The sequence below is a fragment of the Rummeliibacillus pycnus genome, from assembly GCF_050459865.1.
Lineage (GTDB): Bacteria > Bacillota > Bacilli > Bacillales_A > Planococcaceae > Rummeliibacillus > Rummeliibacillus pycnus_B.
The window spans coordinates 1-57671 of the sequence record NZ_JBCMNM010000017.1 but is presented as its reverse complement, the minus strand read 5'-3'; the positions used below and the strand labels follow the sequence as shown (position 1 = coordinate 57671).

Annotated in this window: 51 protein-coding genes, 1 tRNA gene, 1 pseudogene and 1 riboswitch (1 of these 54 running past the window's edge); of the genes and pseudogenes, 15 read left to right on the top strand and 38 right to left on the bottom strand. The window is 33.0% G+C overall.

Annotation, left to right across the window (positions count from 1 at the left end; translation table 11 throughout):
• The 9 genes and pseudogenes from ABE048_RS04345 to ABE048_RS04305 all read right to left on the bottom strand — a co-directional run.
• Window positions 1–72, bottom strand: partial view of a hypothetical protein gene (locus tag ABE048_RS04345; RefSeq protein ID WP_430309394.1) — the 5' portion only. It extends 678 nt beyond the left edge of the window; only the first 72 of its 750 coding nucleotides appear in the window; its start codon is at window positions 70–72; the stop codon falls past the left edge of the window.
• Between the two features lie 298 nt (window positions 73–370).
• Window positions 371–1567, bottom strand: a complete 1197-nt coding sequence (wecB, locus tag ABE048_RS04340) for a non-hydrolyzing UDP-N-acetylglucosamine 2-epimerase (RefSeq protein WP_430309392.1) — start codon at window positions 1565–1567, stop codon at window positions 371–373.
• 171 nt (window positions 1568–1738) lie between these two features.
• Window positions 1739–2503, bottom strand: a pseudogene (locus ABE048_RS04335) (ABC transporter ATP-binding protein); the annotation flags it as partial.
• Window positions 2504–2517: 14 nt separating this feature from the next.
• A complete protein-coding gene (locus ABE048_RS04330) occupies window positions 2518–3321 on the bottom strand; it encodes an ABC transporter permease (protein WP_430309390.1) in 804 nt (267 codons plus the stop codon).
• Entirely contained in the window at window positions 3318–4595 is a 1278-nt protein-coding gene (locus ABE048_RS04325; RefSeq protein WP_430309389.1) for a nucleotide sugar dehydrogenase, read from the bottom strand. The genes ABE048_RS04330 and ABE048_RS04325 overlap by 4 nt, the downstream gene beginning before the upstream one ends.
• Before the next feature lie 170 nt (window positions 4596–4765).
• On the bottom strand, window positions 4766–7474 hold the full coding sequence (locus tag ABE048_RS04320) for a glycosyltransferase (protein WP_430309387.1): 2709 nt from the start codon (window positions 7472–7474) through the stop codon (window positions 4766–4768).
• The gene (locus tag ABE048_RS04315; RefSeq protein WP_430309385.1) at window positions 7461–7718 is read right to left on the bottom strand and encodes a hypothetical protein; all 258 of its coding nucleotides are present in this window, start codon (window positions 7716–7718) and stop codon (window positions 7461–7463) included. The genes ABE048_RS04320 and ABE048_RS04315 overlap by 14 nt, the downstream gene beginning before the upstream one ends.
• A gap of 32 nt (window positions 7719–7750) precedes the next feature.
• Window positions 7751–9028, bottom strand: coding sequence for a glycosyltransferase (locus tag ABE048_RS04310; protein WP_430309574.1), 1278 nt, complete (start codon window positions 9026–9028; stop codon window positions 7751–7753).
• Window positions 9022–10278 carry a glycosyltransferase family 4 protein gene (locus tag ABE048_RS04305; protein WP_430309383.1) on the bottom strand — a complete coding sequence of 419 codons (1257 nt, stop codon included), beginning with the start codon at window positions 10276–10278 and terminating at the stop codon, window positions 9022–9024. Before ABE048_RS04305 ends, ABE048_RS04310 begins: the two co-directional genes overlap by 7 nt.
• A gap of 300 nt (window positions 10279–10578) precedes the next feature.
• On the opposite strand from ABE048_RS04305, the gene ABE048_RS04300 reads away from it, so the two are divergent.
• Window positions 10579–11526 (top strand): LCP family protein, encoded by a 948-nt coding sequence (locus tag ABE048_RS04300; RefSeq protein WP_430309382.1) that lies wholly within the window; start codon window positions 10579–10581, stop codon window positions 11524–11526.
• A 149-nt stretch (window positions 11527–11675) separates the two neighbouring features.
• Here ABE048_RS04300 and ABE048_RS04295 read toward each other — a convergent pair whose 3' ends face one another.
• Window positions 11676–12269: a M15 family metallopeptidase gene (locus ABE048_RS04295; RefSeq protein WP_430309380.1), complete on the bottom strand. Its 594-nt coding sequence runs from the start codon at window positions 12267–12269 to the stop codon at window positions 11676–11678.
• A gap of 255 nt (window positions 12270–12524) precedes the next feature.
• Between ABE048_RS04295 and ABE048_RS04290 the strand changes: the two genes are divergently transcribed.
• Complete coding sequence (locus ABE048_RS04290; RefSeq protein ID WP_430309378.1) at window positions 12525–13178, top strand: VOC family protein; 654 nt, start codon at window positions 12525–12527, stop codon at window positions 13176–13178.
• A gap of 207 nt (window positions 13179–13385) precedes the next feature.
• Here the strand turns inward: ABE048_RS04290 and ABE048_RS04285 are convergent, their stop codons facing one another.
• Window positions 13386–14366 (bottom strand): NAD(P)H-dependent flavin oxidoreductase, encoded by a 981-nt coding sequence (locus ABE048_RS04285; protein ID WP_430309376.1) that lies wholly within the window; start codon window positions 14364–14366, stop codon window positions 13386–13388.
• Window positions 14367–14854: 488 nt separating this feature from the next.
• Between ABE048_RS04285 and cbpA the strand changes: the two genes are divergently transcribed.
• Window positions 14855–15505 carry a cyclic di-AMP binding protein CbpA gene (cbpA, locus tag ABE048_RS04280; protein WP_430309374.1) on the top strand — a complete coding sequence of 217 codons (651 nt, stop codon included), beginning with the start codon at window positions 14855–14857 and terminating at the stop codon, window positions 15503–15505.
• 269 nt (window positions 15506–15774) lie between these two features.
• On the opposite strand, the gene ABE048_RS04275 is transcribed toward cbpA, so the two are convergent.
• The 4 genes from ABE048_RS04275 to ABE048_RS04260 form a co-directional block, all read right to left on the bottom strand.
• Entirely contained in the window at window positions 15775–16743 is a 969-nt protein-coding gene (locus tag ABE048_RS04275; protein WP_430309372.1) for an MBL fold metallo-hydrolase, read from the bottom strand.
• Window positions 16744–16904: 161 nt separating this feature from the next.
• Window positions 16905–18068 (bottom strand): iron-containing alcohol dehydrogenase, encoded by a 1164-nt coding sequence (locus ABE048_RS04270; protein ID WP_430309370.1) that lies wholly within the window; start codon window positions 18066–18068, stop codon window positions 16905–16907.
• Window positions 18069–18453: 385 nt separating this feature from the next.
• On the bottom strand, window positions 18454–18594 hold the full coding sequence (locus ABE048_RS04265) for a hypothetical protein (RefSeq protein ID WP_430309572.1): 141 nt from the start codon (window positions 18592–18594) through the stop codon (window positions 18454–18456).
• Between the two features lie 110 nt (window positions 18595–18704).
• Window positions 18705–19139: a MarR family winged helix-turn-helix transcriptional regulator gene (locus tag ABE048_RS04260; RefSeq protein WP_430309368.1), complete on the bottom strand. Its 435-nt coding sequence runs from the start codon at window positions 19137–19139 to the stop codon at window positions 18705–18707.
• 141 nt (window positions 19140–19280) lie between these two features.
• Here ABE048_RS04260 and ABE048_RS04255 point away from each other — a divergent pair, with 141 nt between their 5' ends.
• Complete coding sequence (locus ABE048_RS04255; protein WP_430309366.1) at window positions 19281–19781, top strand: CarD family transcriptional regulator; 501 nt, start codon at window positions 19281–19283, stop codon at window positions 19779–19781.
• Between the two features lie 305 nt (window positions 19782–20086).
• A tRNA-Lys gene (locus tag ABE048_RS04250) sits at window positions 20087–20160 on the top strand.
• A gap of 183 nt (window positions 20161–20343) precedes the next feature.
• Here ABE048_RS04250 and ABE048_RS04245 read toward each other — a convergent pair.
• From ABE048_RS04245 to ABE048_RS04205, 9 genes are all read right to left on the bottom strand, one after another.
• Window positions 20344–20568 carry a sulfurtransferase TusA family protein gene (locus ABE048_RS04245; protein WP_430309364.1) on the bottom strand — a complete coding sequence of 75 codons (225 nt, stop codon included), beginning with the start codon at window positions 20566–20568 and terminating at the stop codon, window positions 20344–20346.
• A gap of 12 nt (window positions 20569–20580) precedes the next feature.
• Window positions 20581–21657, bottom strand: a complete 1077-nt coding sequence (locus ABE048_RS04240) for a YeeE/YedE thiosulfate transporter family protein (RefSeq protein WP_430309362.1) — start codon at window positions 21655–21657, stop codon at window positions 20581–20583.
• A 254-nt stretch (window positions 21658–21911) separates the two neighbouring features.
• On the bottom strand, window positions 21912–22472 hold the full coding sequence (locus ABE048_RS04235) for a nucleotidyltransferase family protein (RefSeq protein ID WP_430309360.1): 561 nt from the start codon (window positions 22470–22472) through the stop codon (window positions 21912–21914).
• Between the two features lie 26 nt (window positions 22473–22498).
• Window positions 22499–22993, bottom strand: a complete 495-nt coding sequence (locus ABE048_RS04230) for a GNAT family N-acetyltransferase (protein WP_430309358.1) — start codon at window positions 22991–22993, stop codon at window positions 22499–22501.
• A gap of 226 nt (window positions 22994–23219) precedes the next feature.
• Complete coding sequence (locus ABE048_RS04225; protein ID WP_430309356.1) at window positions 23220–23612, bottom strand: hypothetical protein; 393 nt, start codon at window positions 23610–23612, stop codon at window positions 23220–23222.
• Between the two features lie 452 nt (window positions 23613–24064).
• The gene (locus ABE048_RS04220) at window positions 24065–26014 is read right to left on the bottom strand and encodes a GTP-binding protein (protein ID WP_430309354.1); all 1950 of its coding nucleotides are present in this window, start codon (window positions 26012–26014) and stop codon (window positions 24065–24067) included.
• A gap of 351 nt (window positions 26015–26365) precedes the next feature.
• Complete coding sequence (locus ABE048_RS04215; protein WP_430309352.1) at window positions 26366–27313, bottom strand: carbon-nitrogen hydrolase family protein; 948 nt, start codon at window positions 27311–27313, stop codon at window positions 26366–26368.
• A gap of 13 nt (window positions 27314–27326) precedes the next feature.
• Window positions 27327–28235 (bottom strand): homoserine O-acetyltransferase MetA, encoded by a 909-nt coding sequence (gene metA / locus ABE048_RS04210; RefSeq protein WP_430309350.1) that lies wholly within the window; start codon window positions 28233–28235, stop codon window positions 27327–27329.
• Window positions 28236–28316: 81 nt separating this feature from the next.
• Window positions 28317–28422: riboswitch (SAM riboswitch) on the bottom strand.
• Between the two features lie 210 nt (window positions 28423–28632).
• Window positions 28633–30612, bottom strand: a complete 1980-nt coding sequence (locus tag ABE048_RS04205) for a methyl-accepting chemotaxis protein (RefSeq protein WP_430309348.1) — start codon at window positions 30610–30612, stop codon at window positions 28633–28635.
• A 328-nt stretch (window positions 30613–30940) separates the two neighbouring features.
• On the opposite strand from ABE048_RS04205, the gene ABE048_RS04200 reads away from it, so the two are divergent.
• Complete coding sequence (locus tag ABE048_RS04200; RefSeq protein ID WP_430309347.1) at window positions 30941–32116, top strand: aminotransferase class I/II-fold pyridoxal phosphate-dependent enzyme; 1176 nt, start codon at window positions 30941–30943, stop codon at window positions 32114–32116.
• 301 nt (window positions 32117–32417) lie between these two features.
• On the opposite strand, the gene ABE048_RS04195 is transcribed toward ABE048_RS04200, so the two are convergent.
• From ABE048_RS04195 to ABE048_RS04155, 9 genes are all read right to left on the bottom strand, one after another.
• Window positions 32418–32627: a hypothetical protein gene (locus tag ABE048_RS04195; RefSeq protein ID WP_430309345.1), complete on the bottom strand. Its 210-nt coding sequence runs from the start codon at window positions 32625–32627 to the stop codon at window positions 32418–32420.
• Between the two features lie 174 nt (window positions 32628–32801).
• A complete protein-coding gene (locus ABE048_RS04190) occupies window positions 32802–33659 on the bottom strand; it encodes a nuclease-related domain-containing protein (protein ID WP_430309570.1) in 858 nt (285 codons plus the stop codon).
• Window positions 33660–34036: 377 nt separating this feature from the next.
• On the bottom strand, window positions 34037–34525 hold the full coding sequence (locus ABE048_RS04185; protein ID WP_430309343.1) for a hypothetical protein: 489 nt from the start codon (window positions 34523–34525) through the stop codon (window positions 34037–34039).
• A 215-nt stretch (window positions 34526–34740) separates the two neighbouring features.
• A complete protein-coding gene (locus ABE048_RS04180) occupies window positions 34741–35883 on the bottom strand; it encodes an acetylornithine transaminase (RefSeq protein WP_430309341.1) in 1143 nt (380 codons plus the stop codon).
• Window positions 35880–36659: an acetylglutamate kinase gene (gene argB / locus ABE048_RS04175; protein WP_430309339.1), complete on the bottom strand. Its 780-nt coding sequence runs from the start codon at window positions 36657–36659 to the stop codon at window positions 35880–35882. The genes ABE048_RS04180 and argB overlap by 4 nt, the downstream gene beginning before the upstream one ends.
• A complete protein-coding gene (gene argJ / locus ABE048_RS04170) occupies window positions 36622–37848 on the bottom strand; it encodes a bifunctional glutamate N-acetyltransferase/amino-acid acetyltransferase ArgJ (protein WP_430309337.1) in 1227 nt (408 codons plus the stop codon). The genes argB and argJ overlap by 38 nt, the downstream gene beginning before the upstream one ends.
• A 12-nt stretch (window positions 37849–37860) precedes the next feature.
• Window positions 37861–38895 carry an N-acetyl-gamma-glutamyl-phosphate reductase gene (argC, locus tag ABE048_RS04165; RefSeq protein ID WP_430309335.1) on the bottom strand — a complete coding sequence of 345 codons (1035 nt, stop codon included), beginning with the start codon at window positions 38893–38895 and terminating at the stop codon, window positions 37861–37863.
• Window positions 38896–39175: 280 nt separating this feature from the next.
• Window positions 39176–40390 carry an AI-2E family transporter gene (locus ABE048_RS04160; RefSeq protein ID WP_430309334.1) on the bottom strand — a complete coding sequence of 405 codons (1215 nt, stop codon included), beginning with the start codon at window positions 40388–40390 and terminating at the stop codon, window positions 39176–39178.
• A gap of 74 nt (window positions 40391–40464) precedes the next feature.
• Window positions 40465–41415 (bottom strand): LCP family protein, encoded by a 951-nt coding sequence (locus ABE048_RS04155; protein WP_430309333.1) that lies wholly within the window; start codon window positions 41413–41415, stop codon window positions 40465–40467.
• Window positions 41416–41537: 122 nt separating this feature from the next.
• Between ABE048_RS04155 and msrA the strand changes: the two genes are divergently transcribed.
• The 7 genes from msrA to ABE048_RS04120 all read left to right on the top strand — a co-directional run bounded on the left by msrA (window position 41538) and on the right by ABE048_RS04120 (window position 50652).
• On the top strand, window positions 41538–42065 hold the full coding sequence (msrA, locus tag ABE048_RS04150) for a peptide-methionine (S)-S-oxide reductase MsrA (RefSeq protein ID WP_430309331.1): 528 nt from the start codon (window positions 41538–41540) through the stop codon (window positions 42063–42065).
• 202 nt (window positions 42066–42267) lie between these two features.
• On the top strand, window positions 42268–43173 hold the full coding sequence (locus ABE048_RS04145; RefSeq protein ID WP_430309330.1) for an AEC family transporter: 906 nt from the start codon (window positions 42268–42270) through the stop codon (window positions 43171–43173).
• A 75-nt stretch (window positions 43174–43248) separates the two neighbouring features.
• Window positions 43249–44148 carry a DMT family transporter gene (locus tag ABE048_RS04140; protein ID WP_430309328.1) on the top strand — a complete coding sequence of 300 codons (900 nt, stop codon included), beginning with the start codon at window positions 43249–43251 and terminating at the stop codon, window positions 44146–44148.
• Window positions 44149–44407: 259 nt separating this feature from the next.
• A complete protein-coding gene (locus ABE048_RS04135) occupies window positions 44408–45241 on the top strand; it encodes an SH3 domain-containing protein (RefSeq protein ID WP_430309327.1) in 834 nt (277 codons plus the stop codon).
• A gap of 337 nt (window positions 45242–45578) precedes the next feature.
• Window positions 45579–46640 (top strand): DHH family phosphoesterase, encoded by a 1062-nt coding sequence (locus ABE048_RS04130; protein WP_430309325.1) that lies wholly within the window; start codon window positions 45579–45581, stop codon window positions 46638–46640.
• A 723-nt stretch (window positions 46641–47363) separates the two neighbouring features.
• The gene (locus ABE048_RS04125; RefSeq protein ID WP_430309324.1) at window positions 47364–48869 is read left to right on the top strand and encodes a succinate CoA transferase; all 1506 of its coding nucleotides are present in this window, start codon (window positions 47364–47366) and stop codon (window positions 48867–48869) included.
• A 178-nt stretch (window positions 48870–49047) separates the two neighbouring features.
• Window positions 49048–50652 carry an ABC-F family ATP-binding cassette domain-containing protein gene (locus tag ABE048_RS04120; RefSeq protein ID WP_430309322.1) on the top strand — a complete coding sequence of 535 codons (1605 nt, stop codon included), beginning with the start codon at window positions 49048–49050 and terminating at the stop codon, window positions 50650–50652.
• 443 nt (window positions 50653–51095) lie between these two features.
• Here the strand turns inward: ABE048_RS04120 and ABE048_RS04115 are convergent, their stop codons facing one another.
• From ABE048_RS04115 to ABE048_RS04105, 3 genes are all read right to left on the bottom strand, one after another.
• Window positions 51096–51296, bottom strand: coding sequence for a cold-shock protein (locus tag ABE048_RS04115; RefSeq protein ID WP_430309321.1), 201 nt, complete (start codon window positions 51294–51296; stop codon window positions 51096–51098).
• Window positions 51297–51479: 183 nt separating this feature from the next.
• Window positions 51480–51680: a cold-shock protein gene (locus ABE048_RS04110; protein WP_430309320.1), complete on the bottom strand. Its 201-nt coding sequence runs from the start codon at window positions 51678–51680 to the stop codon at window positions 51480–51482.
• A 225-nt stretch (window positions 51681–51905) separates the two neighbouring features.
• Complete coding sequence (locus tag ABE048_RS04105) at window positions 51906–52184, bottom strand: DUF1033 family protein (RefSeq protein ID WP_430309319.1); 279 nt, start codon at window positions 52182–52184, stop codon at window positions 51906–51908.
• Between the two features lie 688 nt (window positions 52185–52872).
• Between ABE048_RS04105 and ABE048_RS04100 the strand changes: the two genes are divergently transcribed.
• Both ABE048_RS04100 and ABE048_RS04095 read left to right on the top strand, forming a co-directional pair.
• Window positions 52873–53523 (top strand): 5-bromo-4-chloroindolyl phosphate hydrolysis family protein, encoded by a 651-nt coding sequence (locus tag ABE048_RS04100; protein ID WP_430309317.1) that lies wholly within the window; start codon window positions 52873–52875, stop codon window positions 53521–53523.
• The gene (locus ABE048_RS04095) at window positions 53520–54704 is read left to right on the top strand and encodes a toxic anion resistance protein (RefSeq protein WP_430309316.1); all 1185 of its coding nucleotides are present in this window, start codon (window positions 53520–53522) and stop codon (window positions 54702–54704) included. Before ABE048_RS04100 ends, ABE048_RS04095 begins: the two co-directional genes overlap by 4 nt.
• Window positions 54705–54760: 56 nt before the next feature.
• On the opposite strand, the gene ABE048_RS04090 is transcribed toward ABE048_RS04095, so the two are convergent.
• Both ABE048_RS04090 and ABE048_RS04085 read right to left on the bottom strand, forming a co-directional pair.
• Window positions 54761–56662, bottom strand: a complete 1902-nt coding sequence (locus ABE048_RS04090; protein ID WP_430309315.1) for a vWA domain-containing protein — start codon at window positions 56660–56662, stop codon at window positions 54761–54763.
• A 10-nt stretch (window positions 56663–56672) separates the two neighbouring features.
• A complete protein-coding gene (locus tag ABE048_RS04085; protein WP_430309313.1) occupies window positions 56673–57536 on the bottom strand; it encodes an AAA family ATPase in 864 nt (287 codons plus the stop codon).
• Window positions 57537–57671 lie beyond the last annotated feature (135 nt).

Genomic DNA, 57671 nt, shown 5'->3' with positions numbered 1-57671 from the left:
TCCAATCGTTGGAACGATAAAGGTTAATATAAAAAAGAAGACACTTAAAAGAAAAAATAATAAAAGAATCATGAGCAATCCACCTTTTTTTACAAATCACATAAAGTAATGAAAATAAAATGATTTAAAATACTACACCCTAATAGAAATACTATTCGGTTATTATCTATTTCATTCTCATTTTTACTAGATTTATCAAAGAAAATTTTATTGGTTTGTAGACACACTCATTTATTGTTACTTTTGTGATTATATGCCCTAAACAATTCTTTACCGAAATTGGAGTTCTTGATTAAATAAAAAAAAGAGACTCCCTATGGATTCTCCTTTAATTAAAGCTATAACTTTTGCCAGTTACATATATTTAGGTTCAGTTAAGAACCTTTTCAATATTTTTATGTAAACTAGCTTTTTCTAATCTTTCGAAAGACTTTGGCATTTCTTTTCTTTTTCCAAAATAATACAGTATTGATTCTACAATTCTTTCAGAAGCATGTCCATCCCCATACGGATTAGAGGCTTTCGACATTCTTTCATATTCCTTTGAATCAGTTAATAATTCATTTAGTAATTGATATATCGTTGATTGTTCTGTACCCGCAAGTTTTAATGTTCCTGCTTCGATTCCTTCTGGTCTTTCTGTTGTATCTCGAAGAACTAATACTGGGACACCTAAAGATGGTGCCTCTTCTTGAATACCACCTGAATCAGTTAAAATGATATGCGCTCTTGATAAGAAATTATGAAAATCAATCACTTCTAATGGTTCAATTAGGTGAATTCTTTCGTTCTCCCCTAATATTTCTGCAGCAATTTCCCTTACTACAGGATTTAAATGAACTGGATAGACTACTTGAAGCTCATCATGTTCATCCACAATCTGTTTAATCGCTTTGAACATATGTCTCATTGGTTCCCCAAGATTTTCCCTGCGATGTGCTGTTAAAAGAATCATTTTGTCATTACCGATTTTCTCTAAAATTGGATGACTATATTCTTCAGAAACAGTAGTCGATAATGCGTCGATTGCTGTATTTCCTGTTACGAAGATAGCATCTTCTTTTTTATTTTCATTTAACAAATTTTGTTGTGCTTTTTTTGTAGGGGCAAAATGAAAATCAGCTATTACACCTGTAAGTTGTCGGTTCATCTCTTCCGGGAACGGTGAATATTTGTTCCAAGTTCTTAAACCTGCTTCGATATGACCAACTGGAATTTGATTGTAAAATGCAGCTAGACTAGCTACAAACGTAGTCGATGTATCACCGTGAACCAGCACTAAATCCGGTTTTTCGATTTGTAATACTTCATTTAACCCTTCTAATGCACGTGTCGTTACATCTACTAATGTTTGACGCTTAGTCATAATATTCAAATCATATTTTGGTTTGATATTAAATACTTCGAGCACTTGATCAAGCATTTCACGATGCTGAGCAGTGACAGTTACAATCGATTCTATTTCATTTTGATGTTTTTCCAATTCAAGTACTAATGGAGCTAATTTAATCGCTTCTGGTCTTGTACCAAATATTGTCATGATTTTCATTTTAGATTGACTCGTCATATAAAACCTACACCTCTATTTACTAAATTAGATAAACATGTATGCTGCACTAATAATTACTACGAATAGCATTACAACCGTTTGTGTAATGAACGAAAAATTCAAACCGCTTTTTTGATTGTTTTCGCTAATTGAATTACTTGATTCCTCTTTGTACTGTTCACCCAACGATTGATTCCGATTCGTTTTCTTATCTTCTTCACTTAATGCATTAAACCATTTGATAAACTTTTTATATTCGACAATTACTTTTTTCGTATCGTCAAACATCTTAATTTGACCAAAATGAACCCACATCACACGATCACAAAATGCTTCGATTTGTGATAAGGAATGACTGACAAAAATAATCGTTTTTCCTTGGCTTTTAAATTCATTAATCTTATTAAGACATTTTTGATAAAATGTTTGGTCTCCTACGGACAATGCTTCATCAACTATTAATATATCTGGATTTGTATGAATTGAAATGGCAAACCCTAAACGAGATTTCATACCACTTGAATAATTTTTGACAGGTTGGTTAATGAAATTTCCTATGTCTGCAAATTCAATAATATCTGAAGTTAATTCATTGATTTCAGCGTTGCTTAAACCGTGCATTAAACATTTCATCTTAATATTTTCTAAACCTGTTAATGAAGCATTTAACCCAACTGAAATTGCTATTAATGATGTTTCACCATTAATTTCAATTGATCCTTGACTTGGAGGAATAACTTGGGCAAGTAAATTGGAAAGCGTAGATTTACCAGAACCGTTCAATCCAATGATTCCAATTGCTTCTCCAGCTTCAATTTCAAAACTGATATTTCTTAACGCATTAAACTGATCTCGATCTTTTTTTAAAGAAATAATATCTACTAATTTATCAGATTGTTTACTATATAATCTGAAACTTTTTGATACATCTGTGCATCGAATTTTCGGATTCATTCTTCTTCCTCCGATTATAGATAGTCAACAAATTTGTTACGGAATTTGATGTGTAAATAAGAGCCTATTATTAAAATTAGAAAACTAAGACTCCAGAAATAAATCATATAAGATAGGTCTTCAAAAAACCATTGTCCACCTAATATAGAATATCTAAAGCCTTCAATTATATAAAATAGTGGATTTAACTTCAAAATATTGACAAAGAAATCAGGGAAATTATGAACGTTCCACACAATAGGTAAGAAATACATTAGCAAGCGCACAATTGATTGCACCATTATTTGTACATCTCGTATGATTGTTGTAAGTGTCGATAACAACAATGTTATTGCAAAAAGAAAGAAAAATAAGCAAATTAAATAATAGATTAGCTGAAGTAAATATGCCCCTGAGAAGATACCATATAATGAAGCAATTCCAATTGTAAAAATGATCATTGGAAATAAAGATATTGAATTCCCTACAATCTTAATTGTTGGTAAAACACTAACTGGAAAGTTCATTTTAGATACTAAATTTACTTTCGCAAAAATACTATTAGATGCTTGTGTAATGGTTCGACTTATAAATAACCATGGTACAAGTCCAATGATTAACCATAGAAAAAACGGGGTTCCATCAACTGGAGAACCTTTTCTAATTCCAAGTCCGAAAATTAGCCAATATACACCGATTTGAATGAATGGGTTTAATATTTGCCACAATGCACCTAAATAGTGCATTGTATATTTCCCTTTTTCTTCATATAAACTTAAACGGAATATCAAGTTTAAATGAAGAAATTGTTCTTTCAAAACTTGCCCTGCGAAGTTCATACAAGAGTAGCTTCCTTTTTAGTAAATTTATAAAGATTTCCATAATTCATATAGTCTACATCATTATTAAGAGCTCGAACTACATTTTTTGTATCAAAAATTCTTTTGTTAGACATTTTCATAAAATCAAAATCTCCAAATTGTTTAAATTCATCGTGATCTGATAATATAACGACTAAATCTGAATTATTGACTGCTTGTTCTAAATCTTGCATTACCCAATCTAATTTAACATGAGGGTCATATGCACGAACTTCATAATTTCCTTGAGCTTTTAACATATCAAATATTTCTAAAGCTGGACTTTCACGAATATCATCCACATTACCTTTATATGTTAGACCAAAAACGGTTAAGACTTTACCATTTACGTTTTGCATTAATGTATTGACATTCTCTACTACAAAATGAGGCATTGAAGTATTTATAGTACGAGATAAGTTGATTAATTGTGCAGTTTCTGGAGCTTTAGCAACGATGAAATATGGATCTACTGCTAAGCAATGACCTCCTACACCAGGCCCTGGCGTGTGTAAGTTTACTCGAGGATGTTTATTGGCCATTTTAATCACATCAAGTGCATTAATTTCTAACTCATTACAAACCTTTGCAAGTTCATTGGCAAGAGCAATATTGACATCTCTAAATGTATTTTCCATAAGCTTAGACATTTCAGCAGTCTTCGCATCTGTTCTAATAATTTCACCTTGAACAAATGTACTGTATACATTTACGCCAGCTTCTGTACATGCTGATGTAACTCCTCCAACAATACGATTGTTAAATACTAATTCTTGAAGAATTTGTCCCGGTAAAACTCTTTCTGGACAGTGAACTAAGAAAACGTCTTTACCAACTACAAAACCTTCCTCTTCAACTAATGGTCTTACGTAATCATCCATGCTACGAGGAGCAATAGTTGATTCAACAATGATTGTATTTCCGCTCTCAATATATGGTAAAACTGATTTTACCGCACTTAATACATATGTTAAATCACAAGATTTATATTGATCGTTAAGGTTCGGGGTTGGTACAGAAATAATGAATGTATCAGCCTTTTCAGGTGCATATGCAGCTTTAAATGTTCCCATAGAGATCACTTCTTCTAAAGCTTCTTGTAATCCTGGCTCTTCTAAATGGATTCTCCCACCATTCAATGAATCTACTACTTCTTTCTTAACGTCCACACCGACAACATTCACATTGTGTTTTGCAAACATAATTGATGTAGGTAATCCAATATATCCTAAGCCAATCGTACATAATTTCATCATTATATCCTCCAATATACAAGTTAGTCATTTTTAAAAGGTTTTCGATCAATTTATTTGATTCAAGTTAACCTTGAAACTGTATGAGTAAAAGAATTAATATTAAAATCATTGCGTTCTTATGAAAAGTTACATCACCTCCCTTCAATCTGATATTTGAATTTCAAATATCAGATTTTGGAGAAGTATTTTGCAATCTTTTGGTACTTTCCTTTTTTGTATAAAGTTTCGAATTTATCAATCTCTACTGTATTTTCCTTGATATATTCCTTATATAAGGAATATATTTTGTAAAGTGTATCGATTGCCTCTTTCTGATCATCATCAGTAATTCGTTTAATTCGGATTAAATACCAATTTCGGAAATAGAAGTTGAATCGCTTTTCCATATACAATGTAAGCAAATCATTATTTATCAAAAATGGAAGTCTCTCTTTTTCCAAAGTGTAATACTTATCGAAGAATTTTTTCGTTACAGTATTTGTAACAGATCCTGTCACTGCCGCATAATAGATGTGTATATCCAGATCAATGACAGCACCTTTTGTAGAATGCAGCAACAACTCTTGGAAAAATAAAGTATCTTGCCCCCCTGCATTTTCAACCATTTTCAATTGATTTTCTGTAATGATTTTTCTTTTTACAACTAGAGCCTGGATACTTTGTGCTCTCAAATTGGTATTGATTAATAATTGCTTAGGGTTATTGATGATCTGACTTTGAATTGCCTCAATTACTGTTTGATAATATTTGAAATAGCTAATTTTGGTGTTATCAAATTTAATCATGTTACCTATGGCAAAATCTAATTCTCTATTGCTATTTAAGAGATTTAATAATTGAGCATAACCATCATTGACTGCTTCATTATCAGGGTCTAAATAAGTTACATATTCACAGTTAGCAAGTTCTACTCCCCTGTTTCTCGCTCTTGATGCACTACCACTTCCACCTTCTGGGAAGAAATAGGTCACTATATTGGAGTGCTCTCTTGCAATCCTATTAATCGTGATTAACGTTTCTTTATCTGTAGAACCATCATCTACCATAATAATTTGCATTTTTTCAAAAATACTGCTTCTTTTTAAGCTATTAAAACACTTGTTTAATAGATATCTTCCATTATTGTAAACAGGTACAATAACAGATAACTCATAATCCGAATTTGATATCTCAACTTCTACTTCTCTTTTTGTATTCAGTTCAAAATGATCGATACAATACCCGTATCTTCTTATATAATTTGGCTGAATTTGTAATAACTCATCAGCTAGAAATGCGTTAGCCCAAAAAATGGTTTTATATTTATCTTTGATTTCATTGATATAATTATGTTCGGTCCCTTTAATTAGTTCGTCGCCGTTGAAATATCCATTTTTTGTAATATAATCCGAATCTGTATATTTAAAACCATTAATCATATCTTCTAAATAGTATTCCTGATAGTGATAATTTGAATTGAAAAAGGCGATGATATCATATTGTGATTTTATATGTTCGTTGAAATCAGCTTCAGAAATAATATCTTTATCTCTATAAGTTTGATTTTCAAAATCTCTAATCACATCTTCATTTATCGTATCTGCCACTACTAATACTTTTTTTACTAGATGTTGTGAGCCCAATCCAATTTTTTCTAACAAATCATCAAATCTTTGAAATGTTGTATGTGATGACATAGCATTTCGAATACCTAATACTTGGTGTTTATATACTTCATCGTCCGTAAATCCATTCAGAATATCTTGGACTTCTTTGCGATCATTCACTATAAAGACATTTGGGAACTTATTATTCACACCGACACTGTAATTTGAGATAATGATGTTCCCAATTGCTTGTAGCTCATAAATTCGATTGGCAAACATAGTTTCACTGTATTTCACAGAGTTTAGATTGATCGCCCAATCATATAATTTATGGACCTTTTGAAGATACTCATGCTCTATTGCTGGCGATACATATTCTAGGTACTCCTGTGGAAAGAAGTAATTTACTTTATCCAAATGGAAATTACGATCGATGATTTTTAAATTACGATTTGTACTATTAACACCCTCGAAAATCTCAACTGTTTCTTTTTGTCTATCAGGGTATTTGTTTAGCCAAGACCCTGCAAAGAATACACCATTGCTTTTTTTGGTATTTCTCATACCGATTGGATTATGGTACAGAGGATTAATACCAAATTCTAAGACAAAAACTTTATCGTTTTTACATGCTTTTTTATAGTCTTTTATCTTTTCTTTTGCTGTTGTAAATACATAGTCACATTTCTTTGCAATGCCGATAAATTTTTCATAATTAACTGGATCTTCTTTGGAATAAAAAACTGTTTTCACTTGATTCTTTTTGTAGAAATTTAGTATTTTGTATAATACTGTTCGTTTTGCTGACGAAGGATTTGCCATTCCAACCCAGCTACCATCTAATCCTTTCCATGCAGTTACAACTAACAATAGATCTAATTGATCCTTATAATCTTGATAATTTTGAATTGTAATAGGAATGAAATTCGCAACATCCTTGTAGGATTGATATAAAAATTCATCTGCAATAATCCCTATACGTAGCGTATTTTTTTGAAAATATCTGCTACCATTACTATTAGGAATTTCATCAAGGAAAGGTTTAATACGATCGAAATATTGTAAATCTGCTACTTCTTCACGGTAACTTAGATATTCTACTTTCGACATATTTGATGGTTCTGATTTGATTTCATATAGGAGCAACGATTCTTCGGGTATGATAGTTGGTAACTCTCCATATTCCTTTAGATAATCAATTTTATATTTTTCTTTTTTGATTTCAGTTTCTAGATTTAGTCTTTTTGATTGGATCTCTTTAAGCTGCTCTTCAATGTTAGTAATTTGCATTCTTTTTGCCTCGCTTAATTCTTTTTAAGAATCTCCAATATACATAAGTTAGTTTTCCAAGCTTTGAATTACTGATTGCATGAAATTGCGATTGTAATTTTTGGTAAGAATTTAATAGATTTTCTTCCTGGTTATACATTCTCAGTAATTCTTCTTGAATGACTATTTTTGATCTTTTTTCGTTAATTAAAGATTCTTTAAGAGATTCCAATTCTTTCGATAAATCTTCCGTTTTCAGTTCCAAAATTAGCACTCCCAGTAGTAAATTAGATGGTATTAAGATACTTTCGCATAGACATTGATGAATAATTCTTTTTCTTTTTCCCAATTGAATAATTCACTAGCTTTTATGCTGTTTTCGCTTAAACGATTTCTTAATACGTTATTACCCAATAATTTGTTAACTGCCTCTGCAATTTGATCAGGCTTATGTGAATCGATACAGATTCCTGTTTCTTCCCCTTCAACAACTCTTTTAATTTCAGGGAAATCACAAGCAACGACTGGTACACCTGCCATCATGTACTCAAATAATTTATTTGATGAAGCGGAGTAATGATTATAGTTTGTGTTATTTAAAACTTGAAATCCTAAATATGCATTTTTTGTATATTTAGGTAATTCGCTAAGTGGTACCTTCGGAAGAAATTTCACTTTCTCATGAAGATTCATTTTGTTAACCATATTCACCAATTCTGGTTTAATTCGACCATCGCCAATGAATACAAGCGTTCCTTCATTAAATTTAGGCACTGCCTTTATTAATTTTTCCAATCCTCTTCCCGCTTGTATTCCTCCTTGATAAAGAAGGATTTTTTCATCTGAAGGTAGTTGAAGGATTTCATGAAGATCAACTTCATCAGTCTTCACTTCCTTCTCGATAAACGGGTAATTATGAACTACATTTGGATAAAATCCATATAGCACTTCGTTGTATTTAGCTCTTGTATGATTTTCCACTATCATCGAGTCCATTCTTTTGATGAAGAATTGCTCCATTTTTCCATAAATAGAGCTATCATAACCTGTTCGGCTTGTTTGGACTTCATGAGAATCGTAAATAAGTGGCTTTCTCATTAAACGCCATTTTGCACATATATATCCTTGTGGCAGTGTATTTAAATCATTTGAATGATAAATATCGTATTTTTTCATTCTACCTCTTAAAATCATTCGTAAAATAATTGAGCCTCTTAAGAAACCCGTTTTTAATTTTGTCTTTAATACCAGTCCCCCTAATAGTGTTAATGGGAGAATAATTAATGGAAAGAAGTATGCTAAAAATAACCAAAGTACCAATGCTGCACCGCCAGCCAGCTTATTCTTCATGCAATATTGAAGAGTAGAAACTACTAGAGGATATCTTCTAACTCTATACACATTGAAATTTTCATTTCTTTTTTCAACGTATTTCATATTCTTATCATTTGGATCATGGATGCAAATAAGGTCTACTTTATATCCCTTTTCAGACAAAGTTGTGCATTCTCGAAGTACTCTAGCATCATTTGTAAAATGGTTCCAAACAAACATACATACGTTTTTTTTCATAATCTGATATCCTTATCTATTTGATTTAGTAATGGCACAGGTTCAGCTATAAGATCTTCTGCTTTTAGTAATGAAGTTAATTTTTTTATATTCTTTTCCCAAATAAAATGATCCTTGATTAAATCAATTGCATTATTTGCTGTTTTTTCTCGTAAATCAGGGCTACTTTTTAATAACAATATAAATTTTACAATTTCGTATGCATCACGTTTTTCAGAAACAAAACCCGTTTTATATTTAAGAATGATTTCTTTAGAATACCCCGAAACAGCCGCTACAACTGGGAGCCCAGATGTCATATAATCAATTAATTTTCCAGGTAATACCGTATCAAAAACATCACTGTTATTTAAGGATAGAACACCTACATCATGCTCAGAGTTTAACTTTAAGCATTCTTCTCTTGTTGTAGGATTTACAAATGTCGCATTATTCAATTTATTTTCTTTAATAAATCTTTGAAGCTCGTTTTTCTTTTGACCATAGCCTACAATCGTAATCAAAATATGGTTTTTATCTAGTTTCCTCACTAAGCTTTTTAGAAATTCGACATCCTGAGCAAGACCGATATTCCCCGTGTATATGACTCTAAATTTTTTATGAAATCTGTAGGTTGGCTGTAATTCATATAATCTAGCAGCATTCGGAATATACGTGATTTTATTTGGGTTAATCTTTGCCTTTTTCAAGATATAATCCTTGAATCCAACGCTATTTATGATGATGTGATTCGCTTTCTTATATAAGTAAATTTCTAATAATGAGAAGAAGTTAATAATCATCTTCTTATTAAAGACCCCTACTCCTTTCAACGATTCAGGCCAAAGATCCCTGACATCTAAAATGAATTTTGCTCGATACCTAAACTTTGCTATGACACCAACAAATGCTATAAAAATAGCAGGCGTTGTTACTAGGACGACATCATATTTGTTTTTACTAAATAGAACAAAAAATAACATTTTAATGGATATTTCCAAATAGTGTATTAGCCTATTTAGCATGTTTAACGCATATTTTCTATCTTTCACCTTAATTCTATGGATTTCACTCGCATCATCTAATGTATTATCATTCCAAAATTTTTTATCATCATAAAGATGCTTATTCGGATAAGAAGGCTCAGTTGTTAAAACTGATACGTCATAACCATCTTCCTGTAATAGCTGAAAAAGATTGCTCATTCGATTCGCATGGCTACCTATCTCAGGATAAAAATTTTGCGTTATGATCAATATTTTGGAATTAGACAATTAGAGCAACCTCCTATAATACTTACAGTTATAAAGATTCGAATTATTTGGAAATTTTATATTCCAGCATCTTTGTTACGGGTTTATTGTAGCATAGTCATTTACATATATTGTTAAGCCATTGATTCACTTTTATTAACTATTTGTAAATTATTATTAAATTCGTTAATAAACTCTTTTTTTTTTAGAAAAGTAGTCTATTTTAAAAGAAGCCCCTATTTTCTATTTTTTAGATTTATATGGTGCGTTTAATGAAGAATAAAACTGTTTCATTTTACAATTAGCACACGGAGGCGCAACATGACTGAAGAAAGACGAAGAAGATATCAAATGAAGAAAAAGAGAAAAGTTTGGAAATGGATCGTAGGTATTGTAACTATATTAATTCTTGGTTTGAGCGGTGTTGCATTTAGTATGTATCATAGCTTTACTACCAATTTGAACCAATCACACGTTAACTTAGGTCGTGATCAATCAAAACAACGTGTAAAGAAAGTCAATTTTGACCAAAGGGATCCTTTTTCAATTTTATTATTAGGAGTTGATGGACGTGAAGGAGAAACTGGACGTTCAGATACTATTATTGTTTTAACAGTTAATCCAAATACAAAAAATACTAAGATGCTTAGTATTCCGCGAGATACTTACACTGAAATTGTAGGACATAATACAACTGATAAATTGAACCATGCTTATGCTTTTGGTGGAATTAAGATGTCAATGGATTCAGTTGAACATCTATTAAATATTCCGATTGATTATGTTGGAGAAATCAATATGGATGGATTTTCGGATATGATTGACGCTGTAGGTGGAATTACCGTCAATAGTCCTCGTGCTTTTGATCAAAATGGTTACCATTTTAAAGAGGGCGAAAATAAATTAGATGGTAAAGGTGCTCTAGCTTACGTTCGTAATCGACATGATGATCCTGAAGGTGATTTTGGTCGCCAGCAACGACAACAACAATTAATCTCTGGAATCATTAAAGAAGCTGTATCTGTTGATAGTCTGTTTAATTATAAAGATATATTTAATTCTCTAGGAAAGAATGTCCAAACTAACTTAACATTTTCTGAAATGGTGAAGCTACTGCAAAATTACCAAGATTCCATTACGAACATCGATCAATTACGATTTGAAAAAGGTGGCGGCGAGATTATTAATGGGATTTGGTATTACAAAATGGATGAAAACGAGTTGAAGGATATTTCCAATGAATTACGAAAACATTTAGAGTTAGACTAACTATGTACAAGCTGTCTGTAAGCATTATTTTTGCTTATCGGCAGCTTTTTGATGTGATTTATCGATTCGTTTTGAAAATGTGATGAATGTTCTAATACATAAAAACTAATTGAATTTAGGTTCTTTCTAATTTTATGAATTCAATGTTGTTATAATTCCTTCCTAATCTCTTCATCATTTAAGCGGTATCCATTTTTAAGCATATCAATACTTAACCCAAACTTCATTTCTAAATGTGGATAGTCTTTAAATCCTATCCAATCTCCACCCCAATCAAATCCAAGTTGTTTTCCAATATCAGCAACTTCAAACCAGTCAGATCTTCCATTACCATTCCCATCATAAGTAGTATCCCAAATAATCTTCCCACTAGCATTTAACAATGCATAATCAAATGCTAATCCATAATTATGATAGGACTCACCAGCTCTTGTATTTGTGACAATGTTTCCCTTTGTAGTTCTTCCTTGTTGATATAACTCGTCCTGTTTTGCAAAAGATCTTAACCCTTCTGTAATCACAACATCAATTTTTTGTTTTTCTGCCAGTTTGATTAATGTATCCTTCTTTTCGTTTACAATTGGATCTAGTGTTGTAGGGATTGGTGCATTCTTCCCTAAATATATATACTTACTCTCTTCTACATGGGGTTTAAAGAGCAAAGTTAAACTTATTATCACCACTAGAAAAAAGATGATAATAATAATCCATGTTATAAATAAATGATTATTAAAACTTTTCATTTTATGTACGTTCTCCTCAAAAGTTATCGATCATCGTATGCAGAATCTGACATATTCCATTTTTCTAAAATGCTACTCAAACCATTCATTTAAAGTAATTTCCAAAGACTTTAACTTTCATACTTAAAGTAAATACAATGCTTATATTATCTTTTTTCCATGAATGATTGAGATCAATTCATACTTGTGACTGAGGAAATATTATCCTTCTTCTTATTATAATGTAATTCAAGGATTAATTCGGGAGGGATAATGTTGAAGATTGAAAAGGTTACACTCATGATTTCTAACTTTGAGCAAACAGTAAAGTTTTATCGAGATACACTTCAATTTACATTGATATTTATCAATGAACGTTGTGCAGCATTTCAAATTAGAGACAGCATACTTGAATTTATAAACGATTACGAAAATAATAATTACTATTACCATTTTGCTTTCAATATCCATGCCAATATATTCTCAAAATCTAAAGAATGGTTATCTAAACGTTTAACATTATTAAAAGAAGACGATTTGGATGAAATTTATTTTGATGGAAAAACGCAAGCTAATGCTTGTTATTTTGAAGATCCTGCTGGGAATATTGTTGAATTTATAGCAAGGAGCACCTCACCAAAATCAGATGTACATGAGTTTACAACTAATAATGTTCTATCTATTAGCGAAATAAGTTTAACTACATCAAAAATTAAAGAAACTGCTGATCAGTTAAATAGTATAGGCATTCCTATCCGACACGGGGGTGAATTAGAAAGTACAAGTCTTAATTTTATGGGTGAATATGAAGAAGGTGCCTTTATCCTTTTAGGACCAATAGGTAGAAGATGGTTATTTTCAACTAAAAACTCGATAAAATCACCGATAATTATTCAAACAAATAAAGGGACAATTGATTATTCACAATAAATATTTTGCATTAACCCAAATATTATTTTATGGGGTAAATTATTTGGTCTTCATTTCATTTTTGTTCTTAGTTGCAATATTTTTTATTTTATATAGACTATCGAGGTCTATAATAAAAATATGATTTAAAGATTACTTTCTCATGCACATAAAAAAAGTAGCCTGAAGTCCATTTTTCGACCTAAGGCTACTTTTTTCTATTCTTACTTATAATTTAATTTTCTTGTTCTGCTTTTCTACTACATTTTGAATACTTTCTTCATACTCCTCAGTTAGCTTTTCAACAAGCTCTGCAACTGGTAATATTTCATGAATGCCTCCAACTCCGTGGCCTGCACTCCAAATATCCTTCCAAGCTTTGGCTTCATCCTCTGCTTTATGAACAATTTCAAGTTGTTCAGGCTTTTGTAAACTATTAGGATCTAACCCTGCTTTTAGAAGACTTTGTAGGATAAAGTTAGCATTCACACCACTAAGCTTATCCGTATAAATGATATCTCCTGCATTTGCATCTAAAAGCATATTTTTGTATTCATTGCTCGCCATTGACTCTTCTGTTGCTATAAATCGAGTTCCCATATATGCTAGGTCTGCCCCCATTACTTGTGAAGCCAATATATCTTGTCCATGGGAAATGGCTCCTGATAAAATAATTAATCCATCAAAAAATTGCTTTACTTCATGGATGAATGCCATTGGATGCAGTGTACCGCCATGGCCACCTGCCCCATTACATACAAGTACGAGACCATCTATATCAGCTTCCATTGCTTTCTTAGCGTGTTTAACACTGATCACATCAGCAAATACTAATCCACCATATTCATGTACGATTTTTGCAATATCTGTTGGTTTACCAAGCGATGTAATGACAATTGGAGGTTGATATTTTTTGATTAATTCAACGTCCGCATTATACCGATCATTTGTCTTATGAACTACTAGATTGACTCCCCAAGGGGCAACTTTAAGATTTGTTTTCTTTGCTTCTGCTAATTGCGAAGTAATTGCTTGCATCCATTCCTCTAAAGCTGCCGAAGATCTAGCATTTAATAACGGAAAAGTTGTAACCACCCCTGATTTACATCCTTCCACTACAAGTTCAATGCCAGATACTAAAAACATTGGTGCGGCAATAACAGGTAATTCTAATGAAGCTAATTGTTTTTTTACATTTTCCTTCACCATTTCATCCCATCCTCCCAAAAGGTAAATCTATAACAATTTTACATAAAGTAGAAAATTTTGTACAGCAAACACAATAATATCATTTAACACAATTTTACTTAACAATAATTATTGACTTTCAAAAATGGAATACCATTCCTACTACACATCCTTTTCTTTTGTTGTAATTCTGTTTTTTAGTTGCATATTTTTCTTCAATATTTCGTCCACCCTATTTATCTATTCATACAATTTTTTTAATTATTAATAATTCATCCAAATTCTCATGATTTTATGGCTCTGTTGATTTTTGAATTCATCTTATTGGAGCAAACGAAATGAAATTTTAACTAATTGTTAAACGATTCCAATGAATAAAAGATTTAATTGAAACATATATATCATAGCTATCATGCATTTTTATTTTATACACAGAGTTCCCATTGTTTTTCCATAAAATATTTAACTATTTAATTAAATGCATGGATATTTTTAGAAGGAGGTTTAATATGATTGTTAAACAAAGATATGTGAAAAAGAGCGAAGTAGTTACATGTAAAGAATCAGATCTTTCTTCTAAAGTATTAGAAAAGCTTAATGAATCTGGTTATAGATGTATCCCTATTCTTGATTCTGCTGGAGAATATTACGTTGGTAATGCATACAAAGTGGATATATTAGAACATCAACAAGAACATAATTTTCTCGACGTGCCTATAGCTGAACTAGCTATTGATAAAGATGAAACTATACATGAAGAAAGTTCATTTTATCATGTGTTTTTTACTATCAAAAGTCTTCCTTACCTTGTGGTGCTAGATGAAAATGGTAAGTTTGCTGGAATCCTTACCCATTCAAAAGTATTCGAATTACTTGAAGAAGCATGGGGTTACAAAACCGGAAGCTGTGCACTAACGATTGCACTTCCAGACGCAGAAGGGATTCTTTCTAAAACACTTAATCTTATTAAGAAAAAATGGCCAGTTCATTGTGTATTCTCACTCGATGATAACGACTGGTATTTGAGAAGAGTTATTGTAACCTTGACTAAAGGCGCAACCAGTCAAACTGTTAAGGACATTGAAAACACCCTTCATAAAGTAGGTGCACGGTTAGTCGATGTTGAAGTGTTCAATAAAGAAGAATTTGAAAACAAATAATCCCCCATTTCTTAAACAATGAATTGAAAGTGTCTAATTGGAAGACTTCTGCTTTGAAAATGAGGCATTCGAGACAAGAAAGTGAATCTGTTTTCAATTCGAGTAAGACAGAATTTGTACTCTAAAAATTAGTATTCCAATAACTTCCGGTTTACTCATTTCAAGAAATGATTATTACATTAGGCTTTCAATCTTCAGTTCATAAGAAAAAGCTTCGTTATTGGTAATAGAACTTACTAATAATGAAGCTTTTTTTGATAGATAAACTGCTATATAAAATTAGATTGCACGACAACATCCGTTTTAAAAAATACATAACCGTTATCAGTTGATTGACGTTTCAAATATCCTTTATCAACCAAGTAATGTAAATATGTAATTACTTGAATAAACGATGCATTTTTTAATTCTGGTGGTTTATGTGCATATACTTTTGCTGTGATCATTTTGGGTGTTGCTCCCGATTTTGGAATCGAATCAATTATTTGTTTACACTTATTATGATAATGATTTCTCAATAGTTCGACTCGTTCAACAAGATTTTTGATATTGTCACCATGTCCTGGTAATGCTTCTGATACAACTAATTGTAATATTTGATCAAATGAAGTTAGATAAGATGCTAGAGGATTTTGAAAATCAGTTGCTGGCAACACAATCGGATTTATGTTTTCTAGCAAATGATCACCTAAAAAAAGAACCCCAGTATTTTCTTCATATAAGCAATAATGATCGAAGGAATGACCTGGTGTCCAAATTGGTCGTAATACATAAGAATCTCCTTCTATGAAAAACTGCTCAGTAAACAAATAATCAGGTGAAAATTGAAAAGACACATTTGGACTTAAGTTTGTAGGTAATTTTGTATTATGCTTAAAGCCGTAATCACTTAAAAAAGACAGATTATCATCATAGAAAATTCCTTTTTCAAGCAAATGCTTTCTTTTCTTAAGTTGTTCATGACTCCTCTCAGACATCCATATCTCTGCCCCATAAAAATCTTTAAACCAGCTCGCTAAACCAAAATGATCAATATGCAAATGTGTAATAATTACCCGCCAAACTTTGCGATTACCAATAATCTCTTTCCATAAACTAATTGCCTCATCCGAAAAATCGCCCGTATCAATGATTGTCAATCCAGATGGTTCTTCAATTAGATAACTATTCACGCTTCGCAAATCATAAGGAATAGGCAAAATTACTTTTTCCGAATCTAATACATCCTTTTGTCTCATTCGTATCACCTCTTGTTTCCTTTGTTCTATTTAATTATTAATTGATTATTCAGTATTTTATGATGGAACGCAACGAATTTGCAATAGAGAGACGATTTTATTAAAAAAGCCGCTGAGCAACTTTTATTCTCAACGGCATCAATGAAATTTAACTTTATCCTCTATAATGAAGAACGATAAATGTCTAATACATCTTGTTTATTAAGGTTCGCAAATCGGCCAAATTCACCATTAATCATCGCTTTATCAGCCATTAGTTCTAACTTGCTGTCATCAATTTCATAATCAGCTAATCGTGAAGGCGCACCAATACTATTCCAAAACTCACGTAATTTTTGAATACCTTCTAAGCCAACTTCTTCGTCACTCTTACCTTGTGAATCAACGTTAAATACTCTCTCAGCTAACTGTTTAAAACGAAAAGGTTTCATTTTTAAATTATGTTCCATCCAATGTGGGAACAAAATCGCCAATCCACCACCATGTGGAATATCGTATACAGCAGATACGGCATGTTCCAGATTATGAGTAGCCCAATCTCCTGCATAACCCATATTTAAAATTCCATTTAAAGCCATTGTTCCGCTATACATAATGATGGAGCGATATTCATAGTTTTCAAGATCATCAAGAAGTTTAGGAGCAGTTTCCATAATCGTAATTAGTAACGATTCACACATACGATCTTGGAATGGCGTGTTTTCTTCAAGGTGGAAGTAATGCTCAAAGACATGTGACATCATATCAACTATTCCATAAATTGTTTGATTTTTTGGAAGTGAAAATGTATTTACTGGATCTAGAATTGAAAATTGTGGGAATGTTACGCTACTACCCCAACCATATTTTTCTTGTGTTTCCCAATTCGTAATTACTGATCCGGCGTTCATTTCAGAACCTGTTGCAGCAATAGTTAAGACGGTACCAAATGGTAAAGCTTCCGTAGCAACTTCTTTTTTCACCACTAAATCCCATGCATCTCCGTCATATTTTGCTCCAGCAGCAATAAGTTTTGTACAATCAATCACACTGCCTCCGCCAACTGCTAAAAGAAAATCAATATTTTCTGATTTACAGATTTCAATTCCTTTTTTTGCTGTTGAAAGACGAGGATTTGGTTCCACCCCTGATAATTCAAATACTTCTGCACCCATTTCATCCAATAGTTTTGTAACTTGTTCATATAAACCATTTCGTTTAATACTGCCGCCACCATATACTAACAATACCCTTTTCCCGTAATTTGGGATTTCTGTTTTTAAAGCTTCAAGTTGTCCTTTACCAAAAATAAGTTTTGTAGGATTCCAATAAGTAAAATTTTCCAAGTTGTAAAACCTCCTATTCGTACCCTTATTATATAGTTTACTTCGTAAAAGCAAAATAAATAAACCTAGATTATCGATTGATTTACATGAAGTTTCCGTTTGAAATTCTATTTAATATTCAATAGATTAATAGATAGCACCTATTCAATAATAGTATTGTTTATTTTAAACAATTCCAGTTAAAACACTTCTTTTATATCATTTCCCATAACCCACTCATTAAAATCATAATCTAAGATTTCTTCACCTCAAGCAATAATTGTTAAAATTCTTTAGCCCTTAAAGGAATATGAAAACGTATTGAGTATTCCAAATAAATCATCATAATCAGTGAAAAATAATGGTGATTCACTATTTACAAAATTGTTGAACATTTTGCTATGAGTTAAATAATTATCTCAAAAGCTTTGTCTAAAATTATTTCGTTTAATGGAATTATCAATGACTGTCTATTGTTCTGTTCAAGTACTTGTTCTTGGAAATGGTTTACACAAGATAATAATTCTGGCTCTCTTCTTATTACTATTTTTGTTGGAGTAGCTTCAACAATTGCTTTATCACCATTTCGATCTTTTTTTATAAAAGTTCTTTTATTCCACCAGGAAAAGGTTACCGACTAGCTGAAAATTCATTTTATCAGTCTTCTATTCCCCAATCACTACTTATTATCGATTTAAGGAGCTGTAATTGTTCTTCTCCGATATGGTGACAAATATCTGATTCTAACTCGTTTTTTATTTTTGTATATTCTTCATACATGGATTCCCCATAGATTGTTAAAGTGACACACTTATCTTTCTTATTATGCAAAGCATTATGAATTTCTAATATGCCCTTTTGCTCTAGTCCTTTAATTAATTTATGAGTTGCTTGGCGTGTAATATCTACCTGTTTCGTAACAGTAGCAATCGTTGGTTGTTGTTTGTATGTATGCGAAATAACATACCATTCAGAATTTGAAATCTTAATTTTGTTTGCAGCATTCCACATACTCTCTACTTTCTTTCTTAAGTTCATGTGCCGTTTACTCAATAAATCTAGTACATCAAGTTCTTCTAATTGACTACACAAGGTAGTTCACTCCTATCATTTCTAATGAATACACTTTATAATAGCATGCCTAAATCGTCAACTTGATTGACACTATACTACTAATAAGGCTATACTTAATATTGTCAACTAAGTTGACAATACAATTAAGGGGTAGTTAAAATGTATTCTAATGGTGATTTGATTATTTATTCGTCACATGGAATTTGTCATATTGATGAGGTAAGTGAAAGTACTTTCAATGATCATACAAAATTATATTATGTTCTTCATCCGATTGACAAAGAAGGATTAATTATTCGAATTCCGGTAGATAGTGCAGAAAGTTGCTTCATGCCTTTAGTTAACGCCCAAGAATCGAAAGCATTGATTAAACAATTTTCAAGTAAAGGTGTAGATTGGATCGATAACAACTCAAATCGAGTACGAATGTTTGAAAATACGATCAATAATGGTAATCGTTATGACATTGTCAGTTTATTGATTACACTTTTACGAAAGAAATCTGAATTTGCACTTTTAGAAAGGAAACTTTCCAATCAAGACAATAAGTTTCTTGAATTTATTCAACATACACTATTTGCAGAAATGGCAGTTGCATTACAAACAACTCCGGCAACTATTGAGGCGTTAGCTCTTAAAGAAATGAATCTTTCCTTGTAATACTCTCCTGTTAGATTTCTATATCTATTTTCAGTAAAGCTCACCTTTAATTTGGGTGAGCAATTTTGTTATTTTGAATTAATGCCGTTCTTTTAAACTAATTCAACATTTTCAAAGAGAAATGGCTAAGATTTTTTTGGGGAAATCTCATATTCGGAATACAAAAAATACTTACAAAAATAAAATAAAGACATTAAAGACTTTTTCTAAAAAAATAAACATCAAAAAGAACATAGATAATATCCTAGTTCCCCTCTTGACATTATAAGAATATAGCGTTATGATAATTTATGTCATAACGCAACGGGCGTATGGCGCAATTGGCTAGCGCACCTGACTCTTAATCAGGGGGTTGTGGGTTCGACCCCCACTACGCCCATATTATAAAAGGAACATCATCAAATGATGATGTTCCTTTTTTGATAAAATAAATTTCTTCGGAACAATTTCCACTTCCCTACGTAGATACCAAAAGTAAATGTTAAAAATCACAAATTAAAAAGACACTGCCACGCTAATATTCAAGCAAGCATTGTCTTTTATTTTTATCGATAATAAATCTCTATTTCTTTTGAACTGTAATTGTCCAAGACGCTTCGCTTAGTTGTTCATAGTTTGTCACTTTATGACCTTCTTCAGCAGCCCATCTTGGAATACTTTCTGTTGCTTGAGTACAATCAAAGTTAATAATTAAATCTTCACCGGATATAATTTCTTCCATTGCATTTTTTGCTTCAATTAATGGAAAAGGACAAACTTGCCCCATTGTTTCTAATACTTTTGCCATTCTTTATTCCTCCTAATGTGATGATGCTGGACTGACTGCACGTTTCGCTACTGCTTGTTTTTTTACTCTTGGCCTTACGAATACAAAGTATGATGCTGTCCAAACACCTAAAATCATAAATGCTAGTGAGATCCAGCCTTGCCAAGTCATCATGGCTGTACTTACAAGACCATTTCCAATCGTACATCCCCCTGCTAGACTTGCTCCGATCCCCATGAAGATACCACCAAATAGACTTGAAACGATTGTTTTTACATCTGGCACACGTAATCGGAATTCATTGCTAGCTTTAGCAGCAATAAATGAACCAATGAAAATACCTAAAACTAAGAATACGCCCCAGTTTAAATAAGATTTATCTCCAATTACTAAATATTGAACGATATTAGCTGATGGAGTAGTAACCCCTAAACCAGCATTACGCCCAGTTGCTTCACTTAATGGCCATGCGATAATCGCAATTACTCCCACTAGTGATGCTGTGAAAAATGGATTCCAGCGACGTTCAAATAATAGATGTGCAATTCCAGTTTTCTTAGGTTTTAAGGATGGAATAACAACTTTTGGCTTTCTTGCTTCTTTAATCATGATTATTGCTACAATTGCAACCAAAATAACGATAAATACCCATACATTCAACCCAAAAGTTGCTGGAATTGAATTATTGTGAACTTGAATAGATGACAATCTTTCATTTGCTGGTAATAGCACCCCAGATTTCATAATAGCGCTTGTAATCATATAGAAAATAAGTGCAATCCAACTACCAATTAATCCTTCTGCTGCTCGATACCAAGTTCCTGTTGCACAACCCCCAGCAAGTACAATCCCTATACCGAAGATGAATGATCCAAGAACAACGGCAACCCAAGAAAAAGTTCCAGCTTCATATTGTAACAATCCATATTGAATTAACGCATATACACCTACACTTTGAATTGCGATAGCTAATAAAAGTGCATAAAACATACGATTATCTTTTGCAAGATACATATCACGGAAACCACCAGTTAAACAAAATCTTCCTCTCTGTAAAACGAATCCTAATGCTGCCCCACAAAGTAAACCTGTAATAATCATTAAAGCCATTTTTTCACCTCATTTTAATTCATAGTAAACTAATTGGTATTTATTATATCCTTATCCAAATCTTCATTCAATAGTTAATTCACACTAAATTAATAAGATTAGTAATTATTAAATAAAAAAAGTCCCAATTCCAACTTTTAGTTAAGAATCGGGATCAATAAATGGAATTATTCATCAAGACTTTTGATAGTTCATACGTTTTGCTGTAAACGAGCTTACTATTTAATTAAAGGTTAACTAGGATTACACATTTCTTAAAGTATTTCTAATTCTGGCCACGTTCGTTTCCAATCTTTTGATTGAATACGTTTGTGATAAATTGTATGCAATTCCTTGTCTGCTGTAAAATAAGGAGTTGGCTCAACTCTTTTATCGAATAAAGAACTCACTCCATAGGGTGCAAGAATTTGTATTTTCCCATTAATGATTTTTGCGCCAATTGCAGTAGGAATTTCAGGAAAATGCGAAATTCCGTCAAGTGATGATGTATAAGGTTTTGATTGATTTTTCATATGCATTCTAGCCTGGTTTTTAACTGACCAAGGTTCAGCTGGCATTATTCCTCGTAATGTACTTTCCATCTTCTTTTCTACTTCTTGCGAAATATTCGATGGATCAAAATATATTACATCTATATCATTTAATTGTGTTCTAACATTATAACTATGTACGAAATCCCATACCTTATTTCGAATAAATCCCGCACAAACCCAACAATCTGGTAGATTTAGTTTTTCTACTGTTTTTAATATTTTTACCATCCAAGCGTCTTTCTGAATAATTTCAATTAACTCAGCTTCTCTTTTATCCTGCAATATGTCGATTTCCTTTCCATAATAATTCATACTCTTTTATACATGTACCATTCATCAACGAATTGATCATCAATTAATAATGAGTCAATTTTCTTTCCTTCTTTTATAAATCCCATTTTTTCATATAATTTAATGGCAACTGAATTCGTTACAAGAACTGTCAATTCTAATCTAGTAAAATACTTTCCTTCAATCCAATTAAAAACTTCTTGGAATAATTTCGTTCCAATTCCCAATCCTCTAGATTGTTCGGAAACACCACACACGATCCGCCCTATGTGTTTGGTTCTTTGTAAATCTCCTGCCATAATACCAATATATCCAATCAGTCTATCTTCTTTCTCAGCAACTAAGAAAGTAGACCGTGGATCATTTTTAATTGATTGAATAATATTTATTTGTTTTTCAATCGTCGTACTTCTTTCACCTGGGTTAAACAGCATATTATTTGAATTCTCAACTTCGCATAATAACTTCAAAAATGGCTCTGCATCTAATACTTCTATTTCACGAATTTTCATTTTTTATGCCTCCGTCTCTTATTCTATTAACTTTTTACATTTTTGTATCTATGCAACAATAAATCCTTAAACATGGTATATTACACTTTTTCTATTTATTGTAATTTCGCTACTTCAATTAATTTAAAATAATAATTTATTAATTTAAAAAAGATGATTACTGTTCTCTACAGAAATCACCTTTTGTAAAGTAACTTTCAAGTGTCTATTATCAACGGATCTCATATTACAAAAACGGTTGTTCCTCAAATGGCATTAATTCAACAGCAAATGTTTCACCGTTTTGAATTATCGTACCATCAATACGATCTTCTTTTAATTCTCCTAAAATATTAATTTTAGAACCTTTAAAATTAATGATAATATTAATTTTATTGCCATCATACGTAATACTTTCAAAAGGATAATCTTTTAACCCTTGCTCCGGAACTGATAAAGTACCTATGCTTTTATCTAGCTTCAAATTAATCGTTAATGATGATTGAGGTATTTCAATATCGCCTGCCCACTCACCCAAGAATTTTTCATTTATCTGACTGCCTTCTATACTTTTTCCACTTGTCGTCCCACAACCAGTTAAGAAAATTAGTACTACTAATAACATCCACAGCTTTTTCATTTTCTCCTCCTAAAAATAGTAATATTTTTGTTGTTAATATTAATGTTTCCTTTCTTATATAGTAAATCTACGATCTGAATTGTTAATATTATCCAAATAATATTCCTCCCTTTTAACTTTTCCGTTTGATAAGATTACTTGAAAGTTATTTGTGCAATTTATATGTAAAACCGCGCAAAAGAAATAATCTCATGTGCGGTTTTATTAATATTTATGCGATTGATTCTCTTTCAATTACTTCTTTTTAAGACATTTTACTTTTAAGTGATTTATAGTTGAATAAAAATACAGCGGGGTGTGGACTCGCCCCCCACTACGCCCATACTATCTTACATAAAAAGGTGTTAATTAGCTTTACATCACTAATCAACACCTTTATCATTTTTTCTAAATAAAGCTTTTAAATAACACTGACCCTTTTAATTAAAAGCATTTTTACAAATACCAACTTACTATTCACTACAGTGCATAGCTGCTTCTGCTTCATGCCACGGTACCACATAACCTTTTCCTTTTGCACAAAAAATACTCGAAGAAGTATATTCTGGATCCGCCTCTTTGTTATAATTCAAATTCTCGATAATTTCTTCTGTATTATGGCAAGTATCATATCCACTAAACGTTAAAGAAAGAGCACCTTTCCCATTCGTATACGCTGCAAATATAGTACTGTAATTCATAAAAGTAGAAACAGGTACACGGCCTTTCATAATTACTTTTTCTTCTATTATATGAGGAGCTTCAAATTCCCCACTTGCCTGTTGAATATCTGTCATCATGCGACCGACAAACTCACTAGAAGCTTTCATCTTAAAAGAATAATAAGGTTCTAAAAGTCTATTTTCCGCTTGTTCAAGACCTTGTCGAATGGCACGATATGTGGCTTCTCTGAAATCGCCACCTTCCGTATGTTTAATATGAGCTCGCCCTGTAACAAGTGTAAATTTGATATCTGTGATTGGAAACCCTGTTAAAAGTCCATGATGTTCTCTTTCAAATAGATGTTGTTCAATTAATCGTTGATGCCCTACAGATAAATCATCGGCATGACATGCATTTTCAAATAAGATTCCATTCCCCCTGTCAACTGGTTCCATTTTCAAATGTACTTCAGCATAATGTTTTAATGGTTCAAAATGGCCGTATCCTTTTACTGGTTGATCAATAGTTTCCATATATAAAATTTGGGGATTTTCAAAATGCACTTTATGTCCGAAGCGTGTTTTTACAACTTCAACTAGTACTTCTAATTGAATAACGCCCATAACATGGATATGTATTTCTTGAAACTTTTCACTCCACAATACATGTAACGATGGGTCTTCAGCTTCCAATAACTTGAAGTTTGCCCATACTTCTTTAATATGTTCAATTCCATCATTTACAACTTTCGATTGTAATGTAGGTACGAGTTCAAATGTATGTTTACGCTTATTTTCTATTTCTCCTATAACATCCCCTATTGTAGCTTGAGTGATACCTGTTACTGCGAAAATCTCTCCAGCTTGTATTTCTTTCACACTTTCATATTTTTCTCCATTATAAAGACGAATTTCCGTTACTTTTTCGGATGTCCCACCAATATGTAGTGCATTACGAACTTTTAACTTACCTGTCATTGCCTTCATAAATGTAATCCGCTGTTTTTTTTCATCATGACGAATTTTAAAAACTTTTGCTGTAAAAGGCTCTTCACTATTAAAATTCGTTTCTGTTAGAGTCATCAGCTGCTCAAAAAATTCCAAAACCCCTATATCTTTCAATGCAGAGCCTTCAGCACATGGAAACGCCTCGCCTTTTTTAATTAACTGACGAAAAGTTTGTAGAAAGTGTTGTTCATTTATATCTTGTTCCATATATTTTTCAAGAAGTTTATCATCTCTTTCTGCAATAAACTCAAGTAGCAATTCTGAAATCGACTGTCCAGATAGTCGATTAGTAATTGAAATTATATCCTGTGAAAGTTCTTTCTGCATTTCTTCAATTACTTTTGCGACATCTGCTCCATCACGATCTGTTTTATTGATAAAAATAAATGTTGGAACGTTATATTTTCTTAGCAGTTTCCAAACTGTTTCTGTATTTCCCTCTACACCATCTATTGCACTGACAATGACAATTGCGTAATCCAAAACTTGAATCGCTCTCTCCATTTCAGGAGAAAAATCGACGTGCCCTGGTGTATCAATAATTGTATAGGTATCTTCCCCGATAACCATACGACCTTGTTCAGCAAAAACTGTGATACCTCGTTCACGTTCAATCTCGTGATTATCTAAAAATGCATCTTTGTGATCGACTCGCCCACGTTCTTTTATACTATTTGTATGATAGAGCAATTGTTCAGAAAAAGTTGTTTTCCCTGCATCTACATGCGCTAAAACACCAATTGTTTTAAACATCATCCATTTCCTCATTTCTTACATATATTAATCTCGTTTTTAGTTTTTAAATACACGTACCTTAATGCATTTATTTTTTCCTTATTCAGATTTGGTTGTTCCGCTACAGACGGCGCTTTCCACGGGCTTGGCTTCAATCTCCTCGTCACTACGTTCCTGTGGGGCTTTCCCGTAGGAGTCGCCGTCTTTCGCTCCACAAATAATTGGATATAATAAAACGTACGTATAATTTATATAAATTTCGAATTATGAAATAGATTCACATTAAAAACTATTATATCAAATTAATCCAAATCTAATGATATCGGGAATAAAAAACCGCTGAAAGAAAGCTCTATCAGCGGGAACGATTTATTTTGAAGTAAATTGAACTGAGCTTTTGGGCTTTTCATCAACGGTTAAACTAAATATATCATTTCTTGCATAATGTCCAACTGCATCAAAGTCAAATCTACTTTCAGTTATTTGTTTAAGAGGTAACTCTGCATACAAAATCTCTTCTTTATTAAATACAGGTTCAACAATAAATTCACCTAATGGATTTACAATACAACTTCCTCCACGGGTTACCTCACCATTGAATGCTTGGATTTCCGATCTTTCTTGAAAATCTTTTGGGTACATATCCGAAGTGACATATTGATTGCATGATAAGACAAAGCATCTACCTTCTAATGCAATATGTCTCACTGTTGAAAACCATGCATCTCTCGAATCAGCTGTAGGAGCTAAATAGATATCTATACCCTTTGCATACATTGCAGTCCTTGCTAGAGGCATATAATTTTCCCAGCAAATAAGAGCACCAATTCTGCCAAATGGCGTTTCTATTACTGGCATTGTACTACCATCGCCTTCACCCCATATGAGTCTTTCTGAACCGGTTGGTTTTAGTTTACGATGCTTGCCTAAAAATTCACCATCAGGTCCAAAATAGAAAACGGAGCAATATAATGTCCCCCCACGATTTAACTCTTCCTTTTCAATAACACCCATGATAACATATGCATTTGCTTGTTTTGCTGCATTTGCTAACAGTTCTGTTTCCCTACTTGAGACTGTTATCGCTCCATCAGAATATCTCTCAAAATCTTGTCTACCATTTTGATTTCGATTTCCAACTGTTGCACCAAAGTCTAATCCACGTGGGTAACCCCCTATAAATGCTTCTGGAAAAAGTGTAAGTTTTGCACCTTTTTCACCTGCCTCTAAAATAAGAGAACACGCTTTTTCAATTGTTCTGTCTATCTCCATCAAATATGAACCAGCTTGCACGACCGCAACTTTTATTTCATTCAAACTAATCCCCCCATTATTCCCATTCGAAAGGTGTTTCTTGGTAAACGTAATAATTTAACCAGTTTGAAAATAATAAATGTGTATGAGAACGCCAGCTATTTAGCGGTGTTTTAGTTGGATCATCATTCGGGAAGTAATGTTCTGGAACGGAAATATCTAAACCTTTTGCAACGTCTCGTTCATATTCTTGTTTCAAAGTATCTGCATCATACTCTAAATGCCCAGTTACCATAATTAATTTTTCGTCTTTTGAAATAGCCATAAATAGTCCAGCTTCTTCAGAAAAAGATAATACGGTTAAATCTGGGTGTGATTCTACTTCTTCAAGCGAAACGGAAGTATTTCTTGAATGAGGTGCTGTAAATATATCATTAAACCCTCTTAACAATTTTATTGTTGAATCATTCACAGTATGTTGATAAATTCCTGAACATTTTTCTGGTAATGGGAACTTTCCGATTCCAAAGTGGTGATACAGTGCAGCTTGAGCTCCCCAACAGATATGCAATACGGAAGTAACATTTGTCTTTGACCAATCCATGATTGCTTGAATCTCATTCCAAAAGTCAACTTCTTCAAATTCCATTAATTCGATCGGTGCCCCCGTAATAATAAGCCCATCAAAACGGCGATGTTTTACTTCTTCATAAGTTGTATAGAATGTTTCTAAATGAGATTTGCTGACATTCTTTGATTCATGTGTTGCAGTATTAAGAAATGTTATATTTGTTTGTAATGGTGTATTCCCTAGTAATCTAAGAAGTTGTAATTCTGTCTTTTCTTTTTGAGGCATTAAATTTAAGATTGCAATATTTAATGGTCTAATATTTTGGCTTTTTGAGCGAACCTCATCCATCACGAAGATTTTTTCTTTCTTTAAAAGCTCTGTTGCAGGTAAGTCTTTCGAAATATTAATTGGCATTCGTAAACGCTCCTTTTCAGAAAAAATAAAAACCTCTTTTCTATGATAAGAAAAGAGGTTTCAAGTAATTTGAGTTTCTTTTTCTTATCTTCCAAGACAATTGTCTTGTAGGACTTAGCACCTTTCTGCCATGCAGAGGTTGCTGAAGCTTCATTGGGCCATTTCCCTCAGCTTCTCTTGATAAGAATTATGTAATTAATGTAATCCTAACACGACAATGTCATTAATGCAAACTTTTCTGAAAATTAAAATTCAACTTAACCGTTGATTTATTAAGGTTATTAAACATATTGATATTATAGGTATTAAATACCTCCATACAATTTAAGTAATAAAACCCGAATGTTTAACTTGTACATTTGGGTTTTATTACGTTAAACAACCTTTTTACAAGAGTCTAATCTATTTTAAATTTTTTTATTGCATCTGAAAGCTTTTCACTTAATTGAGTTAAGTTTTCTGCAGATGCCGAAACGGATTCGATTGCATTTAGTTGTTCTGCTGAAGATGCGCTTACTTCTTCAGATGCTGCTGCCGTTTCTTCGGAGGTTGCTGCCATTAGTTGAATAATGTCAACTACTTCATCTTTAAATGTCGTTACAGAAATTACATCTTTTGAAATCACCGAGATAGATTCTTGAAGACGTTGAACGAGATTAGAAATATTATAGAAAGTCTCACTTGTAATACTTACTACTTCATTTTGTGATTGGAAATTATTTTTTGTTGCCAACATTTGCTCTGTTACTAGTTTTGACTCTTGTTGTAATACTTGAACGATTTCTCGAACTTCTTCAGTTGCAGTTGCTGATTGCTCTGCTAATTTCCGAACTTCTTCCGCTACGACAGCAAATCCTTTCCCGTGTTCACCTGCTCTAGCTGCTTCTATACTAGCATTAAGAGCCAATAAATTCGTTTGATTTGAAATATCCATTATGGTTTGCATAACACTATTAATAGACTTGATTTTATTTTCTAATGTCACAATTACATTTGCCATTTCTGACATACTATTTTCCCACTCAGTAAAAGTGGATTGTAGTTTGTTGATTTGTTTTTGGCCGCCACTATTTACAATTTGTGCTTCTTCAGCAATTTCCTTCATAGCATTTGATTTTTCATGAATATCATTAATTTGAATGCTTAATGAATGTGCATGTTCACCAGCAGTCTCTGCACGACCAGCAGAATTACTTGCACCTTCAGCAATTTCTCCAATCGCTGCTGTAACTTCTTCACTTGAAGCATTGGTTTCCTCAGCTAAAGCACTTAATTTCATAGAGTTATCATTTACATTAAATGAGGAATCTTTTACAACACGAATAGTAGAACTCATGTTTTCTATCATTTTATTGAAATCTTGAGATAGTTGTCCTACTTCGTCTTTGCCACTATATTGAGAGCGCACAGTTAAGTTACCATTTGCCACTTGATCCATTAATTTTCTTAAAACACCAATTGGTTTTGTAATCTTTGCAATAACTAGAATAAGTACTACAAAAAGGATTGCTAAAAGAATAATTGATACAATAACAAAGATATTTCGGATATCTGAAGCTGTTTGGTGAATTTGTGCTTCATCATAGACAGCACCAATTTTCCATTTTAAGTTAGGTAAAGTATTGTAAATTGTTATGTACGATTTGCCTTTTTCAGCGTCGTATACAACCCCTTTTTCTTTATTGTTTTCCAACATCTTTTTAACATAAGAATATTTTGACAAATCTTGACCAGATTTTGTTGGATGTACTATTGCTTTACCATCATTTTCTACAATAATAGGGTAACCGTTAAACCCAAGTTCTGTTTTAGAAATCTCTTTAGTTAAGTTTGATAATAAAATATCTATACCAACTACACCAATAACATTGCCATCTTTCACAACTGCTTTTGCAGCAGAAATCGTGTATTCCTTAGTAGCTTGATCAATATATGGAGCAGTCCAATATACTTTTTCTGGACTATTATAAGCATTTTTATACCAATCACGCGAAGTAGGATCAAAATCAGAACCTAAATCTGCTTCTGGTAAAATATCTAAATGTCGATTCGTTTGGGCATAATATACTGAAGTTGTTGAGTTGTAGATTGATAAGAAATCATTGAATTTTCCAACAAGTAATTTCTTTGATTGTTTCCCTTTATAATTAAGAACTTCACTTGATTTAGAAAATTGAATAAGCCCTTTTTCATAATTTCCTAGATAATTTTCAATTGATGAAGACATTTCTGTTACAAGTACTTGACTTTGATCGATTAGACTAGCATTCGTCTTTTGATTGACAGTATAAGTACTCACAACGTTTAACAAAACTAAACCTACAGCCACCAAAAGAATAACTGTACTAATTATTTTCCACTTGATCGTTTTACCCATATTATTCTATTCCCTTCTAAGACCATTGGTAATATATATTATACTAATTTAACCCTAAACCAGTTAAATAGACTCATATTATATTCCACTCCATTAGTATAACAAATTTCGACAAATTTTTTAACTAATAATTTAATTTTTTATGAAAATTCACACTAATACATAAATTTTCTGAAATTTAGTAATCTAAAAGCTTTAAATTCCATCTTTTAAGCAATTAAAAAAATTATTGATATTTTTAAAATTTTTATGTATTACCCTGTTATATAATAGATAACTATGGTAGAATATTTGTTAAATTTATATTTCAACTAAGGAGTGCTTACTAGTGAAAATCGAAAGATCAAAGAAAATGGCTATGTTTCCAAAAGCAATATTCGGAGATTTAAAGGCCGCCGCCACTCGTAAAGCAGCTACTGGTACAAAGATAATTGATTTAAGTCTAGGTAGCCCCGATCTACCACCAGATGAGAAGGTTCGTATGGAGCTTTCAAAACAAGCAGCTTTGGCAAGTTCTTATGGCTATACTTTAGGCGGAACAAAAAAATTCTATCAAGCTGTAGCAAATTACTATAAACGCCGCAGTAATGTAGATTTAGATCCCGAAACAGAAATTATTCAAACAATGGGTTCACAAGAAGGTTTAGTCCATTTACCAATGGCTTTTTGTAACCCTGGGGATTATGTTTTATCAACTAATCCCGCCTATGTAGCCTATGATGCCGGTATTCACTTAGCCGAAGCGATTCCTTATTATATGCCTTTATTAGAAGAAAACTCATTTTTACCAGACTTAGATGCAATTCCTACGGAAATTGCAGAAAAAGCTAAATTGATGATTTTGAATTTACCTGGTAATCCAGTACCTGCTATGCCTTCTGAAGATTTTTTTGCAAAAGTCGTTGCATTTGCAAAAAAACACAATATTATCGTACTTCATGATTCTGCATATTCAGAGTTCTATTTTGATGGTGGTAAACCAATGAGTTTCTTATCTACTCCTGGTGCTAAAGAAGTTGGTATGGAGATTAATTCACTATCAAAAAGCTTTAGTTTAGCTGGATCACGAATCGCTTATATCGCAGGAAATGCTGAGATGATTTCAATCATTCAAGAGCTAAAATCAAATCTTGACTTTGGTACTTTCCAACCTATTCAGGATGCTGCTATTGTTGCTTTAGACAATGCCGAAGAAATTACAGATCATTTACGTGCTGTATTTACAAAGCGTCATCGTACATTAATGGAAGGTTTGAAAAACATTGGTTGGACTGTTACACCTTCAAATGGTGGTATGTTCGTTTGGGCAAAATATCCCATGCAAGAACTGAATGATATCGATTTTGTTTTCAAAGTGATAGAAGAAACTGGAGTCGTTATTGTACCTGGTTCTATCTTCGGGGAAGCTGGAAAAAATTATGTCCGTGTAGCATTAGTTCAAGATGAAGCATTATTAAGTGAAGCAGTTAAACGTCTAGGAAAGCTTTCTAAGATTGAAGCCTAATTTGGAATATTGGAATTTGTAAGTTAAGAAGCCCGAGTTTGCTTGAAGCAAACTCGGGCATTTTTGTTTGATGCGGATTTATTTTATGCTCAATTTACTGAAACTGGCTTGAAATTTTGTGAAATTGATCTGAGTATCAAAGTTTATTACTGATAATCGATGCATTTTTATATAAATATCAATCTATATATGTGTAATCTGGGTGTTTTTTTACCTTTTTGTTTCGATTTCTATAGTTTAAAGGCTATTTTAATTGATTCCAGTGTCTTTTTGCTTCACTCGAGCCTCTTTTTGCCCCACTCTAGCTTTCTTTTGCTTCATTCGAGCTTCCTTTTACTTCACTCAATCTTCTTTTTGCTTCACTCGAGCTTATTTTTGCTTCACTCGCTCTTCTTTTTGCTTCACTCGAGCTTTCTTTTTGCTTCACTCGAGCTTCCTTTTGCTTCACTCGAGCTTCTTTTTGCTTCACTCGCGCCTCTTTTTGCTTCACTCGAGCTTCCTTTTGCTTCACTCAATCTTCTTTTTGCTTCACTCGAGCTTCTTTTTGCTTCACTCGTGCTTCCTTTTGCTTCACTCGCGCTTCTTTTTGCTTCACTCGAGCTTCTTTTTGCTTCACTCGAGCTTCCTTATGCTTCAGTCAAGCTTCTACAAAATCTAAATTTTCTAAATTCCACTCACTCTTATATCATTTTCGAGAATAAACAACACTTCGGGTTGTTCCACTTCTAATTAATCCAAATCTTATAAAAAGACGCCTAATCATATTCCGATTTGATATTCCCAAAAATTCCATACCCTCTTTTATCGAAATTGTTGATTTTATCAACAAAAACCAGTCCTCCAAAGCTTGTTCAAGTGCATTTTCTATTTCTTCGTTACATTTGTTGCATCTCCATATTCTTTGATTGATTCGTACACCTAGATGACCGCATTTACAGATGACTCCTTTTTTCAAATCAGTAACATCAATTTTATATCTGTAAGAAAGTGGTTCGAACTCTACTAGTGATTGGTTTCTATCGATTGATTTTGCAAGTTTCTTTATATGAGCTTTATTTATTAACGAAGGTAATGAATTTAATTTTTCAATATATAATGGGAGCTCTCTTCCAAATAATAATTTTACCTTTTTAGGTGACTTCCGTATAATCGTTTTTCGATTTGGCATTGCTATTACACAATGAACAGGGAGATCTAAGATTTTATTCTCCATGCAAAATTCTTTAATATTATACGCTGCGGTGATGACCTGAATTTGAGGACAACTATAGGCTTTTTCCCCCTCTTCCGTTTTCTGAATTAGTTGTGCTGGGGAAGATTCAAAAAATAATTCGCCCTTCATATTTTTTACTTCAACGATTAATATATATTTCTCTGTTATTAATAGACCATCGATTTGTGATTTTTTGTTGTGAGGTAAAGTAATTGTGATGTTCGGTAAATAAACAAACTGACCGCTAATTTTGGCTTGCTTAATAAATTGATCAATGAGTTGTTCACCTTGCAAACCCGCTAGGAAACAATATGATTCTTCGAGTAGCATTTGTTGCTTGTAATGATTATGGGGTAGTCTTACTTGCATTCTTTCAATTGCAGATTGTGTAAGCGGGGACTGTCTTAGTAAAAAATAAGCACCACTCCTTTTGCATATTTTAGTTGAATTCTTATGAGAAATTGTATTTTATCACCAAAAAACATACCTTTGATTTCGCAATACAATGCTCAACTCTATTATAAATAATATATTTATAATTGTTAAATATTTCAATCTATCTTATCTCTTATTGCATCTCTTTTTTTATTATATAGACTATCGAGGTTAATAATAAACATAAAAATAAGCTATCCCTAAGATAGCTTTATAATATATACCCATAAAACTTGATAAAAATTTTTTAATCGGTTTTAATCAACCTATTGTTACAAAATAACCCAAAGTTGTGGGGTTGCTTGTGGTGGAATTGAGAGTGTGCTGATTTTGTAAAAAACGGCTACTTCACGATTTACAAAGATTTCACTTCTGTATTCCAAAAACCCTTGAGATGACCAAATTACAGCATTCTCATTTATTCGTGTAAGTAATTGATCCCCAACCAAATTTGTTTCATTATCAAATTGACCAATCATAACAGCAAAAAAGTTGTCTCCTTCATTTACCACTAGAATTGAAGGATTGAATTCTAATGAACTTTTTCCTGAATCAAATTTTGGATTTTGAACATATGCTTTAAAATAATTGCCCACTTTTATATCTCTAAATTTTAATATATCAAAATTTCGCCCATGTACAATAGGCGTATTAGGTTGTAATTTCAAAAGGATCGTTTCATCGGAATCTTTAAGCTGACACTTTATCATAGCTCTCTCACCAATATGAATAATTTTACCTTCTAAACATTGATACTGCATGAAATCCCTCCTTTCTTCTATTATATATTAGTTTCAAATAATGAGAGATCCCTTACTTTACCTCTTCTGTCTAAGAAATTTTCTAACCCTCAAAACAAAAAATAGTGCTTTCCAATAAGTAGAAAGGTACCCGTTCCTTTCCGCTTATTGGAAGCACTAAAAAGAGGTTATTTGCTAGTGAATGGCGGTTCTCTGAGCGCTTTAATTCACAGATGTTATTTCAAAGATGATGTAACTGGAATTGATGCCTGTAAAATAGTGACAGCATCGTCGATTTCCTCGTAGCTTACTGTAAGTGGAGGTAGTATGCGTACCACCTTATCTCCAGCAGCTACAAGTAATAAACCATTTTTTTCAGCTGCATCAACGATTTTTGTAGAATTTTCACAAGTTATTCCCTGCAATAACCCCATTCCGCGAACTTCTACTGAAGAAGGTAGTGCCTTAACTAGTTTTTCAGTCAGATATTGTGATTTTTTCTTCACATTTTGTAAAAATTCTTTATTAAAAATTTCATTCACAACAGTTGTAGCTACTGACACAGCTAATGGGTTTCCACCAAATGTAGATCCGTGTGTCCCTGGTCCAAAGCTATCATATAGTTTTGCTGTTCCAAGCATAGCACCAATCGGGAAACCGCCTGCTAATCCTTTTGCAAGTGTTACAATATCTGGTTTTAACGCTGTTTGCATGTATGCATAAGCTGTCCCCGATCGGCCAATTCCTGTTTGCACCTCGTCTACGATACATAAAATATCTTTTTCTTCGCAAACCTTTTGAATTGCTTCAGCAAATTCAGGTGTGATAACATGAACGCCTCCTTCTCCTTGCACAACTTCTAACATGATTGCTGCAGTTTCATCGTCAACAGTTGAAAGTAAACTTTCTGCATCGTTATATGGAATGTATTCAAATTTTTCAACAATTGGACCAAAGCCACTATGTACTTTTTCTTGCCCAGTTGCTGACATTGCTCCGAAAGTTCGACCATGAAAAGAGTGTAGACATGTAATAATTTTATGTTTTCCAGTATGCTTTCTTGCTAATTTAATTGCTGCTTCATTCGCTTCTGTTCCACTATTACAGAAAAATGCGTGTGCAAGATGGGTATCTTTTACTAATTTTTCTGCCAATTGTTCTTGGAGCTTGCTTTCAAATAGATTTGATGTATGCCAAAGAAGTTCACTTTGCTTTTTGATTGTATCGACCAATATTGGATTTGCATGGCCAAGGCTTAGTACTGCAATGCCACTTGTGAAATCTAAATATGTCTTACCATTTTCATCCCATACCTCTGTCCCTAAACCTTTGACAATTTGAACAGGTCTTCTAGCATAGTTTCCGAATAATGCGCTCATGAGCGAACACCTTCTTTAGATATTTTTGTTCCTTCAAAATTTTGATTAACAATATGAATTGCTGGAATACCTGCATTTAAACATTCAATTGCTGCTTCAACTTTTGGAATCATTCCACCATATATATCTTCTGATTGAATCCATTGATTAATTTCTTCAGGATTCACTTCCTTTTGTACTGCATCTTGTATCTTTATACCATTAGTATCCGTTATAAGAAATAACGCCTTTGCTCCTATTGCTAAGGCAATATGACTTGCCACTGTATCACCATTAATATTAAGGGGAAATCCATCATTTGTTGCACCAAAGCAAGCAATAACGGGTACCTTTCCAGCATTTAAATAGCCTTGTATTTTTTCTTCATGAACCTTTAAAATTTTACCCACATATCCATATTTACTTTGATCTAAGAAATCACTTTCAAAAATGTTTCCATCTATCCCATTTAATCCAATGGCTTTTATATTAGCTGAAACGAGTTGTTTTGTTAAAAAAGGATTCACTTTTTCAACAAGTGCTTTTTGTACAATACTTACAGCTTCCTTAGAAGTATAGCGAATACCATTAATTGTTTTATAAGTAATATTGTTTTTCTCTAAATCTTCATTAATAGTTGGTCCTCCACCATGCACAATAATCACTTGAAAGCCTTTTGATTGATACTTTTTAAGTGCCTCAAAAAAGGATGTTTCGAGACCAGCTAACATACTTCCTCCTAGTTTTATAACTAGCTTCTTAAGATCTGTATGTGGCATTAATTTGGACATAGTCATATGTTAAATCGCACCCCCATGCTGTTCCTTTGCCTTCACCAATTCCTAGATCAACAGCAATTTTCACTTCATTTTGTTTTAAATATTCCGTTAATTCTTCCTCTGAGAATGGAATTGGTTCACCGAATTCTACAACAGTTGTAGAACCGAGTTGAATGGAGATTGTTTCAGGATTCACCGTCATACCGCTATACCCTACTGCACAAATTACTCTTCCCCAGTTTGCATCACAGCCGAACACTGCTGTTTTTACTAAAGATGAACCTACTACAGTTTTGGCAATTTGGAGAGCTTCTAAATCAGTGATTCCACCCGTAACATTGACTTCGATTAGCTTAGTTGCACCTTCACCGTCTTTAGCAATCATCTTAGATAAATCTTCACATGCTGCTTTAAACGCATCTGTAAAAACATTCCATTCAGGATGATTTGGCGTTAATTCATTGTTTCCTGCTAAACCATTTGCAAGAACAAGTACAGTATCATTGGTTGATGTATCACCATCAATAGTAATAGCGTTGAATGTTTTTTCTGTTGTGTCTGAAAGTAATGCTTGCAATGTTTCATGGCTAATATTGGCATCCGTTGTGATATACGCTAACATTGTTGCCATATTTGGTTTAATCATGCCAGATCCTTTCGCAACACCAGCAATGACGACTTCTTTAGTATCGATTTTTATTGTATACGCAGTATGTTTTGTCACCGTATCTGTAGTTAATATGGCTTGTGAGAAATCAAGTGCATCTTCTAATTGTGAGCCTGCTTCAATTTTCTCGATTCCTGCTTTAATCGTATCCATTGGCATTAATTCACCAATAACTCCTGTAGAACAAACTCCAACTAAATTTTGAGATATTCCTAATTTATCAGCAGTTAATTTTTGCATTGTAATCGCATCTTCTACACCTTGTTTTCCTGTGCATGCATTTGCATTTCCAGAGTTAACGATGATGGCTTGCATTTTCCCAGTATTATGCACCACTTCTTTTGATAATAATAAAGGTGCCGCTTTAATTACGTTTGTAGTGAATACCCCTGCTACATTTGCAGGTACTTCACTTACTAAAATTGCTAAATCCTTTTTCTTATGTTTTACACCGCAATGAATTCCTGCTGCCTTAAATCCTTTTGGCGATATCAGATTATGGCTTGCACTTCTCTTTATACTTTCTATTATTACTGTCATGTTCTTCGCTCCTTAAATCCAAATTGGAATTTGTTTTAATCCACATGATTCTTCTAGACCAAACATTAAATTCATATTTTGTATTGCTTGTCCGGCTGCACCTTTAACTAAATTATCAATCACTGAAATAATTGTTGCACGCCCAGTTCTTTCGTCTACATTTACATGAATATCGCAATAATTTGTTCCACGAACTTGACTCGTACTTATTTTTGAAGCATCGTCAATGATTCGTATAAATGGGTGCTGGTCATACTTGTTATGTAGACAACTTAGAAGATCACTTTCTGTTACTCCATTTTGTACTTTAGCGTAACTAGTTGCCATTATTCCTCGATTCATCGGAACCAAATGAGTGGAAAAGGTAATTGGATGATCTGTGAATGCGAACATTGACATCGCTTGCTCGATTTCAGGAATATGCTGATGTTTATTGATTTTATAAATAGAAATATTCTCGTTTGTTTCGCAAAAATGATTATTTGCATTCGGTTTGTTCCCTGCTCCACTTATCCCACTTTTCGCATCAATAATTAAATTCTCTGAATCAATTATATGATCATGTAAAAGTGGGAGAAGAGATAATAAAACTGCCGTTGGATAACAACCAGGGTTAGCAATTAATTTTGCTTTTTTTATTTCTTCTGCATTCCATTCTGATAAACCATATACACTTTGATGTAGAAATGGTTGCGGAGGTGTTGCTAACTTATACCATTTTTCATAATCTTCTGCATTTTTTATTCGGAAATCACCTGAAAGATCAATCACTTTTACTCTCTCTGTCAAAATTTCCGGAATCAGTTTGCTTGATACCCCGGAAGGAGTACTAGTAAAAACCACATCTAATTTTTGCAATGCTTCAGGTTCAATTTGTTGTAATGGTTGGTCTATAATTTTTCGTAAATGTGCATATTTATTCGAAAACGCTACCCCATTTTCTGATGATGAAAAAAGATGGATATTTTCAATTTCTGAATGATTATACAAAAACCTTAATAATTCCAGACCCCCATATCCTGTTGCTCCAATTACCCCAACCTGCATTGCTCTCACCTCTTGTTTATGATGTAACTATTATATTTCTGGATATTTATAAAGTCAATTGTATTTTTATAATTTAACGAATTTTTAACAAAAAGAGAATTATTAATTATTTTTAGATAATATCCTTTCTCATTTGGTGGTACACAATTCGAAATATCAATCAAACCCGTTTGAAGTCATTCACCTCACTTTTCTACTGTAATACTATCTAAACGTCCCATAGAACCAAAAAAAGAAAAGACATTCATATGACGATAATGCGTCATGTGAATGTCTTTTTTTAATGGTGATCTGTGTTTCTCCAATCCTCTATTTGATACTCTTGATCTGGATTAACTGCAAACCTATTATAACGTTTTTTAAAGAGATAAAAGAGATGCGTTACAAATACTTTTAATACTGCGTATCCTGGGATTCCAAGAACAACTCCAGGTACACCAAAGAGGGCGCCTGCTGTAAGTAATACGAATATTATAGTGATTGGATGTACATGGAGTGATTTCCCCATGATTTGTGGTGAGATAAATTTACCTTCTACTAATTGTACAACCGTCCAAACGACAGCTAATTTTAGCAACATAATTGGTGCATTTACCACTGCAATAATAGCTGCTGGTGTAATCGCAATAATCGGACCCAAATATGGCACAACACTTGTTAACATCGCTAAGACCCCTAAAACAACTGCATAATCTAAACCGATGATTAAAAAACCAATTGTCACCATGACCCCAATACAAAATGCAACTAAAATTTGACCTTGAATATAACTACTAATTTGGTGATCTGCCTCATGAAATACATGTGCAGTATCTTCTCGCATACGTGGCGGAAGAAGTTTCAGAATGTATTTTGGTAGTTTTTCTCCATCTTTCAATAAATAAAACAAGATAAATGGAACTGTAATAATGGCCAAAACAATCCCAGTCAAAGTAGAGATAAAACCTGTAATACCAGTTGCTAAACTTGTGCCTAATTCTTTTGCAGCGTCCTTCACTGTGTTATTTAACTGATTTGAAATATTATTTAACGCATCATTCAAATCAAAATTATATTTTGCCAATGATTCACTTAAACTAGAATTCTCAAGAAAGTTTTGAACTGAGTTTACTACTTGCATAAAGTAAATCGGAAATTCCTGTGTCAAATTCATAAATTGCTCTTTTAAGAACGGAAATACAAGTGTAACGAATAATGAGATAATCCCGATTCCTGCAACATAAATAATTAAAATCGCCCAGATTTTCGGTATCTTACATTTCATCAATAGATGTAAAACAGGTCTTAGTAAATAATATAGAATCATCGCCAAAATTACTGGTAAAACAACGGTTTTTAAAAAAACTACAATCGGATAAAAGATGAAGGAAATCTTATCATAAATTAAAATGATGCATCCTAATAGTAGTAATGTAATTAATCCATACAACAGATTTTTGCCACCAAGAAACTGGATAAACCTTGTTGATAAGAATGAACGCTTTTCTGGTTGCAATGAATTCCCCCCTCTTTTGTTACACTTTCAAAACATTTTTTCGTCCTATCTACTAATACCATTATACTCCTATATTACTTATTGGAACCAAGAAATTTATCTAAAGCTTGTTGATTTTGTGGGACATTAATTTCAAGAACAGAACCTGCTTGTGGATAATAACCATAGCTATAACTATGTTCCACAGGAATTGTTAAACGTTGAATATTAATTCCGCCACCTTTAATAATGGATAACATATATGATAATTCTTTACTATTTGTTAAATCAGTTTGGACGTAACCTTGAATTGCACCAAGTAATTTAGGATAGTTCTTAAAGTTCGATGGTGAAAGAGCTTCTTTTTTCAAACCTTCGAGTGCTTTTTGTTGACGATCAACTCGACCAAAATCACCAAGATTATCATGACGGAAACGTGAATAGCCTAATAGTTCTTTTCCGTTTAATCGTTGTTCACCTTTTTTCAAACTAACTCCGATATTTTGAGACATATCATGATCTACATAAACCTGTACACCATTAGGAGCAATAATATCCACTAATGATTCAAAACTTTTAAAATCGATTAATGCATAATGATTAATTTCTACATCAAACATATTTTGCAATGTACTTTTTAACAACTGAACTCCATCTAAATAGTATGCAGTATTCAATTTGTAGGATTGATACCCTGGAATATTTGCATAAATATCGCGCATAAAGGAAACCATTTTGACATCATTTGTATCTTTATTCCAAGAGACTAACATCATGGAGTCTGTTCTTGATCTTGCTTCTCCGCGAGAGTCTACACCTAATAATAGGATATTTTCGACGTTTGATTTTGTTTGTGTATCTCCTTTAAATTGCTCTGTTTTATGTGTAATGCCAGAACTAGCCGCTAGTTTTTGACCTGCTTTATATTGCGTATATGAATAAACACCAACAATAATCGCTAGTAGAACTAATATAATAAAAAAGGTACGACCTTTTCTTAGTTTTCGTTTTTTCTTACGGACATGAGTATGACGCTTTTCCTCCATATGACTTTCCCCTTTCTTTACTTCTTTTTTTCTAGGAAGTTATCATGTACACTACATAATAGATGTAGAAACTATTCTACGCAAGTATATTGGGCCAAATCTGAATTTAGGAGGTCATCAAAATGACTACAACAACTCTTTCAACTGCTACTTTTGCCGGTGGATGCTTTTGGTGCATGGTCAAACCATTTGTCGAATGGGATGGCATACACAGTGTTACTTCAGGCTATATGGGTGGTCAGATAGAAAATCCTACATATGAAGACGTTAAAAAAGGTACCTCGGGTCATCTAGAGGTCGTCCAAATTGTTTTTAATAACGAAATCTTCCCATACAAAAAATTACTAGAAATTTTTTGGCAACAAATCGATCCTACTGATGATGGAGGTCAATTCCAAGACAGAGGGACTAATTACCGCACTGCCATCTTTTATCATTCTGAACAACAAAAGTTAGAAGCTGAACAATCTAAACTTGAATTAGCTAATAGTGGTCGATTCAAAAAACCAATCATTACTGAAATTAGAACTGCTGAATCCTTCTATCCAGCAGAAGATTATCATCAAGATTTTTATAAAAAGAATCCTAATCATTATAAAAAAGATCGCGCTACATCTGGCCGCGATGAGTTTCTACAAAAATTTTGGTAGTCACATTCATATGTAAAGACGTTAAAATTTAAAATAGGGTTCGTCTAAGGAGACATCGCTTTTTGCGATGTCTCCTTTTTATTTCTATTATTAAATTTTCTCAAATAAGTTTATAATTATACATTTTTTCTTACAAAAATACTTGCCATTCTTTCGGAACATGAAATAATAAAAGAGGACAATTTTATAAGAGGTGACGATTTTGGATCTGTTTTTAATTATCTTACCGGTATTAATCGTCTTTCTTATTGGTTATATCGGACAAAGAGTTATCGGTTTTGATATCAAAACCATTTCTACCGTGTCATTGTATTTAATGTCGCCTTTTTTAGCTTTTCGTACATTTTATACAACTGCATTGACAATGGATTATTTATACATATGTATGTTTGCAATTCTATTAGTCATTGTATTATTTATCATTACTTGGATTTGGGCTCATTTTCTAAAAGCAGAAAAATCAGAAGTTTCAGCAATGGTGCTCAGTGCAGTATTCATGAACAGTGGAAATTATGGCGCACCAGTAGTCCTGTTTGCATTAGGTTCTCCAGGGTTTCATATTGCCGTAATAATCATGGTGTTACATTCATTATTCATGAATTCTCTAGGAATTTTCTTTGCATCAATTGGTGGAAAGGGGCAGTCTACTGTCAAACAAGCACTTCGCAATGTCTTTAGAATGCCTGTTTTATACGCTTGTCTCTTTGGGATTACCCTCCAACTGCTTCATGTTCATGTTCCAAAGTCAGTGATGAATGGCGTGGATCTAGTTGCTGATGCGTCTATTCCTATAGTAATGCTTGTATTAGGTATGCAACTTGCAACTATTAAAAAAACACGGGTGAAATATCGGTTTGTTACCTCTGTTAGCATTATACGTATCATTGTTTCTCCGATTGTTGCAGCAGTAATTTTATGGTTTATGCCAGTAAGTGATCTCATCAAATCTGTTCTAATTATTCAAGCAGCAATGCCTGCAGCCGCAAATACCACAATGTTAGCCTTGCAATTTGATACAGAGCCAGATTTAGTTTCATTTACAACATTTGTTACAACCATTATCAGTATTTTCAGTATTCCGATCGTGATGCATTTCTTAGGCATTTAGCTAATATTCTGAATAAGTTTGGATACTATTATTTTTAAGTATGAAGAGAAATTATTTTTTATGGGAGGGCATTTGATGAATAAAATTCCTCCAGTTGTTTTGTTATTAATTGCAACCATACTTTGGGGTGGGAATTTTGTTATTGGACGAGCTGTTGCAAATGAGTTACCCCCCTTCACATTAGCATTCTTGAGATGGTGTGTTGCGTTAATCGTTTTTCTACCAATTTCTTATAAGGTTTTCAAACGAGATTGGCCAAAAATCAAAAAACACTGGGTAATCATTCTTGTATTAGGTTTTACTGGAGTAGCGAGCTTCAATACTTTAGTATACATAGCATTACACTTTACTACTTCTATTAATGCATCCTTAATGAATATGCTAACACCTGTCGTTATTTACTTTATGTCATTCATTTTCCTAAAAGAAAAATTAAACCGCAATCAAATGATTGGTACCGCTATTTCATTCATTGGTGTAATAACCATTATTTCAAATGGCTCGCTCAAAACACTATTGCATTTTACCTTTAATAAAGGGGACTTAATCGTAATTATTGCAGTTATTCTTTGGAGTATTTATTCACTTTTGGTTAAGCAATATTCTCAGGAGCTTCCAGGACACTCAACATTCCTTGTTTCAATTGCAGTTGGAATTATTATGTTACTACCGTTTTATATCCATGAATCATTAACAACTACAATGGTTATTCACTGGTCCGTTACTTCAATTTTCGCCATTCTTTATACAGGTATCTTAGCATCAATAGTAGCTTTTATTGCCTGGAATACTGGGGTTGTCCGATGGGGTGCTAATCGTGCAGGGATTTTCTTAAATTTTATACCCGTTTTTGCATCTATTTTCGCCGTTCTTTTCATTGGTGAAAAAATAATCGCTTCACAAGTGATTGGTGGGCTTCTTGTTGTGGCAGGAGTTTATTGGACAAGCCGAAAAATTGCAGGAACTTCAAAATAAAATATAAACTTTCATTTAGTAGGTCGTAGTTTTTTCTACGACTTTTTTCTTTTATTTCGCCCTATGCATCTACTTCTATTTTATGAATAAAAATTAACCCTTTTTAAATTCCCCTACTTTTAACATAGTCAAAAATTCACCAATTAGGTTTATGGGATAATACACGACTAGATCCAAACGATCATTTTTTAAATGTTACAATTATTACTTGCTTTTTGTAACAATTGTAATATATAGTTTATCCAAGGAGGAATTAATAATGAAAAACAAATCCATTCTGTCAAAAACATTGATCGCCACTCTTGCTATTGGAACAGCCTTATCGTTTTTCACACCGGTGAATAACGCGGCAGCAGAAAATGTTACAAATGTTACAAAGGTGACGAATAGTAAACATACTCCTACATACAAAACAGCATCTATTTCGAACTTTAAATTAATTCGAGCAAATAAAACAGTAAAAATATACGAAAAATCGTCAACAAAAAGTAATATATTAGATTCTATAAAAAATGGCCAAGGTGTAGTTGTTTTAAAGAAATTTAATAACGGTTGGTCAAAGGTTTCATTGCAATATGGTACAGGGTATATTCCAACAAAATATTTATATAGTCCAAAAACCAATTCAAATACTCACTATGCAATGAATACAAGAAACACATATTCATATTTTTCACCAGAAAATAGAGGGTCTGGCTTTAGTACTTATTACAAAGCAAATTTCAAAAATAAATATTCTGCAAACAAGACATTAACAGATTTTTGGTATTTCAATTCTGAACCTGATGCGAATGGAAGAATGGAATATGAAACTTCTAAAGGACTTTACTCCGGTTATAAAGATATTGGAATCGCTACTTTAGCGATCAAATATCCCGTAAAACTGAACAGTTCTTGGAAAGGACTTGATGGTCAAACCCTGAAAATTGTTGCTACTAATAAAACGGTAAAAACAAAAGCAGGCTTATTTAAAAAAGTTGTTGTTGTACAAGATGGTCAAGGTAAAAACTTCTCATACTATGCACCTCAAATCGGATTGATTAAACAAACATTTAATGGTAAAACTTATACAGAACTTTCTGCAATCGATTAAGATAATCGTGGCGTGTCAAATAATTGTAAAAAACTTTCTTATTAGACACCCCTTTATATAGAAAAACTAAGTGGGGATTTTCTTCTTCCCCTCTTTAGTTTTATTTAAATCGATTTTGTTTTGCCTTCACTTTTTTCTGTTGGCCAATATTTTAATTTTTAATGGGAACTTAATTTGCAGTTAATAGGAAAAACCGGGTTTATAAGAAGTTGGTCAAGGTAAAACTTTGACTAGCTTCTTTTTCAATCTAACGATTTGTTTCATCACACAGCGATTATTTCGAGCAAAATAATGTTATAATGTAAACCTATGTTTGATATGAAAGGCGTTGAAAGACTTGAATTTAAAAAATTTGCCAAAAAGACTACAAAATTATGAGCATATCCATTTAATTACTCATACAGATTTAGATGGTGTTGGCCCATCAATTGTACTCCGTGCTTATGGGATAACTCACTCTCCTTATTATGTTGAAACACGTAAAGTGGATGAAGCTGTACAAGCTCGTTTAGCTGAATTGAATGATCATGAATTATTAATCATTACTGATTTAAGTGTAAATGATGAAACAGCTGAAATGATTGAAAAAGTGAATCGAAAACCAGATGGCCGTTTTGCCATATTAATTGATCACCACGCATCAGCTGTTGCTTTAAACAAATATGATTGGGCTACAGTCCTACCAACATTAAATGATATTAAAATGTCTGCAACTACATTAATCTTTAAAGAATTAAAAGATGCAGAATATGAAATTTCCCCTATAATTCATGTATCGGATGAAGAAATCGAAGAAATTGAAAAGACAAATGAGTATTCAGTCATTGAAAAAGAGTTATTTTTTGATCGTTTAGCACATTTAGTAGAAGACATCCGTTTATATGATACTTGGGATTGGAATGTGCTATCTATTCAAGAAGCGACAGATTTAAACACAATTTTCTACGCTAGACGAAGACATGATTTTATCCATGCACGTATGGACTATATTTTAAATGGTCAATTATTTACGCCTGAAGATACTACCTATCTTGAATTTTCAAAAGATGAACTTCGTAAAGTATTAAAGAAAAAATCAAAACAAATGGTCATCGTCCCTAATTTCCAACTAAAAGGACATGAATCACCTTTAAATATTGGTGTGGTTGAAACAGACTCCTACTACAGTGAGTTAGGAAACCATTTGGCAGAAAAATACACAGAAGAAATTGATGTTGTCTTTATCATCAGCTTAGTCAAAAACCGCGTTTCACTTCGTTCGATTGGCAATGTAGTCAATTTATCAGAAGTTGCGAAAGCTTATAATGGTGGAGGACACCCAAATGCTTCTGGTTGTGATTTATCTGAATTAGGACCTGAATTTCTTCTTGCTGTACTTGAAGCAGGTAAAAATAAATAATTCTATACATCGATATAGGTTTTAATTTTAAAGCAGCTCTCCAAGTGAGGCTGCTTTTTTGTAAAATTTGCATTTATTTAAATCAATTTCGTAATACAAATTGCATATAAAATATACGAATATTTAATGATATCCAATTTTGTTCATTGTAGAGCAAAAGACAGGCAACTCCTGCGGGAAGAGCAAGCGAATCAAGACCCCGCAGCGAAATTAAGGAACGGAGTCTAAGAACTCCACGTCCTGTGGCAACGAGGAGGCTTGAACCTGACGTTTCACTTTCGATACAGGAAAACATCTGATGCTTGCCCGCAGAAAGCTCCTGTCTGTAGCGGAACATCTAAATCTGAATAGTGAAAAGTTATGTGTTAAAATGTTCTTATTTAAAAACCGAGAATGGATTTATGAAATTGATTCATTTACTTTATTTTTATTAAAAATGCCCCATTAGTACCTTTAAATATTTAATCTCTCCACTTCTCTATAAAAATTTTTTTTATAAATTAAAAGAAAATAGTAGATTATTCTAGTGATTTTATGTAAATATATAGATAGAAACCGATTACATTTATTGTTCAGAGTGTTTCGAGCGCTCTCAACTATCATTCTTATTTTTTATAAAAAAATTAAGTCATCATTAAATTGTATTTAGACATATTGTACAATTTCATGTTACATACTATTGGATGAGGTTGAGTAAACATTTCATTTTAGGGGGTATTTATTATGGAAGCAACAATCGAAAGCAGAATCGGATTAAAAGAATTAGTAGACAAAGTGGTATCTGCAGAACAAGCAGCTTCACTTATTTCTGATGGCGATGTGGTAGGTATGAGTGGTTTCACTCGTGCAGGTGACGCTAAAGTCGTACCAATGGCTCTTGTTGAACGTGCTAAAAATGAGAAATTCAAAATCGACGTATACACTGGAGCATCACTAGGTCCAGAAGTTGACCATTACTTAGCAGAAGCTGGTGCTATTCGTAAACGTGGACCATTCCAAGGCGATAAAGGAATTCGTACACTAATTAATAAAGGTGAAATCCTGTTTGCAGATATGCATTTATCTCATAGTGCAGAACAATATCGTCAAGAAATCTTTGGACCATTAAAATATGCTATCCTTGAAGCTGCTGCAATCACAGCTGATGGTTATTTAATTCCAACAACTTCTGTCGGTAATAACCCAATCATTGCTGACGTTGCAGAAAACATCATTGTCGAATTAAACATTTCGCATCCAGAATCACTTATTGGTATTCATGATATCTATGTTCCAGAAGAACAAGGTAAACGTCAACCAATTCCTTTAACAAATGCAGCTACTCGTATCGGGGAAAAAGGCATTAAAATTGACCCTGCGAAAATTAAAGCGATTGTTATTTCTGAAGAACCTGATGCACCATCTTTAATCGTGCCACCAGATGAAGAAACACAAGTAATGGCTAACCATTTATTAGATTTCTTCCGTTCAGAAATTAAAGCTGGTCGTCTAACAAACACATTAGCACCTCTTCAATCTGGAGTAGGCTCAGTTGCTAACGCTGTTTTGGATGGTTTTGCTGATTCTGAATTTGAACATCTACAAGTATTCTCAGAAGTATTACAAGACGCTGTTTTCAACCTAATTGATGCTGGTAAAGTTGATTTTGCTTCTGCAACATCTATTACTCTTTCAGAAGAGTTAGGTAAACGTGTATATGAAAATCTTGATCAATATGCTGATAAATTGGTGTTACGCCCTCAAGAAATTTCAAATCACCCAGAAGTAATTCGTCGTTTAGGTTTAATTTCAATTAATACAGCTCTAGAAGCGGATATTTACGGAAATGTAAACTCTACTCATGTTTCAGGTAGTAAAATGATGAATGGTATCGGTGGATCTGGAGATTTCGCACGAAATGCTCGTTTAGGTATCTTCGTTACTAAATCATATGCTAAGGGTGGTTCAATCTCATCAATCGTACCAATGGTGCCACATGTTGACCACACAGAACATGATGTTGATGTAATTGTTACTGAACAAGGTGTTGCTGACCTTCGTGGTTTAGCTCCAAAAGAACGTGTACCATTAATCATCAATAACTGTGCTCATCCTGACTTTAGAGAACAGCTTTGGGATTACTACAATGCAGCTGTAGAAGCTACAGGTAACGCTCAAACACCACATATTTTAAACCGTGCATTTGAAATGTATGACAACCTTGTAAAAACAGGTTCAATGAAAAAATAATTTTATCAACTATTTGCGAAGAGAGCTCACTGCTCTCTTCTTTTTTATTTTCTTCATTCCTTAGCAGCCTGTATAAGGAAAAAGGAAAATCTTAGAAATACACTACCTGATATAATGCTATAGAGCTTTCACAATATCCATGATATAATAGTAATATTGTGAAAAAGGAGGTACTTACATGATTCAAGTAAGTAACGTAGGTCTTCGCTATGGCGACCGTAAGCTATTTGAAGACGTTAATATTAAATTTACACCTGGTAACTGTTACGGTTTAATCGGTGCCAATGGTGCAGGGAAATCTACATTTTTGAAAATTTTATCAGGAGAAATCGAACCACAAGATGGAAACGTTAGTATGAATCCTGGTGAACGTCTTACTGTTTTAAAACAAAATCACTTCGAATACGAAGAATATTCTGTTCTAGAAACAGTCATGATGGGTCACAAACGATTATATGACGTGATGCAAGAAAAGAATGCCATCTATATGAAAGACCCTTTCACTGACGAAGATGGTATCCGCGCTGCAGAGCTTGAAGGCGAATTTGCTGATATGAATGGTTGGGAAGCTGAGTCTGATGCAGCAATCTTGCTACAAGGTTTAGGAATTTCTGAATCAATGCACTATATGAAAATGGCCGAGCTTACTGGTTCTGAAAAAGTAAAAGTTTTACTTGCTCAAGCCCTATTCGGCAAACCAGATGTATTATTACTAGATGAACCTACCAACCACTTAGATTTAAAAGCAATCCAGTGGTTAGAAGAATTCCTTATTAACTTTGAAAACACAGTGATTGTCGTATCCCATGACCGTCATTTCTTAAACAAAGTATGTACTCATATCGCGGACCTTGACTACTCTAAAATTCAAATTTATGTGGGTAACTACGACTTCTGGTATGAATCTAGTCAATTAGCTCAAAGAATGTTAAATGACCAAAACAAGAAAAAAGAAGAAAAAATTAAAGAATTACAGGCATTCGTTGCTCGTTTCTCTGCAAACGCATCAAAATCAAAACAAGCAACTTCTCGTAAAAAAATGCTTGATAAAATCGAATTAGATGATATCAAACCTTCAAGCCGTAAATATCCATTTATCAACTTTTCATTGGAACGTGAAATCGGTAATGATGTTTTAAGTGTTGATGGTTTATCAAAATCAATCGAAGGTGAATCACAATTTAAAGATCTTCGCTTCACAATGAACAAGGAAGATAAAATTATTCTTCTTGGTAACCCGATTGCGAAGACAGCATTACTTAAAATTATCGCTGGTGAAGATGAAGAGTTCGAAGGTTCTTACAAATGGGGAGTAACAACTTCTCAAAGCTACTTCCCTCTTGATAACGATGAGTTCTTTAAAGGTTCAGAAAAAACATTAGTAGAATGGTTACGTCAATTCTCCCCAGAGGATGAAACAGAAACCTTCCTACGCGGCTTCTTAGGTCGTATGCTATTCAGTGGTGAAGAAGTTAAGAAAAATCCTGCTGTTCTTTCAGGGGGCGAAAAAGTTCGTTGTATGCTTTCTCGTATGATGCTTTCTCACTCAAATGTATTACTTTTAGATGAACCTACAAACCATCTTGATCTTGAATCTATTCAAGCGTTAAACGAAGGTCTTATTAGTTTTAAAGGCGCTATGATTTTCACATCTCATGACCATCAATTTATCCAAACAATTGCGAATCGTGTAATTGAAATTCGTAAAGATGGTTCAATTTTAGATAAACAATTAACTTATGATGAGTTTCTTGAATGGAAAGAACAAAACAACTTAGATTAATCAATCTAAACTATTCACTTTAAACCAATTGAAGGGATTAGCAGTCAAACACTGACTACTAATCCCCTTTTCTTTTTTATTTCAAGATATTTTGGATATATACAAAATATATAAGTAAGACTTTGAATTATCTAACAAATATATTTGTGCTATATCTCTCCTACTACTTTTCGTTTAATTTTTAGAATACCATACCAAATAGTATTGTCTAATCTAGCATAACTATTGATTACCTCAAAACTCATATACCTTACCTATCTTACACATTTCGGAATAAATTTTATTAAAATAAGTAGTAATTACAAACCACTTTCACAATCAATATTAGTAGTACATTCTATAAAACCGAATCATGAATTTCATTTAAGAAATTTGAACAATTTCAAATAAATTCATTAACAAAAAAAGAGCACCCTTTATGGATGCTCTTTTACTATTTAAGATTAGAATTTAGTTACGTTTGCTGCTTGTGGTCCGCGGTTACCTTCAACCACTTCAAATTCTACTTTTTGACCTTCATCAAGAGATTTGAAGCCATCGCCTTGGATTGCTGAGAAGTGTACGAATACGTCATCTTCACCTTGTACTTCGATAAAACCGAAGCCTTTTTCTGCGTTAAACCATTTCACTGTACCTTGTTTCATAATTGAAACCTCCAAATAAATAAAAATTTTAAATCAATACGCAATTTTCAACCGAGATCAAAGATTTACATATTACAAAAAGTATCTATTCGCCAGGTACCCTTTGTAATATATAAATGTGATACACCCAAAACTATGTATTTGAAAGTAAGGGGTAAACGAGTTACCCCTATAAGCAGTAAATTAAATTTTTGTAACGTTTGCTGCTTGTGGTCCGCGGTTACCTTCAACTACTTCAAATTCTACTTTTTGACCTTCGTCAAGAGTTTTGAAGCCTTCGCCTTGGATTGCGCTGAAGTGTACGAATACATCGTTTTCGCCATCAACTTCGATAAAACCGAAGCCTTTTTCTGAGTTAAACCATTTTACTGTACCTTGTTTCATGTGAGAAAACCTCCAAAAATAAAAGTGAACAAATAAGAATTAACGACCTAAAACAAAAATTCACATATTACATAAAGTACCGATGACAAGCCGATCACTTTTTGTAATATGTGAATGGAAGTTTGCGGTAAATCAATTTCATTTGTTAAACATAGTATACCACGTAATAAATCAATGTCAACAAAATTGAAGATTTTTCAAAAAATTTATTACTTTCAACTTGGGTCAATTTTTTTCTTCCCATATAATCCCGTGATAAGTTTGAATATCATCATCACAGGCTTCACAGAATTGAATTTCATCATCCGACCAAAATGCCCAAAATCGATCCTTTTTATGAGCATGATGTACATATTTTTGCTCAAATCTTTTCAAAGTATTAACTAAAAAACGTTTAGCTTCTTCTTTGTTATCGAATATGTTCTCTTCAACAATGGTCTCTTCCCAACCTTCAAACTGCCACCATGGCTCATAATCTGCTTTTATATAAATAACCTTGTACATTATATGTCAACCCTTTAATCATTTTTTGTTAGACGTTTACAAATTACACTCTAATCTATCTATAATCCAAGTAATCTATGTGAAAAAATAACTATAAAAATCATTTTCCTTTTAGTAGGGGGAACTATATATTTACATCAATTAGACCTAACTTAGAAATGTATTTTAGAAAAACATACATTTTTTAATGCTTCACGAGATGAAAAAACGTCGATGAAGTAGTGGATTTTTTTAACTTATTTAGAAATTTTAAATATTAACCTAAATAACCAATTGCCTTGTTTAACCAATTTGTATTTATGTGACTACACTTATATTGTATAACTTTGGATTTAAACCTGCCAAGGCATTTGACTTAATGCGATCATTTCAATCAGCTATTAATATTGAGCAAGAAAGTTTCTTCATCTAAAGTACTGATTATTATAAACCAACTAGTCGAAAAAATTGAAAAAGAACGTTTAATACTTTAAATTATATAATAAGAAGAAACTGGGCCGACAAGCAAAAATTCTTCGTCGGCCTTTTCGTTCGCATACAACGTTACAATATATTAAAATAACAATGATAATCATTGAATAAAATATTGTAATTAAACTTAAATCACGTACTCTTATTAGTAAAAAGATGAAACTTTCTCACGCTTCAATCGTACTAAAAGTAAGAGCTTAAGAAGGAGGCAAATCTATTGCTTAAATTTGGACAATTTATCTTAAGAAATTTTCTCAATATAATCGTAATGCTATCTGTATGGCTAGTATGTACATTTAATTTTGACATTAATTTTTGGATAAGCTCTTTAATATCAATCACTATGTATTTCCCGTCTAATTTTATAATTAAGAACATTCAACAATACAGTTACTTAAAAAAAATTGGACTAACTCGCTCAGAATACAAACATATTCTAGAACAACTAGATGAAGCTCAAAGCCAGCTTAGAATTTTAAACCGTAATTACACCAAGGTCCGTTCCATTTCAACATTTAAGCAACTATTTGAAATGAATCGCCTTGCGAAAAGAATTGTAAATATTGTTCTCAAAAACCCTAAAAAATTTTATCAGGCTGAACAATTTTTCTACGCTCATCTTCATTCAGCTAGTGAATTAACCGAGAAATACGCTTTATTATCTTCTCAACCGATCAAGAATCTGGATGTTCACTTAGCTTTACAAGAAACACGCGAAACTTTAGAAGATCTAAATAATATTATGCAAGAAGACCTTCATTCTGTACTAGCAACAGACATTGAAGAACTTAAAATGGAATTAGATTTCGCACAATTATCAACAGCTCAAAAGCAAACTTCTGCAACCATGAGAGGAGAATCTAAATGACCAATTCATCTTCTAATTCATCAAAGTCGATGGATGATTTATTAAGTAATCCATTTGAATTACAACCTGAACCATTGCAATCTACTGTTAATCCACTTGAACAAAAAGCTCCTTCTGTACTTGAACGTTTACCAGAGGAAGATCAGAAAAAAGCCAAGCAACTTTCAGAACAAATACCAGTTGGCAATTATGAATCAATCTTAACTTATGGTGCGAATGCCCAGACTGAACTATCCCGTTTTTCTCATCAAATGCTTGATCATGTACAAAGAAAAGATATCGGGCCAGTAGGTGATGTTCTGAAAGATTTGATGGACAAATTAAATGAACTTGACCCTGAAGAACTCCAAAAAGGTGAAAAAAGTGGCATTCGTAAATTTTTTGGTCGCGTTTCCCGTTCTTTGCAAGAGCTTATGACAAAATATCAGAAATTAAGTACACAAATAGATCGAATTGGTATTCAATTAGAGCATTCGAAAACAGGTCTTGTAGAAGATGTTCATATGTTAGACCAACTTTATGAGCAAAACAAAACCTATTTTCAGGCTTTAAATATTTATATTGCTGCTGCTGAATTAAAAAAAGAGGAAATTGTCTCTAAAATGCTACCTGAATTGAAACAAAAAGCAGAAGCCTCTCAGGATCAAATGGATGTACAGGAATTTAACGACCTTGCACAATTTGTAGATCGTCTTGAAAAACGTGTTTACGATTTACAGTTATCCCGTCAAATCACGATTCAAACAGCACCACAAATTCGAATGATTCAACAAACAAATCAAACTTTGGCGGAAAAAATTCAATCTTCCATTATGACTGCTATTCCATTATGGAAGAATCAAATTGCTATTGCCTTAACTTTAAATAATCAGCGTAAAGCCGTAGAAGCACAAAAACAAGTAACGAAAACTACGAATGACCTACTTCTGAAAAACTCTGAAATGTTAAAAGTTAATACAATAGAAACCGCCAAGGAAAATGAACGTGGTTTAGTGGAAATCGAAACATTAAAGAAAACTCAAGAAAATCTAATTTCTACAATCGAAGAAACCTTACAAATCCAAGCAGATGGTCGTCAAAAACGAAAAGCTGCAGAAATTGAAATTGCACGTATGGAAGAAGATCTAAAACAACGTCTTTTATCCATTCACACAAAGCATCAAGAAAGATCACCATATTAAAATTAATGGGGAGTAAGCTAAAGTATATCAGCTTACTCCCCTTCTCTATTTTTATACTATTGGCTTTGGATGACTAAAGATATCATCTTTCGCAACAATCTTAATGTAACATCTGTAAATTTTTCGACACTGTCTGCTGCAACTGTATGCGTACCATAGATCATATGAAAAAGTTGTAATTGCTCTTCTCCTGGCATCTCGGTATTTAAGAATAAGTGGAGTACTTGTATATTCTGTTTTTCTGCTTCCAAAACTGCTTCTGCAGTATCTTTAACACCATTTTGAGCATATTCAAATGCCGATGGTTCACCATCAGAAAAAACGAGTAAGAAGCGATGTTTTTCATCACGGTGTTTTAACCGTTTTGTCATCCAACGAATTGCAAATCCATCACGATTATCTTCATGTGCCTTAAGTGACATTATAGCTGCACCGCTATCTTTCTGGCCATCCTCTAGTTTATGCAGCCATTCAAAAGTATTTGGCTGAATTTCAGTTGTTGCTTCATAAGCATCCTCATAAAATGAAACCATTTCGTGTGGAATTTTCATTTGTCGAAGCACATCGTGGAATAGCAAAACAGCTTTTTTGGTTTCATCCATTTTATCCAGCATGGATGCAGAACCATCAATTAGTAAACCAAAAACGGCATCTAATGGCTTTGCAGGCGCATTTTTTTGATAGAAAAGTTTTGGGCGATCCTCTAACAGAAAATTTACTAATTTGGAAGAATCTAATCTTCCTTTTGATAAATGCTCTCTTTTAGCAATTTCTTTTTGTGCCAGTCGTTTTCGGAATTCTGTTGTTAACGCTTTTACATTTGGAGCTTGTGCTGCTCGCCATGTTGCTAATGTTGTCAATACTTGTATATCTTTGGTTTGTTCAATTCTCTTTTCTTCAAATACAACATTTGCATTTTGCTCCCCGTAATCTTTTCCCGCTTGTCGTTTACCTCTTGGTAGTTTTTTTGCATCGTTAAAAGATGAAACTTGTGGAGTTGTATTTGAATTTGGAGTCCCTCCTACACCTTCCTCTGATATTTCGTTGCCATCTTGACCTTCTTCTGCTTCTTGGCTTAATGCCTTACCAGCATTTCCTCGTTCAAGTTCATATCTCAAGTGTACACCTGTTTCTTCCTGCGTTTCTCTGTGCCAAGTCCGAAATAGTTGTTCAATCGTTGCTTTTGCATTTTTTTGATTACCACATTCTTGGCCCTTTACTCCTTTATGCTCATGGAATTTTGCCGCTTCAGGGATTGAATCCATCAATGCATAATAATTGAGCATAAGGTCTTTTGTAATACTCTCTTCTATATAAGGCATCACTCGGTAAATCAAATTGATACTATCGTTAGTCGATTTCATATCATAAATTTGTTGAAAAGGATAAAGAGTTGATTCAAATTTCTCAGAAATTTCGTTTTGAGGTAATTTCATCATTCCTTCATGCGCTGCCAAATATAAATAATTGACTAACGCATCTGCTACAAATCCCTTTTGACAATTCACTTCAAATCTATGTTTGTGCGAATCAATATACGTATTTCTTCTTATTTGAAATGCTTTAAACGTGCCTGGTCTTTTTTCCACAACACCGTCCATTAATCGAAATTCTTCAACAAGTAGGACTAGTTGTTTGAATAATTTTTTTAGTGGATAATCTTTTATTTCTTCTTCGAGGGTAAGCCAGTCATCAACCTCAAATTCTTGCCAAAAACCAGTTGTTAACAAATAAAGATCCGAAAGACGCCCCAAATTCATTGTTTCCTCATCACGATGTCTCCAAAATACACTTATCGCAATTTGCTGTTCTTGTGGTCGCATCTCAATTAATTGTCTTTCTGTAATAGATAGATATGGAGCATTTGCAAGGGCTTTTGCGAGTTGCTCATAATGTAACATTTGCCTTGGATCGATTTGTTCGTTATTAAATTGTATAAAGCGACTTAGTTCGGCCATTTAAAAAACCTCACTTCATCCACGTTTTTGCTAACTCAATCACTAAATCTTTTTCACTCTGATCATCTAATTTTTCAGCTACGGCATAACGAATAGCTCGAAGTGGATCCATATATTGTGCTAATTCTGTTGCATCAAGTAAGCTACGAATTGATGCAGCTTCTTCACTTAATAAACCATTAATTACTTGTTGTTTTAAATCCCCTGCAATTTGTAACATCAATGTTTGCAGTTCATTCGATACTGTAGGAAATCTATTTTGCCATAATTCTTTTAATTGTTCCCCATCTAAATATGGAATACTAAATGAAACAAAGCGATTTTTTAATGCTTCATTCATTGGAGCTGTTCCAATATACCCCTCATTGATTGCAGCTACTATGCTAAAATCAGGATGCGCTTGTATCACTTCTCCTGTAAATGGATTGGTCAACATTCGACGATAATCCAAAACACTATGCAAAATCGGTAAAGTTTCAGCTTTCGCCATATTAATTTCATCAATATAAAGTAGATGGCCTTGCTTCATTGCCTTGACGACTGGGCCCTCTATAAATTCAATCATTGTTTGGCCATTTTTTTGCACCATTGTCTTAAAACCAAGCAAACTTTCAGCATCTAGATCAACTGAACAGTTAATACTATGCATTGGTTGACTGAAAAAGTGAGAGAATGATTCCGCCATTTTAGTTTTACCAGAACCTGCAGGACCTTTAAGTAACACAGGTTTTTTTAGCGTAACACTTAATAGTACATCTTCCCATAAATAATCATTTGGCGAAATATAACCGCCTTTTCCAATTAAGAGTAAATCCTCTTTAGAATGATTTCGATTTTTTCTTGTTGTTTGTTCCTGTTGTATAATTTGTTGCATTTTAGCTTCTCCTTTCATTCAATCGAAACGATGACGAATTAACCCATTACTTTTATATACATGCTGTATAAGTAAAAACCATTTAGCGATGCAATTTAACTGAATGATGTGGAAATAGCTTCGCTTTCCGCGGGC

Coding starts and splice junctions, on each gene's coding strand:
- ABE048_RS04245 (WP_430309364.1), bottom strand. CDS start 20,568: ATGGCAAAAGTATTAGAAACAATGGGGCAAGTTTGTCCTTTTCCATTA.
- wecB (WP_430309392.1), bottom strand. CDS start 1,567: ATGACGAGTCAATCTAAAATGAAAATCATGACAATATTTGGTACAAGA.
- ABE048_RS04095 (WP_430309316.1), top strand. CDS start 53,520: ATGACCAATTCATCTTCTAATTCATCAAAGTCGATGGATGATTTATTA.
- ABE048_RS04275 (WP_430309372.1), bottom strand. CDS start 16,743: ATGAGACAAAAGGATGTATTAGATTCGGAAAAAGTAATTTTGCCTATT.
- ABE048_RS04110 (WP_430309320.1), bottom strand. CDS start 51,680: ATGAAACAAGGTACAGTAAAATGGTTTAACTCAGAAAAAGGCTTCGGT.
- ABE048_RS04120 (WP_430309322.1), top strand. CDS start 49,048: ATGATTCAAGTAAGTAACGTAGGTCTTCGCTATGGCGACCGTAAGCTA.
- ABE048_RS04285 (WP_430309376.1), bottom strand. CDS start 14,366: ATGGTGAAGGAAAATGTAAAAAAACAATTAGCTTCATTAGAATTACCT.
- metA (WP_430309350.1), bottom strand. CDS start 28,235: ATGCCAATTAATATTTCGAAAGACTTACCTGCAACAGAGCTTTTAAAG.
- ABE048_RS04300 (WP_430309382.1), top strand. CDS start 10,579: ATGACTGAAGAAAGACGAAGAAGATATCAAATGAAGAAAAAGAGAAAA.
- ABE048_RS04105 (WP_430309319.1), bottom strand. CDS start 52,184: ATGTACAAGGTTATTTATATAAAAGCAGATTATGAGCCATGGTGGCAG.
- ABE048_RS04230 (WP_430309358.1), bottom strand. CDS start 22,993: ATGAAAATTCGTGAAATAGAAGTATTAGATGCAGAGCCATTTTTGAAG.
- ABE048_RS04220 (WP_430309354.1), bottom strand. CDS start 26,014: ATGTTTAAAACAATTGGTGTTTTAGCGCATGTAGATGCAGGGAAAACA.
- ABE048_RS04180 (WP_430309341.1), bottom strand. CDS start 35,883: ATGAGCGCATTATTCGGAAACTATGCTAGAAGACCTGTTCAAATTGTC.
- ABE048_RS04320 (WP_430309387.1), bottom strand. CDS start 7,474: ATGCAAATTACTAACATTGAAGAGCAGCTTAAAGAGATCCAATCAAAA.
- ABE048_RS04135 (WP_430309327.1), top strand. CDS start 44,408: ATGAAAAACAAATCCATTCTGTCAAAAACATTGATCGCCACTCTTGCT.
- msrA (WP_430309331.1), top strand. CDS start 41,538: ATGACTACAACAACTCTTTCAACTGCTACTTTTGCCGGTGGATGCTTT.
- argC (WP_430309335.1), bottom strand. CDS start 38,895: ATGCAGGTTGGGGTAATTGGAGCAACAGGATATGGGGGTCTGGAATTA.
- ABE048_RS04090 (WP_430309315.1), bottom strand. CDS start 56,662: ATGGCCGAACTAAGTCGCTTTATACAATTTAATAACGAACAAATCGAT.
- ABE048_RS04115 (WP_430309321.1), bottom strand. CDS start 51,296: ATGAAACAAGGTACAGTGAAATGGTTTAACGCAGAAAAAGGCTTCGGT.
- ABE048_RS04330 (WP_430309390.1), bottom strand. CDS start 3,321: ATGAACTTCGCAGGGCAAGTTTTGAAAGAACAATTTCTTCATTTAAAC.
- ABE048_RS04205 (WP_430309348.1), bottom strand. CDS start 30,612: ATGGGTAAAACGATCAAGTGGAAAATAATTAGTACAGTTATTCTTTTG.
- argJ (WP_430309337.1), bottom strand. CDS start 37,848: ATGACAGTAATAATAGAAAGTATAAAGAGAAGTGCAAGCCATAATCTG.
- argB (WP_430309339.1), bottom strand. CDS start 36,659: ATGACTATGTCCAAATTAATGCCACATACAGATCTTAAGAAGCTAGTT.
- ABE048_RS04225 (WP_430309356.1), bottom strand. CDS start 23,612: ATGAAAAAGCTGTGGATGTTATTAGTAGTACTAATTTTCTTAACTGGT.
- ABE048_RS04185 (WP_430309343.1), bottom strand. CDS start 34,525: ATGCAGTATCAATGTTTAGAAGGTAAAATTATTCATATTGGTGAGAGA.
- ABE048_RS04295 (WP_430309380.1), bottom strand. CDS start 12,269: ATGAAAAGTTTTAATAATCATTTATTTATAACATGGATTATTATTATC.
- ABE048_RS04085 (WP_430309313.1), bottom strand. CDS start 57,536: ATGCAACAAATTATACAACAGGAACAAACAACAAGAAAAAATCGAAAT.
- ABE048_RS04190 (WP_430309570.1), bottom strand. CDS start 33,659: ATGCTACTCGAAGAATCATATTGTTTCCTAGCGGGTTTGCAAGGTGAA.
- ABE048_RS04155 (WP_430309333.1), bottom strand. CDS start 41,415: ATGGAGGAAAAGCGTCATACTCATGTCCGTAAGAAAAAACGAAAACTA.
- cbpA (WP_430309374.1), top strand. CDS start 14,855: ATGATTGTTAAACAAAGATATGTGAAAAAGAGCGAAGTAGTTACATGT.
- ABE048_RS04255 (WP_430309366.1), top strand. CDS start 19,281: ATGTATTCTAATGGTGATTTGATTATTTATTCGTCACATGGAATTTGT.
- ABE048_RS04325 (WP_430309389.1), bottom strand. CDS start 4,595: ATGAAATTATGTACGATTGGCTTAGGATATATTGGATTACCTACATCA.
- ABE048_RS04125 (WP_430309324.1), top strand. CDS start 47,364: ATGGAAGCAACAATCGAAAGCAGAATCGGATTAAAAGAATTAGTAGAC.
- ABE048_RS04240 (WP_430309362.1), bottom strand. CDS start 21,657: ATGGCTTTAATGATTATTACAGGTTTACTTTGTGGGGCAGCATTAGGA.
- ABE048_RS04140 (WP_430309328.1), top strand. CDS start 43,249: ATGAATAAAATTCCTCCAGTTGTTTTGTTATTAATTGCAACCATACTT.